The sequence below is a fragment of the Cellulomonas avistercoris genome (assembly GCF_014836445.1).
Lineage (GTDB): Bacteria > Actinomycetota > Actinomycetes > Actinomycetales > Cellulomonadaceae > Cellulomonas > Cellulomonas avistercoris.
Window position 1 is genome coordinate 167,638 of record NZ_JACSQV010000005.1, and the last position, 56,521, is coordinate 224,158.

At 74.9% G+C, this 56,521-nt stretch carries 52 protein-coding genes, 3 tRNA genes, 1 other RNA gene, 1 pseudogene and 1 riboswitch; of the genes and pseudogenes, 28 read left to right on the plus strand and 29 right to left on the minus strand.

The window, feature by feature from the left end; all coding sequences use genetic code 11:
• Positions 1-62: 62 nt before the first annotated feature.
• The gene (locus tag H9657_RS07710) at positions 63-1,109 is read right to left on the minus strand and encodes an NAD(P)-dependent alcohol dehydrogenase (RefSeq protein WP_318241369.1); all 1,047 of its coding nucleotides are present in this window, start codon (positions 1,107-1,109) and stop codon (positions 63-65) included.
• A 106-nt stretch (positions 1,110-1,215) separates the two neighbouring features.
• Here H9657_RS07710 and H9657_RS07715 point away from each other — a divergent pair, with 106 nt between their 5' ends.
• The 3 genes from H9657_RS07715 (at position 1,216) to H9657_RS07725 (ending at position 4,310) form a co-directional block, all read left to right on the plus strand.
• Positions 1,216-1,929, plus strand: a complete 714-nt coding sequence (locus H9657_RS07715; protein WP_318241370.1) for a TetR/AcrR family transcriptional regulator — start codon at positions 1,216-1,218, stop codon at positions 1,927-1,929.
• A 19-nt stretch (positions 1,930-1,948) separates the two neighbouring features.
• A complete protein-coding gene (dusB, locus tag H9657_RS07720; RefSeq protein ID WP_318241372.1) occupies positions 1,949-3,142 on the plus strand; it encodes a tRNA dihydrouridine synthase DusB in 1,194 nt (397 codons plus the stop codon).
• A gap of 73 nt (positions 3,143-3,215) precedes the next feature.
• Positions 3,216-4,310: a carboxylate-amine ligase gene (locus H9657_RS07725; protein ID WP_191782198.1), complete on the plus strand. Its 1,095-nt coding sequence runs from the start codon at positions 3,216-3,218 to the stop codon at positions 4,308-4,310.
• Positions 4,311-4,368: 58 nt separating this feature from the next.
• Here H9657_RS07725 and H9657_RS07730 read toward each other — a convergent pair whose 3' ends face one another.
• Together H9657_RS07730 and H9657_RS07735 are read right to left on the minus strand one after the other, a co-directional pair.
• On the minus strand, positions 4,369-6,084 hold the full coding sequence (locus H9657_RS07730) for a glycoside hydrolase family 13 protein (RefSeq protein WP_191782050.1): 1,716 nt from the start codon (positions 6,082-6,084) through the stop codon (positions 4,369-4,371).
• Positions 6,085-6,172: 88 nt separating this feature from the next.
• Complete coding sequence (locus H9657_RS07735) at positions 6,173-7,219, minus strand: LacI family DNA-binding transcriptional regulator (protein WP_318241373.1); 1,047 nt, start codon at positions 7,217-7,219, stop codon at positions 6,173-6,175.
• Between the two features lie 195 nt (positions 7,220-7,414).
• Here H9657_RS07735 and H9657_RS07740 point away from each other — a divergent pair, with 195 nt between their 5' ends.
• From H9657_RS07740 to H9657_RS07755, 4 genes and pseudogenes are all read left to right on the plus strand, one after another.
• Positions 7,415-8,647 carry a sugar ABC transporter substrate-binding protein gene (locus H9657_RS07740; protein ID WP_191782054.1) on the plus strand — a complete coding sequence of 411 codons (1,233 nt, stop codon included), beginning with the start codon at positions 7,415-7,417 and terminating at the stop codon, positions 8,645-8,647.
• A 121-nt stretch (positions 8,648-8,768) separates the two neighbouring features.
• Positions 8,769-10,412: an ABC transporter permease subunit gene (locus H9657_RS07745; RefSeq protein WP_191782057.1), complete on the plus strand. Its 1,644-nt coding sequence runs from the start codon at positions 8,769-8,771 to the stop codon at positions 10,410-10,412.
• Between the two features lies 1 nt (position 10,413).
• Positions 10,414-11,322: a sugar ABC transporter permease gene (locus tag H9657_RS07750; protein WP_191782059.1), complete on the plus strand. Its 909-nt coding sequence runs from the start codon at positions 10,414-10,416 to the stop codon at positions 11,320-11,322.
• Between the two features lie 46 nt (positions 11,323-11,368).
• Positions 11,369-12,653 (plus strand): annotated as a pseudogene (locus H9657_RS07755) (deoxyguanosinetriphosphate triphosphohydrolase).
• Between the two features lie 24 nt (positions 12,654-12,677).
• Here the strand turns inward: H9657_RS07755 and H9657_RS07760 are convergent.
• Positions 12,678-13,010: a YciI family protein gene (locus H9657_RS07760; protein WP_225214931.1), complete on the minus strand. Its 333-nt coding sequence runs from the start codon at positions 13,008-13,010 to the stop codon at positions 12,678-12,680.
• 158 nt (positions 13,011-13,168) lie between these two features.
• Here H9657_RS07760 and dnaG point away from each other — a divergent pair, with 158 nt between their 5' ends.
• Positions 13,169-15,124, plus strand: a complete 1,956-nt coding sequence (gene dnaG / locus H9657_RS07765) for a DNA primase (RefSeq protein WP_191782063.1) — start codon at positions 13,169-13,171, stop codon at positions 15,122-15,124.
• A gap of 9 nt (positions 15,125-15,133) precedes the next feature.
• Here dnaG and H9657_RS07770 read toward each other — a convergent pair whose 3' ends face one another.
• Positions 15,134-15,928: a transglutaminase-like domain-containing protein gene (locus H9657_RS07770; RefSeq protein WP_191782065.1), complete on the minus strand. Its 795-nt coding sequence runs from the start codon at positions 15,926-15,928 to the stop codon at positions 15,134-15,136.
• A 313-nt stretch (positions 15,929-16,241) separates the two neighbouring features.
• Complete coding sequence (locus tag H9657_RS07775) at positions 16,242-16,646, minus strand: phage holin family protein (protein ID WP_191782067.1); 405 nt, start codon at positions 16,644-16,646, stop codon at positions 16,242-16,244.
• A gap of 131 nt (positions 16,647-16,777) precedes the next feature.
• On the opposite strand from H9657_RS07775, the gene H9657_RS07780 reads away from it, so the two are divergent.
• A complete protein-coding gene (locus H9657_RS07780; RefSeq protein ID WP_191782069.1) occupies positions 16,778-17,074 on the plus strand; it encodes a hypothetical protein in 297 nt (98 codons plus the stop codon).
• A 7-nt stretch (positions 17,075-17,081) separates the two neighbouring features.
• Positions 17,082-17,612 carry a metallophosphoesterase family protein gene (locus H9657_RS07785; RefSeq protein WP_191782071.1) on the plus strand — a complete coding sequence of 177 codons (531 nt, stop codon included), beginning with the start codon at positions 17,082-17,084 and terminating at the stop codon, positions 17,610-17,612.
• 68 nt (positions 17,613-17,680) lie between these two features.
• Here H9657_RS07785 and H9657_RS07790 read toward each other — a convergent pair.
• The 7 genes from H9657_RS07790 to H9657_RS07820 form a co-directional block, all read right to left on the minus strand.
• A tRNA-Asn gene (locus H9657_RS07790) sits at positions 17,681-17,753 on the minus strand.
• 80 nt (positions 17,754-17,833) lie between these two features.
• Complete coding sequence (locus tag H9657_RS07795; protein ID WP_191782073.1) at positions 17,834-18,346, minus strand: hypothetical protein; 513 nt, start codon at positions 18,344-18,346, stop codon at positions 17,834-17,836.
• A 57-nt stretch (positions 18,347-18,403) separates the two neighbouring features.
• Positions 18,404-19,096, minus strand: coding sequence for a phosphatase PAP2 family protein (locus H9657_RS07800; RefSeq protein WP_191782075.1), 693 nt, complete (start codon positions 19,094-19,096; stop codon positions 18,404-18,406).
• 14 nt (positions 19,097-19,110) lie between these two features.
• The gene (locus tag H9657_RS07805; RefSeq protein WP_191782077.1) at positions 19,111-19,839 is read right to left on the minus strand and encodes a phosphatase PAP2 family protein; all 729 of its coding nucleotides are present in this window, start codon (positions 19,837-19,839) and stop codon (positions 19,111-19,113) included.
• Positions 19,840-19,923: 84 nt separating this feature from the next.
• A tRNA-Ile gene (locus H9657_RS07810) sits at positions 19,924-19,997 on the minus strand.
• A 4-nt stretch (positions 19,998-20,001) separates the two neighbouring features.
• Positions 20,002-21,228: an RNA polymerase sigma factor gene (locus tag H9657_RS07815; RefSeq protein WP_191782079.1), complete on the minus strand. Its 1,227-nt coding sequence runs from the start codon at positions 21,226-21,228 to the stop codon at positions 20,002-20,004.
• The gene (locus H9657_RS07820; protein WP_191782081.1) at positions 21,225-21,602 is read right to left on the minus strand and encodes a YciI family protein; all 378 of its coding nucleotides are present in this window, start codon (positions 21,600-21,602) and stop codon (positions 21,225-21,227) included. Before H9657_RS07820 ends, H9657_RS07815 begins: the two co-directional genes overlap by 4 nt.
• Positions 21,603-21,845: 243 nt before the next feature.
• Between H9657_RS07820 and H9657_RS07825 the strand changes: the two genes are divergently transcribed.
• The 7 genes from H9657_RS07825 to H9657_RS07855 all read left to right on the plus strand — a co-directional run bounded on the left by H9657_RS07825 (position 21,846) and on the right by H9657_RS07855 (position 27,576).
• Positions 21,846-22,622: a DUF1206 domain-containing protein gene (locus tag H9657_RS07825; RefSeq protein ID WP_191782083.1), complete on the plus strand. Its 777-nt coding sequence runs from the start codon at positions 21,846-21,848 to the stop codon at positions 22,620-22,622.
• Positions 22,623-22,702: 80 nt separating this feature from the next.
• Positions 22,703-22,777: riboswitch (cyclic di-GMP riboswitch) on the plus strand.
• A gap of 19 nt (positions 22,778-22,796) precedes the next feature.
• A complete protein-coding gene (locus H9657_RS07830; protein WP_191782085.1) occupies positions 22,797-23,021 on the plus strand; it encodes a BldC family transcriptional regulator in 225 nt (74 codons plus the stop codon).
• 146 nt (positions 23,022-23,167) lie between these two features.
• Positions 23,168-23,656, plus strand: coding sequence for a peptide deformylase (def, locus tag H9657_RS07835; protein ID WP_191782087.1), 489 nt, complete (start codon positions 23,168-23,170; stop codon positions 23,654-23,656).
• A gap of 150 nt (positions 23,657-23,806) precedes the next feature.
• Positions 23,807-24,307: a DUF3145 domain-containing protein gene (locus H9657_RS07840; RefSeq protein WP_191782089.1), complete on the plus strand. Its 501-nt coding sequence runs from the start codon at positions 23,807-23,809 to the stop codon at positions 24,305-24,307.
• A 211-nt stretch (positions 24,308-24,518) separates the two neighbouring features.
• Complete coding sequence (locus H9657_RS19020) at positions 24,519-24,959, plus strand: FMN-binding protein (protein WP_225214857.1); 441 nt, start codon at positions 24,519-24,521, stop codon at positions 24,957-24,959.
• Between the two features lie 63 nt (positions 24,960-25,022).
• Positions 25,023-26,690 (plus strand): FAD-dependent oxidoreductase, encoded by a 1,668-nt coding sequence (locus tag H9657_RS07850; RefSeq protein WP_191782091.1) that lies wholly within the window; start codon positions 25,023-25,025, stop codon positions 26,688-26,690.
• On the plus strand, positions 26,677-27,576 hold the full coding sequence (locus H9657_RS07855; RefSeq protein WP_191782093.1) for an FAD:protein FMN transferase: 900 nt from the start codon (positions 26,677-26,679) through the stop codon (positions 27,574-27,576). The genes H9657_RS07850 and H9657_RS07855 overlap by 14 nt, the downstream gene beginning before the upstream one ends.
• Here H9657_RS07855 and H9657_RS07860 read toward each other — a convergent pair.
• The 6 genes from H9657_RS07860 to H9657_RS07885 all read right to left on the minus strand — a co-directional run bounded on the left by H9657_RS07860 (position 27,573) and on the right by H9657_RS07885 (position 33,017).
• Entirely contained in the window at positions 27,573-27,953 is a 381-nt protein-coding gene (locus tag H9657_RS07860) for a hypothetical protein (RefSeq protein ID WP_191782095.1), read from the minus strand. The genes H9657_RS07855 and H9657_RS07860 overlap by 4 nt on opposite strands.
• Positions 27,954-28,010: 57 nt before the next feature.
• On the minus strand, positions 28,011-29,255 hold the full coding sequence (locus tag H9657_RS07865; protein ID WP_191782097.1) for a beta-ketoacyl-[acyl-carrier-protein] synthase family protein: 1,245 nt from the start codon (positions 29,253-29,255) through the stop codon (positions 28,011-28,013).
• A 95-nt stretch (positions 29,256-29,350) separates the two neighbouring features.
• The gene (locus H9657_RS07870; protein ID WP_013117379.1) at positions 29,351-29,599 is read right to left on the minus strand and encodes an acyl carrier protein; all 249 of its coding nucleotides are present in this window, start codon (positions 29,597-29,599) and stop codon (positions 29,351-29,353) included.
• A gap of 76 nt (positions 29,600-29,675) precedes the next feature.
• Positions 29,676-30,680, minus strand: a complete 1,005-nt coding sequence (locus tag H9657_RS07875; RefSeq protein ID WP_191782099.1) for a beta-ketoacyl-ACP synthase III — start codon at positions 30,678-30,680, stop codon at positions 29,676-29,678.
• Positions 30,677-31,654, minus strand: coding sequence for an ACP S-malonyltransferase (locus H9657_RS07880; RefSeq protein ID WP_191782101.1), 978 nt, complete (start codon positions 31,652-31,654; stop codon positions 30,677-30,679). Before H9657_RS07880 ends, H9657_RS07875 begins: the two co-directional genes overlap by 4 nt.
• 124 nt (positions 31,655-31,778) lie before the next feature.
• Complete coding sequence (locus tag H9657_RS07885; RefSeq protein WP_191782103.1) at positions 31,779-33,017, minus strand: PucR family transcriptional regulator; 1,239 nt, start codon at positions 33,015-33,017, stop codon at positions 31,779-31,781.
• A 113-nt stretch (positions 33,018-33,130) separates the two neighbouring features.
• Here H9657_RS07885 and H9657_RS07890 point away from each other — a divergent pair, with 113 nt between their 5' ends.
• Complete coding sequence (locus tag H9657_RS07890) at positions 33,131-33,817, plus strand: hypothetical protein (RefSeq protein WP_191782105.1); 687 nt, start codon at positions 33,131-33,133, stop codon at positions 33,815-33,817.
• A gap of 97 nt (positions 33,818-33,914) precedes the next feature.
• Here the strand turns inward: H9657_RS07890 and aceE are convergent, their stop codons facing one another.
• Entirely contained in the window at positions 33,915-36,662 is a 2,748-nt protein-coding gene (aceE, locus tag H9657_RS07895; protein ID WP_191782107.1) for a pyruvate dehydrogenase (acetyl-transferring), homodimeric type, read from the minus strand.
• Positions 36,663-36,964: 302 nt separating this feature from the next.
• Between aceE and H9657_RS07900 the strand changes: the two genes are divergently transcribed.
• Positions 36,965-37,387, plus strand: coding sequence for a DUF3052 domain-containing protein (locus H9657_RS07900; RefSeq protein ID WP_191782109.1), 423 nt, complete (start codon positions 36,965-36,967; stop codon positions 37,385-37,387).
• Positions 37,384-37,857, plus strand: coding sequence for a peroxiredoxin (locus H9657_RS07905; RefSeq protein WP_191782111.1), 474 nt, complete (start codon positions 37,384-37,386; stop codon positions 37,855-37,857). Before H9657_RS07900 ends, H9657_RS07905 begins: the two co-directional genes overlap by 4 nt.
• 32 nt (positions 37,858-37,889) lie before the next feature.
• Here H9657_RS07905 and H9657_RS07910 read toward each other — a convergent pair.
• Positions 37,890-37,963 (minus strand) — tRNA-Val (locus H9657_RS07910).
• 99 nt (positions 37,964-38,062) lie between these two features.
• Between H9657_RS07910 and H9657_RS07915 the strand changes: the two genes are divergently transcribed.
• From H9657_RS07915 to H9657_RS07930, 4 genes are read left to right on the plus strand one after another with little or no spacing between them, the layout of a single operon-like run.
• Positions 38,063-39,112 carry a zinc-dependent alcohol dehydrogenase family protein gene (locus H9657_RS07915; protein ID WP_191782113.1) on the plus strand — a complete coding sequence of 350 codons (1,050 nt, stop codon included), beginning with the start codon at positions 38,063-38,065 and terminating at the stop codon, positions 39,110-39,112.
• Positions 39,109-40,299, plus strand: coding sequence for a Nif3-like dinuclear metal center hexameric protein (locus tag H9657_RS07920; protein WP_191782115.1), 1,191 nt, complete (start codon positions 39,109-39,111; stop codon positions 40,297-40,299). The genes H9657_RS07915 and H9657_RS07920 overlap by 4 nt, the downstream gene beginning before the upstream one ends.
• A complete protein-coding gene (locus H9657_RS07925) occupies positions 40,296-41,033 on the plus strand; it encodes a zinc ribbon domain-containing protein (RefSeq protein ID WP_191782116.1) in 738 nt (245 codons plus the stop codon). Before H9657_RS07920 ends, H9657_RS07925 begins: the two co-directional genes overlap by 4 nt.
• A 49-nt stretch (positions 41,034-41,082) precedes the next feature.
• Positions 41,083-41,919 carry a histidine phosphatase family protein gene (locus tag H9657_RS07930; protein ID WP_191782118.1) on the plus strand — a complete coding sequence of 279 codons (837 nt, stop codon included), beginning with the start codon at positions 41,083-41,085 and terminating at the stop codon, positions 41,917-41,919.
• 35 nt (positions 41,920-41,954) lie between these two features.
• Here H9657_RS07930 and H9657_RS07935 read toward each other — a convergent pair whose 3' ends face one another.
• Complete coding sequence (locus H9657_RS07935; protein WP_191782120.1) at positions 41,955-42,737, minus strand: YaaA family protein; 783 nt, start codon at positions 42,735-42,737, stop codon at positions 41,955-41,957.
• 54 nt (positions 42,738-42,791) lie between these two features.
• Between H9657_RS07935 and H9657_RS07940 the strand changes: the two genes are divergently transcribed.
• Together H9657_RS07940 and rnpB are read left to right on the plus strand one after the other, a co-directional pair.
• Complete coding sequence (locus H9657_RS07940; RefSeq protein ID WP_191782122.1) at positions 42,792-43,175, plus strand: tautomerase family protein; 384 nt, start codon at positions 42,792-42,794, stop codon at positions 43,173-43,175.
• A 24-nt stretch (positions 43,176-43,199) separates the two neighbouring features.
• An RNA gene (gene rnpB / locus H9657_RS07945) (RNase P RNA component class A) lies at positions 43,200-43,590 on the plus strand.
• Between the two features lie 18 nt (positions 43,591-43,608).
• Here rnpB and H9657_RS07950 read toward each other — a convergent pair.
• The 7 genes from H9657_RS07950 to H9657_RS07980 are packed head-to-tail and all read right to left on the minus strand — an operon-like array spanning position 43,609 to position 52,316.
• On the minus strand, positions 43,609-44,880 hold the full coding sequence (locus tag H9657_RS07950) for a sensor histidine kinase (protein ID WP_318241374.1): 1,272 nt from the start codon (positions 44,878-44,880) through the stop codon (positions 43,609-43,611).
• Between the two features lie 23 nt (positions 44,881-44,903).
• Positions 44,904-45,572, minus strand: coding sequence for a response regulator transcription factor (locus H9657_RS07955; RefSeq protein ID WP_191782126.1), 669 nt, complete (start codon positions 45,570-45,572; stop codon positions 44,904-44,906).
• Positions 45,573-45,619: 47 nt separating this feature from the next.
• Entirely contained in the window at positions 45,620-46,885 is a 1,266-nt protein-coding gene (locus H9657_RS07960; RefSeq protein WP_191782128.1) for a cation:proton antiporter, read from the minus strand.
• Complete coding sequence (locus H9657_RS07965; protein WP_191782130.1) at positions 46,882-48,219, minus strand: cytochrome P450; 1,338 nt, start codon at positions 48,217-48,219, stop codon at positions 46,882-46,884. Before H9657_RS07965 ends, H9657_RS07960 begins: the two co-directional genes overlap by 4 nt.
• Positions 48,216-49,256, minus strand: coding sequence for an alpha-hydroxy acid oxidase (locus H9657_RS07970; RefSeq protein WP_191782132.1), 1,041 nt, complete (start codon positions 49,254-49,256; stop codon positions 48,216-48,218). The genes H9657_RS07965 and H9657_RS07970 overlap by 4 nt, the downstream gene beginning before the upstream one ends.
• 1 nt (position 49,257) lies before the next feature.
• The gene (locus H9657_RS07975) at positions 49,258-50,811 is read right to left on the minus strand and encodes an NAD(P)-binding domain-containing protein (protein ID WP_191782134.1); all 1,554 of its coding nucleotides are present in this window, start codon (positions 50,809-50,811) and stop codon (positions 49,258-49,260) included.
• Positions 50,808-52,316 (minus strand): aromatic amino acid ammonia-lyase, encoded by a 1,509-nt coding sequence (locus tag H9657_RS07980; RefSeq protein WP_191782136.1) that lies wholly within the window; start codon positions 52,314-52,316, stop codon positions 50,808-50,810. The genes H9657_RS07975 and H9657_RS07980 overlap by 4 nt, the downstream gene beginning before the upstream one ends.
• Before the next feature lie 62 nt (positions 52,317-52,378).
• Between H9657_RS07980 and H9657_RS07985 the strand changes: the two genes are divergently transcribed.
• Positions 52,379-53,854 carry a class I adenylate-forming enzyme family protein gene (locus H9657_RS07985; RefSeq protein WP_191782138.1) on the plus strand — a complete coding sequence of 492 codons (1,476 nt, stop codon included), beginning with the start codon at positions 52,379-52,381 and terminating at the stop codon, positions 53,852-53,854.
• A gap of 127 nt (positions 53,855-53,981) precedes the next feature.
• A partial coding sequence (locus H9657_RS07990; protein ID WP_191782140.1) for an N-acetylmuramoyl-L-alanine amidase occupies positions 53,982-56,521 on the plus strand: 2,540 nt, incomplete at its 3' end.

The window sequence follows — 56,521 nt, forward strand, 5'->3', positions numbered from 1 at the left end:
CCCCCCCCCCCCCCCCCCCCCCCCCCCCCCCCCGCGGCCGTACTCCCGGGGCAGGTGTCCCGTCAGGACTGCTCCTCGGCACGGATCCGCAGCACCACCGTGCCGCGCTTGCGACCGGTGTCGACGTAGCGGTGGGCCTCGACGACGTCCTCGAACGCGTAGGTGCGGTCGACGACCGGCCGCACGACGCCCTCGGCCGCCAGCCCGAGGATCTCGGCGAGGTCGGCGGCCGACGTCGGCAGGTCGCCCGTGACGGCGCGGACGCCGCGGAGCCGGGCGAACGGCGTCCCGAGGGTGCCGGCCAGGTCGGCGACGACGAGCAGCAGCGTGCCGCCACGTCGCAGCACCCGGCGGGCTCGGGAGACGGGCAGCGTGCCGACGCAGTCGACGACGACGTCGACGCGCCGTCCGAGCGCCGTGACGTCCTGCGTGAGGTGGTCGACGACGTCGGTGGCCCCGAGCGAGCGCACGAGGTCGGCGTTCGGTGCGCTGCACACGGCGGTGACGCGCGCACCGCGGGCGGCGGCGAGCTGGACGACCATCGTCCCGACGGCGCCCGACGCGCCGTTGACGAGCACCTCGACGCCGGGCCGCACGTCGGCGCGGCGCAGGAACTTGTGAGCCGTGAGCCCGCCGAAGACGAGCGCGACGGCCTCGTCGAGCCGCAGGGCGTCGGGGACGTGCGCGACGACGCCGGACGCGGGCACCCGCACGAGCTCGGCGTGGCCGCCGAACCCGGACCCCGTCGCCGCGACGACGCGGTCGCCGGGGCGGAAACCCGTCACCCGGGGGCCGGTGGCGGCGACGACGCCGGCGACCTCCATGCCGAGCACCTGCCGACGCGGGCGACGGAAGCCGACGACGGGACCGGCGAGCGCGCCCATGCCGCGGGGCAGGTCCCGCGCGCGCAGCCGGTGGTCCGCGACGCTCACGTCCGAGGCGTACGCGCGCACGAGCAGGTCACCGGGGCCGAGTGCGGGCACCGGGACGTCGGCGAGGCGGACGACCTCGGGCCCGCCGTAGCGCTCGTGCACCGCGGCGCGCATGCGGTGGCCGACGCCGGAGGCGGTCGGGGCCGTGGGGTCGCTGCGGTGGGGCGTGGTCGGCACGGTCGCCTCCGAGGTCGGGCCTTACGGCGTAAGGTTTACGTTGTAAGGGTCGCATCCGACGGTGCGGCGCGTCAACGGTCGGCCGGGACGGTGAGAAGGTGGTGGCGTGGTCGAGGCTCCCGTCGCCGGCGCGTCGCGTCCGCGGCTGACGCGTGAGCGCGTGCTGCGCCGCGCCGTCGACATCGCCGACGCCGCGGGCGTCGAGGCCCTGACGATGCGACGGCTCGCGGACGAGCTCGGCGTCGAGGCCATGTCGCTGTACCACCACGTGCGCGGCAAGGGGGGCATCCTCGACGGCGCCGTCGAGCTCGTGCTCGACGAGCTGGCCGCGGCGGCCGACGCGAGCGCGGTGCCGCCCGGGGACGGCGGGTGGCGGGCGGCGGTGCGTGCCCGGCTCGTCGCCGCGCGCACGGTCATGCTGCGTCACCCGTGGGCGCCCGACGTCATGGCGGCGCGCAGCGTCATGACCCTGGGCGCCGCGCGGCACGTCGACGCCGTCGTCGGCCTCATGCGTGCCGGCGGCCTGTCGTACGACCTCGTGCACCACGGGCTGCACGCGCTGGGCAGCCGGATGTTCGGGTTCAGCCCCGAGATCGCCGAGCCCGACGCCGGTGACCAGCAGGGCGCCGACGCCCTCGCCGGGATGGCCGAACTGGTGCCGCACCTCGCCGCCATGCTCGCCGAGGTCGCGCACGACGACGCCACGACGCTCGGGTGGTGCGACGACCAGACCGAGTTCGAGTTCGGTCTCGACCTCGTCCTCGACGGTCTCGACCGTCTCGCACACGGGTCGTCGGCCGCGGGCGACGGTCCTGGCTGAGCCGGTGGACAATGGGGCGGTGCCCGAGACGACCACGACGCCGCACGAGAGCCCGCGGACGACCTCCGCGGTCCTGCCGCCCCTGCGCATCGGTCCCATCACCGTCGACACGCCGGTCGTGCTCGCCCCGATGGCCGGGGTGACGAACGCCGCCTTCCGCCGGCTGTGCCGGGAGTCCGGCGCCGGGCTCTACGTCGCCGAGATGCTCACCTCCCGCGCGCTCGTCGAGCGCAGCCCGGAGTCCTTCCGGATCATCTCGTTCGAGCCGGACGAGGTGCCGCGCTCCGTCCAGGTCTACGGCGTCGACCCCGCGACCGTCGGAGCCGCCGTGCGGCTGCTCGTCGAGGAGGACCGCGCCGACCACGTCGACCTCAACTTCGGCTGCCCCGTGCCCAAGGTCACCCGGCGCGGCGGGGGAGCGGTGCTGCCCTGGAAGCGGGACCTGTTCGCGTCGATCGTCCGGGCCGCGGTCGACGCGGCACGGCCGGCGGGCGTGCCGGTGACCGTCAAGATGCGCAAGGGCATCGACGAGGACCACCTCACGTACGTCGAGGCCGGGCTCACCGCGCAGGACGCGGGCGTCGCCGCCGTGGCCCTGCACGGACGCACCGCGGCCGACTACTACTCCGGCACGGCCGACTGGGACGCGATCGCGACGCTCAAGGCGGCCGTGACCGACATCCCCGTGCTCGGCAACGGCGACATCTGGTCGGCCGAGGACGCGCTGGCGATGGTCGCGCACACCGGCTGCGACGGCGTGGTCGTCGGGCGCGGCTGCCAGGGGCGGCCCTGGCTCTTCGCCGACCTGGCAGCGGCCTTCGCGGGGTCGGACGAGCGGATCCGGCCCGGCCTGCGGGAGGTCGCGGGCGTCGTGCGGCGTCACGCCGAGCTGATGGTCGACCACTTCGGCGACGAGGACAAGGCGCTGCGCGAGATGCGCAAGCACATGGCCTGGTACTTCAAGGGGTACGTGGTCGGGGGCGAGCTGCGCGCGCAGCTGGGTCTGGTGTCGTCGCTCGCGCAGCTCGACGACCTGCTGGGACAGCTGGACCTCGACCAGCCGTACCCGGGTGAGGCATCCGAGGGTCCGCGGGGGCGCGCAGGGTCGCCCAAGCGCCCGATCCTGCCGTACGGCTGGCTGGACTCCCGCGAGCTGTCCGAGGACTTCCGCCGCGACCTGCACGAGGCGGAGCTCTCGGTCTCGGGCGGCTGACGACGGATCGCCGTCACGCGTCCTCGACGGGCGCGTCCGGCCGTCGCACTGCAGACTTCTGCGCGTGCGAACCATGGGTGTGGAGGAGGAGTACCTGCTGGTGGACGCCGAGGGCGTCCCGACCGGTGTGGCCGACGCGGCGGTACGCGCGTACGAGCGGGGCGGCGGTGAGCCCGCCGACGAGGGGGAGCCGGGCGGGGGTCTCGAGCACGAGCTCCAGGAGCAGCAGATCGAGACCGGCACGCACCCGTGCGTGGACCTGTCCGAGCTCGCCGCTGAGGTGCGTGCGGGGCGCCGTCGTGCGGCGGGCGCCGCGCAGCAGGCCGGCGGGCGCCTCGTCGCCGTCGCCACGTCGCCCGTGCCGGGCCCCACGACGCTGTCCCGGGGCGCGCGCTACGAGGCGATGGCGCAGACCTACGCGCTGACCGTCCGCGAGCAGCTCACGAGCGGGTGCCACGTGCACGTGTCCGTGGCGGACGACGACGAGGGCGTGGCGGTGCTCGACGGCATCGGCCCCTGGTTGCCGGTGCTGCTCGCGCTGAGCGCGAACTCGCCCTACTGGCGCGGCGAGGACACGGGGTACGCCTCGATCCGCTCGCAGCTGTGGAACCGGTGGCCGACGGCGGGCCCGACCGCGCCGTTCGGGTCGGCCCAGGCGTACCGGGACACGGTCGCCGGGCTGGTCGCGACGGGAGCGGCGCTCGACCCCGCGATGATCTACTTCGACGCCCGCCTCTCGCCGCGGTACCCCACGGTCGAGATCCGGGTCGCGGACGTGTGCCTGCGGGCCGACGACGCCGTGCTCGTCGCGGCGCTCGCGCGCGGGCTCGTCGAGACGGCGGCACGGCAGGCGACGCAGGGTGTGCGGCCCGTGCTCACGCGCGTCGAGCCGCTGCGCGCCGCGACCTGGCGCGCCGGCCGCAGCGGCCTCGCGGGCGACCTGCTGGTGCCCCCGACGATGAAGCCCGTGCCGGCCCGCGACGCGGTGGCCGCGCTGCTGGACCACCTGCGTCCGGCGCTGACCGACAGCGGGGACCTGCCGATGGTGCAGGAGCTCGTCGCGGGCCTGTGGCAGCGGGGAACGGGCGCGGACGAGCAGCGCGCGTGGGCGCTCGAGGGCGGGCTGCCCCGGGTCGTCGACCACGCGGTGGAGGCGACGCTGGCGTGACACGCCGGCGGCCCGGTCGCGGTGCGCGACCGGGCCCCCGACGGCGGACGAGGGTCTGTCAGGACGCGCGCAGCCACACGGTCGTGCCGGCAGGCAGCACGCCGTCGAGGTCCGCGGCGGACGCGAGGAGCACGGTCGCGTCCGCGGGCAGCGGGACGGCGGCGTCGCCCAGGTGGGCGACGACGACCACGTCGCCGTTGCGGTACGCGAGCACGTCCTCGCCCGTGGGCTCCTCGAGCCACCGGAGCCCGCCGGACCCCAGCTGCTCCTCGCGGCGGATCCGCAGCGCCGCGCGGTACATCTCGTACGTCGAGCCCGCGCGTCCCCGCTGCCGGTCGACGGCGAGGTCGGCCCACGCGGCGGGCTGCGGCAGCCACGTCGCGCCGGTCGGCGAGAACCCGAAGCCCGGGGCGTCGCCGGACCACGGCAGCGGCACGCGGCAGCCGTCGCGGCCGCGCTCGGCGCCGCCGGTGCGGAAGAACGCGGGGTCCTCGCGCAGGTCGTCGTCCAGGGCGGTGTGGTCGGGCAGGCCGAGCTCCTCGCCCTGGTACAGGTAGGCCGAGCCGGGCAGACCGAGCATGAGCAGCGTGGCGGCGCGCGCGCGGCGCAGGCCGAGGGCCGCGTCGGGCTGCTCGTCGCCGTGCCCGATGCCGTTGGGGCGGTGCGTCGGGTCCGACAGGCCCAGGCGCGACGCGTGGCGCACCACGTCGTGGTTGGACAGCACCCACGTGGTGGGTGCGCCGACGCGGTCGTTGGCGGCGTAGGACGCCGTGATGACGCGCCGCAGCGCGGGGGCGTGCCAGCCCGCCGCGAGGAACGCGAAGTTGAAGGACTGGTGGGCCTCGTCCGGGCGCACGTAGCGCGCGAGCCGGCTCAACGGCTCGACCCACGCCTCGGTGACCATGGCGCGGTCACCCTCGTAGGTGTCGAGCACGCGGCGCCACGCGCGGTAGATCTCGTGCACGCCCTCCTGGTCGAACATCGGCCCGTGGTTGCCCGACCCGTCGACGGCGTCCACGTCGTCGGCCCCGTCGGTGCCGTCGATCATCGCGACGTGACCCTCCCAGTCGGGCAGGCCGGGAGCCTTGACCATGCCGTGCGCGACGTCGACGCGGAAGCCGTCCACGCCGCGGTCGAGCCAGAACCGCAGGACGTCCTCGAACTCGGCGCGCACCTGGGGGTGGTCCCAGTCCAGGTCGGGCTGCTTGCTGTCGAACAGGTGCAGGTACCACTGCCCGGGGGTGCCGTCGGGGTCCGTCGTCCGGGTCCACGCGGGCCCGCCGAAGATCGACTGCCAGTTGTTCGGCGGCAGCTCGCCGTGCTCGCCCCGCCCGTCGCGGAAGTGGTAGCGCGCGCGCTCCGGCGAGCCGGGTGCGGCGGCCAGCGCGGCCTGGAACCACGCGTGCTCGTCGGACGTGTGGTTGGGCACCAGGTCGATGATGACGCGCAGCCCGAGCTGGTGCGCGCGGGCGATGAGGGCGTCCGCGTCGGCCAGCTCGCCGAACAGGGGGTCCACGTCGCGGTAGTCGGCGACGTCGTAGCCGGCGTCCGCCTGCGGCGAGCGGTAGAAGGGCGAGAGCCACACGGCGTCCACGCCCAGCTCGACGAGGTGGTCCAGGTGCGCGGTGACGCCCGGCAGGTCCCCGATGCCGTCGCCGGAGGCGTCGGCGAACGAACGGGGGTACACCTGGTAGATGACGGCGTGGCGCCACCAGCTCGACGCAGTGTCGGCGCGGTGGGCGAGGAACGCGGTGGGGAGGGCCTCGGTGCTCACGGTGAGCCTTCCTTCGGGGTGTGCGGGTGCGGGGGGACAGGGGCGCGCGCAAGGCGCGCGGGGGCCCGCGGACGTGCCGGGCGGAGGATCAGGAGACGGCGGGGGCGCTGACGCGCGCGGGCGCGGTGACGTGCGCGCTGCCGGTCGAGCCGCGCACGACCAGCTCGGGGTGGAACAGCAGCTCGGCGCGCGCGGCCGGCGTGCCGGCGATCTCGGCGACGAGCGCGGAGACGGCGGCGTGGCCCATCGCGGAGACGGGCTGGCGCACGGTGGTGAGCGGCGGGTCGGTGAACGCGATGAGCGGGGAGTCGTCGAAGCCCACGACCGAGACGTCCTCGGGCACGCGCAGGCCGAGGGAGCGTGCGGCGCGCACGGCGCCGAGCGCCATGAGGTCGGAGCCGCAGACCACGGCGGTGTGCCCCGAGCGGATGAGCTCGGCGGCGGCCGCGTGGCCGCCCTCGACCGTGAAGAGCGTCGAGACGACGTGCGCGTCCGGGTCGGTGACGCCCTGGTGCTTCTCGATGAGCGAGGCGAACGCGTCGCGCTTACGCTGCGAGGGGACGAACCGCGTGGGACCGATGGCCAGCCCGATCGCGCGGTGGCCGAGGGAGTACAGGTGGCGCAGCGCCTGATCCATCGCCGCGGTGTCGTCCGTCGACACCGCGGGAGCGTCGACGCCCTCGGCGTAGCCGTTGACCAGCACGATCGGCACGCCGCGGCCGCGCAGGCGGTGGTACCGGTCCTTGCTCGCCGTCGTGTCGGCGTGCAGGCCCGACACGAAGACGATGCCGTCGACGCCGTGGTCCATGAGGAGCTCGACGTACTGGTCCTCGGTGGTGCCGCCGGGGGACTGCGTGCACAGCAGCGGCGTGTACCCGCGGTCGCTCAGCATGGTCTCGATGACCTGCGCGAACGCCGGGAAGACGGGGTTGGTGAGCTCGGGGACGACCAGGCCGACGAGCCCCGCGGACCGCATGCGCAGCTTCTCCGGACGCTCGTAGCCGAGCATGTCGAGAGCGGTCAGGACGGCCTGGCGCGCCTGGGCGGAGACGCCCGGCTTGCCGTTGAGCACGCGCGACACGGTCGCGGTGCTCACCCCGGCCTGCTCGGCCAGGTCCGTCAGTCGTGTGCGCACAGACGGCAGCGTAGTCCGGGCCACCGGACCTCCTCGTCCCCGCACGGATGACGTGCGTCGTTCGACTGCAACTGTTGCCTGAAAGTTACCGTAACGATTTGCGGGGAGGGTCGCAACGCACCTAACGTCACGAGCACGGGCCGATGACGCACCACGCGGACGTCTGCCACGACGATCGACAACAGGAGACGAACGATGCGACGAGGCATCCCGGCCGCTGCGGTGACGCTCGGCCTTGCGCTGGCCCTCACGGCGTGCGGCGCGAACAGTGACGACACATCAGGCGACGCCAGCTCCGCGCCCGCGTCGGGTGGCTCCGAGGACAGCCTCGTGGTCTGGGTCGACGAGACCCGCCAGGCGGCCGTCGAGGTGGCGGCCCAGGCGTTCGAGGACGAGAACGACGTGGACGTCGAGCTCGTGCTGAAGAACTTCGAGGACATCCGCACGGACTTCCTCGCCCAGGTCCCGACCGGCGAGGGTCCCGACATCACGGTCGGTGCGCACGACTGGCTCGGCGAGCTCACGAGCAACGGGGTCGTCGCGCCCATCGAGCTCGGTGACAAGACCGAGGACTTCATCGACGTGGCGGTCGAGGCGTTCACGCAGGACGGGCAGGTCTACGGCCTGCCGTACGCGATCGAGAACGTGGCCCTCATCCGCAACACCGCGCTCGCGGCCGAGGCGCCGGCGACCTGGGACCAGGCGGTGGCAGCAGGTCAGGCCGCCGGTACGCAGTACCAGGTCCTCATCCAGACGACGCCCGAGGGCGACCCGTACACCTACTACCCGCTGCAGACGTCGTTCGGGGCCGAGGTCTTCGCCCAGAACCAGGACGGGTCCTACACCTCGGACCTCACCATGGGTGGCGCACCGGGCCAGGCGTTCGCGACCTGGCTGCAGGCGCAGGGCGCGTCCGGCGTGCTCTCGACCGACGTCACGTACGACATCGCGGTCGAGGCGTTCAAGAACGGCGAGGCGCCCTTCATCATCGGCGGGCCCTGGATGGTCGACCAGTTCGAGGCCCTCGAGCTCTCGATCGACCCGGTCCCGTCCGCGGGCGGCCAGCCGGCGCTGCCGTTCGTCGGCGTGCAGGGCTTCTACGTCTCGGCGCAGAGCGACAACGCGCTGCTCGCCAACGACTTCCTCGTGAACTACATCGCGACGGACGAGGCGCAGCTCGCCCTCTACGAGGCCGGCAACCGGCCGCCGGCGCTGGCGTCGGCAGCCGAGGAGGCCTCGTCCGACCCCATCACCGCCGGCTTCCTGGCCGTCGGCGAGGAGTCGCTCCCGATGCCGTCCATCCCGGAGATGGGCTCCGTCTGGGCCTTCTGGGGCGTCACCGAGGCGAACATCATCTCGGGCGCGGCCGAGCCCGTCGCGGCCTGGGACAAGATGATCGCCGACATCCAGGGTGCGATCGGGTCCTGACCCGCACCGGTCGCACCGCGGGTCCGCCCGCGGTGCGACCGCCCGCTCGCCGGTCGCCCCTGCGTCCGGCGGGCGACCTTCCCGGCGCCGACGCGCCGACCGACCGCACGGAAGGCGCGCGATGCCCAGTCAGCCCACCCTCACCGGCGACGCCACGGACCCCACGGGGACCACGGGCGGCACGTCCGGGCCCCGGGGTCTTTCCGCGCGCGATCGTGACCGTCCCGCGCGCGGTCCCGTCCGTCCCGGGACGCTCGTCAAGATCGCGCTCATGGCGGTCGTCAACGCGCTCGGCGTCTTCGGCGTCCTCGCCGCGTGGCGCGAGGGCCACATGGGCATCCTCGCGTCGATGGTCGCGCTCGTCGTCGTCGCGGACTGGGTCTACTTCTCGAAGCGCACGCTGCCGCTGAAGTACATCCTGCCCGGCCTGGCCTTCCTGCTCGTCTACCAGGTCTACGTGGTCGGCTACACCGGCTGGGTCGCGTTCACCAACTACGGCGACGGTCACAACTCCACCAAGGAGCAGGCCGTCGAGGCGCTGCTGCTGCAGAACGAGCGCCGCGTCGAGGGCTCGCCGACGTACCCGCTGACCGTCGTCGACCGCGGTGGGGCGCTCGGGTTCGCGATCGTCGAGGACGGCGAGGCGATGGTCGGGACGGCCGACGACCCGCTGAGCGAGGTGCCCGACGCGACCGTCGACGACGACCGCGTCACCGAGGTCCCCGGCGCGACCGTGCTGAGCCGCCAGGACATCCTGCGCCGGCAGTCGGAGGTCACGAGCCTGCGGGTGCCGGTGTCGGACGACCCGAACGACGGCTGGGTGCGCACGCAGGACGCCCGCACGGGCTTCCTCGCCACACCCACCCTGCAGTGGGACCCCGAGGCCGACACCATGACGGACGTCACGACGGGCACCGTCTACGAGGCGACGTCCGACGGGTCCTTCCGCTCCGACGACGGTCAGCGTCTGAACGTCGGCTGGCGCGTCATGGTGGGCCTCGACAACTTCCGCACCGCGTTCGGGGACGAGCGGTACGCCCAGCCCTTCGTCAAGATCCTCGTGTGGACCTTCGCGTTCGCGATCCTGTCCGTGGTCTCGACGTTCCTGCTCGGCCTGTTCCTGGCCATCACCTTCAACGACACGCGCGTGCGGGGCCGCAAGATCTACCGCACGCTGCTGATCTTCCCGTACGCGATCCCCGGCTTCCTCGCGGCGCTGCTGTGGTCCGGCATGCTCAACCGCTCGTACGGGTTCATCAACCAGGTGCTGCTCGGCGGTGCCGCCGTGCCCTGGCTGACGGACCCGTGGCTGGCCAAGCTCTCGGTGCTCGGGGTCAACCTGTGGCTGGGCTTCCCGTACATGTTCCTCATCTGCACGGGCGCGCTGCAGTCCCTGCCCGGCGACGTGCTCGAGGCGGCGAAGGTCGACGGTGCCAGCGCGTGGCGCACCTGGCGCTCGGTGACGCTGCCGCTGCTGCTGGTCGCGACGTCACCGCTGCTCATCTCGTCGTTCGCCTTCAACTTCAACAACTTCACGCTCATCTACATGCTGACGGGCGGCGGTCCGCGCTTCGCCGACGCGTCCGTGCCGCTCGGCCACACCGACATCCTCATCTCGATGGTGTACTCCGTGTCCGGCCTGGACGGCACCGCGGCCAAGAACTACGGCCTGGCCAGCGCGCTGTCGATCGTCATCTTCCTCATCGTCGCGACGATCTCGGCGATCACGTTCAAGCGGACCAAGCAGTTCGAGGAGATCAGCTGACATGGTCACCACCGACGTCACCGCCTCGTCCAGCACCGCGCCCGGGCCCGACGAGCACCGCATGCCCCGCCGGCGGTGGCTCGCCGAGCTCGGCTGGCGCCACCTCGTGGGCGTCGTCGCGGTCGTCTACGCGCTGTTCCCGATCGTCTACGTGATCTCGGCGTCGCTGTCCGAGGGGGGCACGCTGACCGGCTCCAACCAGCTGTTCGCGCAGGTGAGCACCTCGAACTACGAGGCGCTCGGCGGCACGCTCTTCTGGACGTGGCTGGGCAACTCGCTGCAGATCGCGATCGCGACGGGCGTCGGGACGGTCCTCATGGGCGCGGCCGCGGCGTACGCCTTCTCGCGGTTCCGGTTCACGGGGCGCCGGGTGGGCCTGACCTCGCTGCTCATCATCCAGATGTTCCCGCAGATGCTCGCGTTCGTGGCCGTCTTCCTGCTGCTGATCGCGCTGGGCAACGTCGTGCCGGCCCTGGGGCTGAACAGCAAGCTCGCGCTCATCGCCGTGTACCTCGGCGGCGCCCTGGGCGTGAACACGTTCCTCATGTACGGGTTCTTCAACACCATCCCGCGCGAGCTCGACGAGGCCGCCAAGATCGACGGCGCCACGCACGCCCAGACCTACTGGACGATCATCCTGCGGCTCGTCACGCCGATCCTGGCGGTCGTCGCGCTGCTGTCGTTCATCAGCACGTTCGGCGAGTTCATCATCGCCCGGCTCGTGCTGCAGTCCGAGCGCAACTGGACCGTCGCGGTCGGCCTGTACGGCTGGGTCTCGGCGCTGCTCGAGGCGAACTGGGGGCTCTTCGCCGCGGGCGCCGTGATCTCGGCGCTGCCGGTGCTGGTGCTCTTCCTGTTCCTGCAGAAGTACATCGTGGGCGGGCTCACGGCCGGCGCCGTCAAGGGGTGAGCGAGGGCGTGAGCAGGGCACGGCCGTCCCGCTCTACCCTGGGGACGTGACCGCACTCGACCACATCGCGCCCGACGTCGACGGGTACGCCGACGCCGACCGGGAGCGCTGGGTCGCCGAGGGCGAGAAGTCGCGCGAGCGCACCCCGTTCGAGCGCGACCGCGCGCGCATCGTGCACTCCTCGGCCCTGCGCCGCCTCGGCGCCAAGACGCAGGTGCTCGGGCCGTCGTCGGACGACTTCGTGCGCACACGGCTGACGCACACGCTCGAGGTCGCGCAGGTGGGCCGGGAGCTCGGCAAGGCGCTGGGCTGCGACCCCGACGTCGTCGACACCGCGTGCCTGGCGCACGACCTCGGGCACCCGCCGTTCGGGCACAACGGCGAGCGTGCGCTCGCGGAGCTCGCGCGGGGCATCGGGGGGTTCGAGGGCAACGCGCAGACCCTGCGCCTGCTGACGCGCCTCGACCCCAAGGTCGTCGCGCCGGACGGGACCTCGGTGGGTCTGAACCTCACGCGCGCGAGCCTCGACGCCTCCGTGAAGTACCCGTGGCGGTACGGGCAGGGGCCGATCAGCCCTGCCAGCGGACGGCCCACGCACAAGTTCGGCGTGTACGAGGACGACCTGCCGGTCTTCACCTGGCTGCGGGCGGAGGCGCCCGACGGTCGCAAGTGCCTCGAGTCGCAGGTCATGGACCTCGCCGACGACATCTCGTACTCGGTGCACGACGTCGAGGACGCCGTGGTCGGCGGGCGCCTCGACCTCGGCGTGCTCACCCGTCCCGACGAGCGCGCGCGCGTCGTCGAGGCCGTGGACACCTGGTACGGCGCGCAGGTGACCGCCGACGAGCTGTCCGCCGCGATGGACCGCCTCGTGGCCGCGCGGCTGTGGGAGCGTGGGTTCGACGGGTCGCGCCGGGCCCTCGCGGTGCTCAAGGACGCCACCAGCCAGCTCATCGGCCGGTTCGCCAAGGCCGCGCAGCAGGCGACGCGGGCGCGCTACGGCGACGGGCCCCTGACGCGGTACGCGGCCGAGCTCGTCGTCCCGCACGAGACGCTCGCCGAGATCCTCGTCCTCAAGGGCCTGGCCGTCGCGTACGTCATGGCCCCGCGCGAGCTCGAGCCGCTCTACCAGCGCCAGCGCGAGATCCTCACGGACCTCGTCGAGGTGCTGGCCGACCGCGGTGCGGACGCCCTCGAACCGCCGTTCGCGGTCGACTGGCGCGCGGCCCCGGGCGCCCCGCCGGCGCGGCGGCGTCAACCAGGTCGCCTCCCTCACCGACGTCTCGGCGGTCGTCGCCCACACGCGGCTCGTCCACCCGCCGCGCCACTGACCCGGCGGCGCCGTGGCAGGGCCGTCAGTCGCCCGCGTCCAGCGGCCAGACGGGTCGCACCTCGACCCGGCCGGCGCGCGCCATGGGGTGCGCCGCGGCGATCGCGACCGCCGCGTCGAGGTCGGGCGCCTCGATGACGTCGTAGCCCGCGATCTGCTCGCGCGTCTCGGCGAACGGCCCGTCCGTCAGGACGACCTCGTCACCGCGCCGCCGCACGGTCGTCGCGGCCTCGACCGGCCGCAGCCGGTCGCCGTGCTTCCACGCACCGCGCGCGTCCACGTCGGCGCCCCACTGCTCGATCGTCAGGTCCCTGGGCGCGGCCTCCTCGCCGTCGGGGTCGGTGCAGATGAAGAGCATGTACTCCACGTCGTCCTCCTCGTGCCTCGCGGGCGTCGGCCACCCGTCACCCCCATGACGCGCGGCCGGAGTGACATTCGACATCATGCGGGCCGCCGACCTGCGGCGGGGCGCCGACGCGCCCCGGGACCGGCGCGCGGACGCCTAGACTCACGCCCGTGGCCGGACGGATTCTGCGGGAGGACGTGGAGGCCGTCCGCGAGCGCGTCCGCATCGAGGAGGTCGTCGGTGCGCACGTCGCGCTGCGGCCCGCGGGCGTCGGCTCGCTGAAGGGGCTGTGCCCCTTCCACGACGAGCGCTCGCCGTCGTTCCACGTCCGGCCGCAGGTGGGCCGGTACCACTGCTTCGGGTGCGGCGAGGGCGGCGACGTCATCGCGTTCGTGCAGAAGGTCGACGGCCTGGGCTTCACGGACGCCGTCGAGTACCTCGCGTCGCGCGCGGGCATGCAGCTGCGGTACGAGGAGGGCGGCGGACCCTCGCGGCCCGGCGAGGAGCCCGGCAGGCGTCGGCGCCTGCTGGACGCGCACCGCATCAGCGAGGAGTTCTTCCGCGAGCAGCTCGTCTCGCCGGAGGCGGCGGTGGCGCGCGCGTTCCTCGCCGAGCGCGGGTTCGACCGGTCCGCGGCCGACGACTTCGGCGTCGGCTTCGCCCCCCAGGGCTGGGACACGCTGCTGCGGCACCTGCGCGGGCGCGGCTTCACCGAGGCCGAGCTGACGGCGTCCGGGCTCGTGAGCCAGGGCGCGCGCGGCATCTACGACCGGTTCCGCGGGCGCCTGGTCTGGCCGATCCGTGAGGTCACGGGTGAGACGGTCGGCTTCGGCGCGCGCCGGCTGCTCGACGACGACAACGGGCCCAAGTACCTCAACACCCCCGAGACGCCGCTGTACCGCAAGTCGCACGTGCTCTACGGCATCGACCTCGCCAAGCGGGAGATCTCCCGCGAGAAGCAGGTGGTCGTGGTCGAGGGCTACACCGACGTCATGGCGATGCACCTGTCCGGCGTGCGGACCGCGGTGGCGACCTGCGGCACGGCCTTCGGCCCGGAGCACGCGCGGATCGTGCGCCGGCTGGTCGGCGACAGCGGGGGAGCGGGCGGCGTCCAGCTGGCGGGCGGGTCGTCGGTGGGCGGTGCGATCGTCTTCACGTTCGACGGCGACGCGGCGGGGCAGAAGGCGGCGCTGCGCGCGTTCGGTGAGGACCAGGCGTTCAACGCCCAGACGTTCGTGGCCGTCGAGCCCTCGGGCATGGACCCGTGCGAGCTGCGCCAGGAGCGCGGTCCCGACGCCGTCCGGGCCCTCGTGGCGTCGCGGCAGCCCCTGTTCGAGTTCGTCATCCGCTCGACGCTCGCGGCGCACGACCTGACGACGGCCGAGGGGCGCGTCGGTGCGCTGCGCGCCACCGCACCCGTGGTCGCCGGGATCCGCGACTCGGCGCTGCGGCCCGAGTACGAGCGGCTCCTGGCCGGGTGGCTCGGCATGGACGACGTCGCAGGCGTGCGTCGCACGGTCGCCGACGCCGCGCGTCGCGGGTCGCGGCCGACCTCCCGTCCCGGCGACCGCGACGGCGTGCGGCGCCCCGCGCCGGGCGACGACGCGACGATGCCCTCGCCGATGCCGCGCATGTCCGCGCCCGACCGGCGCGACCCCGTCGCGCAGGTCGAGCGCACGGCGTTGGAGGTCGTGCTGCAGCACCCGACGCTCGTGCCGCCCGAGTTCGACGCGCTCGCGCCCGACGCGTGCACCGCACCGGCGTACCGCGCGGTGCACGAGGCCGTGCGCGCGGCCGGGGGGCTCACGACCGCGGCAGAGGTCGTCGCGCAGGGCGGTGAGTCCGCCTGGGTCGGTGCCGTGATCGAGGCGGCCGCCGAGCCCGTGCGTGGGCTGCTCACGGAGCTGGCGGTCGCGCCGCTGCCCGAGGACCGTCCCGACGCGCTGCCGGCCTACGTGCGGGGCGTGGTGATGCGGCTGGTCGACGTCGGCCTCACGCGCCGGGTCGCCGACGTCCGCGGGCGCCTGCAGCGGCTCGGTGCCGACGCCGACCCCGTGGAGCAGCGCAGCCTCCTGGGCGAGCTCCTCGAGCTCGAGGCCCAGCGCCGCACGCTGCGGCCCGCCTGACCCGCCGGGTCAGCGCAGCGCGACCAGCCCGGTGCCGTCGTCCGGTGCCCGCGTGTCGCTGACGGCCGTGACGGTCATGGACCGCAGCCGCAGGCTCCCGCCGTAGTACGACAGGAACGCGGTGTCGGTCGCGTCGCGCCCGGTGGCGATGCGCAGGAGCGACGCGCGCGGCGCCAGGCCCGTGGCGTCGACGACGTACCAGGCGCCGTCGACGTACGCCTCGGCCACGGCGTGGAAGTCCATCGGCTTGAGCCCGGGCGCGTAGGCCGACGCCAGGCGCGCGGGCACGTCGCAGGCCCGCAGCAGCGCCACGACGAGGTGCGCGAAGTCGCGGCACACGCCGCGCCGCTTGAGCAGGGTGTCGGTCGCGCCGTCCGTCGGCAGGCTGCCGCCGGGCAGGTACGTGACGTGCTTGCCCACCCAGGACACGACGGCGTCGAGGAGGTCGGCACCCGTCAGGCCGCGGAACTGGTCGCGCGCGAACGCCAGCAGGCGGTCGGAGTCGGCGTACCGGCTGGGGCGGCGGTACTCCACGAGGTCGACGTCCTCGACCGGGGGCGGGGCGGCCTGCCCGGTCACGGTCGCCTGGTAGTCCACGACGACACGGCCCGCCGGCGCGAGGATCCGGTGCATGCGTCCGCCGTGCGGCGTCTTGATCTCCAGCACGTCGAGCGGGTCGTCGTCGGTGCGCGCGAGCAGCAGCTCGGTGCGTTCGAACGGCCCCTCCGCGACGGCCACGGCGAGCAGCAGCTCGAGCGGCGCGTGGACGTCGAGCGAGAGGTGGGCAGCCACGGAGCGCAGCACGGACGACGCATCCTTCCCCGGCCAGGACGGGCCGGACGACGGGTGGTGACGGGGGGCGGTGACGCGACGAGCACCTGCGGGGGACGCGGGGTCGACGACTCGTCCGCGGGCCGGACGACGACGTCGGTGGGCCGGCGGACGAGGGCATGGCGAAGCAGGGGTGAGGCGGGGAGAGGGTCCCGGGGCGAGCGGGATGAGGCAAGTGTGAGGCTCACGAGGACGTTCGTCCAGCCCCTCCGTCGGGCGCTGCGTCCGTGCAGGTCAGGGCGTTGTTCTCGCGTTGCTGGGCACGCTCGGGCGGCGCCGTCGACGGTCAGTCCGGGGCGCGCCGTGCCGCGGTGCGCCCGGTGTGCTTCTCGCGCAGCAGGACCCGGGGGAGCAGGAACGTCGCGAGCGCCGTCACGACCCACACGACGACCGTCGCGAGCACCCACGCCGTGACGCCGCTGATGCGCAGACCGCCGGTGAGGAGGTGGGCGAGCAGCAGCGCCACGAACGTCGACACCAGGCCGATGCCGCCGAGGAGCGCCGGCGCGTACCTGCTGCTGAGCCGCAGGACGACGGGCGCCAGCAGCGACTGGGCGAGGGCGAACACCACGACCGTCACGACGAAGCCGGACGCGGTCACCGTGACCCGGTCCACCAGGGCGGCCGCGGCGAGCAGGCCGAGCGCGGCGGAGCCGAGGAAGATCAGCGCGCGCAGCAGCAGCCGGACCATGAGGTCAACGTAGACCCGGGGCCCGGGGGCGGCGAGACGTGCGCGGGGCGCCGTCGCGTGGTGGGGTCCCGCGTCGCGTGCCAGGCTGGACGCGCCGTCGCCGCGCCGCGGCGAAGAGGGGAGGACGCCACGTGCCGCAACGTCTCACCGCCGCCAACGTGGCCGCGTCGAGCACGTGGACGGACCCCGAGGGCATCCGTCGGCCCGCCGGTGACGTGCACGCCTGGGTGCCGGGCAAGAACCAGACCGTCTGCGGGCTCGCGCTGAGCCGCTCGTCCCTCGCGCGTCTCCCGCACGTCGCGTGGCACGAGGCCCTGCCCGAGTCCGGACCCCACGCCGACGCCGTGCAGCACGTGTGCCCCCGGTGCCGTGCCGCGCTGCGGCCCCGGCCCGACGGGGTCGACCGGCGCGCGTTCCGACGCCCGTGAGACGCACGTGAGCGGGGCCGGCCCCGTCCGTGTCGTCGCGGTCGCCGACACCCACGTCCCGGCCCGCGCCCGTGACCTGCCGGCGGTCGTGTGGGACGCGATCGACGCCGCGGACCTCGTCGTGCACGCGGGGGACTGGGTCACGACCGACCTGCTCGACCGGTTCGAGGAGCGCGCGACCCGGCTGCTGGCCTGCCACGGCAACAACGACCCGCCCGCCCTCGCGTCCCGCGTCCCGGAGGTGGCCCGGGCGGTCGTGGCGGGGGTGCGGCTCGGCGTCGTGCACGAGACGGGCGCGGCGAGCGGGCGCGAGCGGCGCTGCGACGAACGTCACGCCGACCTGGACCTGCTCGTCTTCGGGCACAGCCACTTCCCGTGGGACACGGTGACCCCGGGCGGCCTGCGGCTGCTCAACCCCGGTTCGCCGACCGACCGCCGCCGGCAGCCCGCGTGCACGTACCTGACGTTCACGCTGCACGACGGCGCGGTGCGGGACGTCGAGCTGCACCGTCTGCCGCCGCGCACACCCGTGCCCTGACCAGGGCGTCCGGACAGCACGAAGGCCCCCGACCCGCTCGGACGCGGGGCGGAGGCCTCGTTGGACTGCTCCCCCGACTGGACTCGAACCAGTAACCCTTCGATTAACAGTCGAATGCTCTGCCAATTGAGCTACGGGGGATCGTGCGGCAAAACCTTAGCAGCCTCCCGGGGGTGCCTGGCGACACGTCACCGGTCCGCAGGCCGTCCGGCCGGCCGACGTCACGGCGCCAGCCCGGCCTCGGCGCGCACGCGTGCCTCCGCGTCGGCGACGAGCCGTGCGGCGGCGGGGTCCGTGAGGTCCACGGTCCCGTCGCCGATGACCTGCGTGAACAGGTCGCCGCGCTCGTCTCGGCGCAGCGCGACCCGCACGGACGTGCGCACGCCGGGGACCGTGACGTGCTCCACGTGGACCACCGACTGCTGCACGCGCTCGCGGAACGACTGGACGAGGTCCCACGCGTGGTCGTCCGTGGCGAGGACGAGCTCCGTGCGGGCCCCGCTGACCCAGTGGACGGTGAGCGTGCGGGTCTGGTCGTCGAGCGAGCCGCGGTCCACGTCGGCCCACGGCGTGCGCACGGCACCGCCGTCACCGACGACGTGCAGCGCGCGGCGCGTCGTGACCGCCCACCGCCCGTCGTCGAGGGGGGCGGTCGCGAGGATCGCGTCGCCGTGCAGGTCGAGCGCGCGTCGCAGGGCTTCGGGCAGGCGGTGCCGCCGGGAGAAGAGGGCCACGTCACCACGGTAGCCGCGCCGCGGCGCGCCACCGACCGGCCGGCTCACCGGGCCGCCTCACCGGGCCGGCGTGCGCCGCCGGACGTGGTTCCACGCCAGCACGGCGCACGTGGCGCCGTTGAGGAAGCCCACGACGACGTCGGTCGTCGCGTGCATGCCGCGGTAGGTCCGTGCCACGCCGACGGCCACGGGCACGAGCACGCACAGCACCGTGGCCGCCCAGCGCACCACGGGCTGCTCGATGCGCTGCGCCGCGAAGGCGAGCGTGAGGTAGAAGGCCGTGGCCGCACCCGTGTGGCCGCTGGGGAAGCTCGAGGTCGGCGGGGCGTGGTCGAGGTGCTCGACCTGCGGGCGCTCGCGCCCGACGACGAGCGCCGACGTGAGGAAGATCGCGGCCTGGACGGCCACCGCGAGGCCCGGCACGACCGCGAACCACCACTGCCGCGTGCGCCACCACGCGACCGCCATCGCCACGACGCACGCGCCGATGAGGAACTCCGTCTGACCGATCGCGGACAGCACCGTCGTCACGGAGTCGAGCGCCGGCGTGCGCCACGCCACGAACGACTCGTTGACGCGCGCCTCGGCCGGCAGGCCGCCCAGCGGTCCGGTGATCAGCAGCCCCAGGCCCACGACGAGGCACCACAGGAGGCCCGCGGGCAGCAGCACCCTGCGGACCAGGTCGTGACGCGCCTGCTGCGGCGAGGGTCGGCGGTCGTCGATCTCGTAGCGGTGCCAGAAGGCGTGCACGCGTCCTCCGTCGGTCAGGGGGTCGGGGGATCAGGGGTCGGGGGTGCTGCGGGGTGCGGGTCGTCGGGCGCCGCGGGCGCTGGGTCGTCCGGCGCGTCGCGACGCCAGCCGACGTAGGACGCCCCGGCGATCGCGAGGCCGAGCAGGATCCCGGCCAGGACGTCGGACGGGTAGTGCACGCCCAGCAGGACGCGGTCGGCCGCGGTGAGCACGACGAGCGCACCGGCGGCCACCGGGACCAGCACGCGCCCCACCGGGCCGAGCAGGGGCCGCACGAGCACCGTGAGGGCCACGGCGACGACGGTGGTGTTGGCGGCGTGACCGGACGGGAAGCTCCAGCCCGGGGCGTGCGCGACGGCGTCCTCGATGACCGGCCGCGCGCGCTGCACGAGCGCCTTGGCGGTGATCTGCAGCACCCAGCCGACGGCCACCGTGCCGGCAGCCCACACGGCCCGGTCGCGCAGCCCGTGCCGGCGCCACGCCCAGAGGCAGACCGCCGGCACGAGCAGCAGGTCGATCCACCGCGCGGAGAAGACCTCCTGCCACGTGACCAGCAACGAGCGCAGCGGACGTGACGCGCGCGTCACGTCCGTGGCGGCACGCACCGTCTCCTCGTCGAACCGCACGACGGCGTCCCAGCCGCCGCGCACCGCCACGGCCAGGGCGATCACCGGCAGCACGACCGCCGCGCCGAACGTGGCGGCACGCACGAGCGCACGACGCGGCGTGCGGGGGGCGGGCATGGCGAGACCCTAGGGGTGCGCGGCGCGGGCTGCACCCGGACGGCCTCGCGGCGGTCCCGCGACCGTTCGCGCAGGTCGCAGCGGTGGGCCAGGTGGGGCTTGAACCCACGACCGACGGATTATGAGTCCGCTGCTCTGACCGACTGAGCTACTGGCCCCTGATCAGGTGGAGGTTACCGGAGCGCCTCGGCGGTCCGCGGCCTCCCGCGCACGGCCGAGCAGGTGGTCGCGCACGTCGACGTCGCCGGCCAGGTCGGCCGCGCGCCGGTAGGCGGCCGTCGCCTCGTCGTGGCGGTCCGTGCGGGCGAGCAGCGCCGCACGCGTGGCCCACCAGGGCTGGAACGCCGGGACCGGCTCGGGCGGGAGCGCCGCGAGCCCCGCGTCCGGCCCGTCGAGCCGGCCGACGACCGCCGCGAGGGCGACCCGCGCACCGAGGCTCGGGGCCACGGCGTCGAGCGCGAGGTACAGCAGCCGCAGGGCCGGCCAGTCGGTGACGCCCGTGCGCCGCCGGTCGCAGTGCACGGCCTGGATCGCGGCCTCCAGCCGGAACCGGCCCGGCACCCCCGGCCCCTCGGCCCGACGCAGGTACGCCTCGCCCTCGGCGACGAGGTCGCCGCGCCACGCCGTCGCGTCCTGCTCGTCCAGCGGGACGAACGGGCCCGTGCTGCGCCGTGCCAGCGCGAACGTGACGAGCGCCGCCAGGGCCCACGCCTCGGCGTCGTCCTCCAGGAGCGTGGCGAGCACGACCGCGAGGTGCTGCGCCTCGCCCGCCAGACCACGCCCGTCCTGGCGCCAGGTCGCCGCGGCGGCGCCGTAGACGGCCTCGAGGACCGCCGGCAGGCGCTCGACCAGCTCGGACCGGCCGGGCACGACGAAGGGGACCCGAGCCGTGGCGATGCGCCGCTTGGCCCGCACCAGGCGCTGCGCCATCGTCGCGGGCGGCACCGAGAACAGCCGGGCGACCTGCGCGGCCTGCAGGCCCAGCACCGCCTGCAGCATCAGCGGGGTGCGCACCTCCGGCGCGATCGCGGGGTGCGCGCAGACGAGGAGCAGGGCCAGCCGGCGGTCGGGGACCGCGTCCGGGTCGAGGTCGGCGAGGGGGTCGGTCGTCGAGGCGGCGACGGTCTCGTCCAGCGGGACGGACGTGCGGTGCGCGGCGGAGCGCCAGACGTCACGGACGCGGTGCCGGGCGACGGTGAGGAGCCAGCCGTCGGGGTTGCGCGGCACGCCGGCGGACGGCCAGGTACGCAGCGCCTGCTCGAACGCCGTCGAGAGCGCGTCCTGCGCGAGCGCGACGTCACCGGCCGCCGCCGCGAGCAGCGCCAGCAGGCGGCCGTACGAGTCCCGGGCGGCGCGCTCGGCGGCCGCCCGGGCCTCGTCCGCGCTCACGCGCTGGGGACCCAGGAGCCGTCCACCGTGTGCAGCGCGCCGGGGCGCACCTCGACGGGACCCCACGTCACGGACGGCGCCTGCCGGGCCCAGGCCAGCGCCGCGTCGAGGTCCGGGACGTCGATGACGAACGTCCCCCCGAGCTGCTCCTTGGTGTCGGCGAACGGGCCGTCCTGCACCTGCAGGACGCCGTCCACGGAGCGCACCGTGGTGGTCGCCACGGACGGCTGCAGGACCTCGGCGCCGACGAGGACGCCCGCGGCCTGCAGCGTGGCGGCGTAGGCGGTGAAGGCCTGCTGCCCGTGGGCGATGCCGTCGGGTCCGAGCTCCTCGGGCGTCAGCTCGGGGTAGTGCAGCAGCAGCGTGTAGCGCATGGCGTCCTCCTGGGACGTGCGGCCGACCTCGTCGACAGCGTAGGACGCGCCCGTCGTCCGGGTCGCGGGCGGGGTGGGCACCCCGTCGTCAGCATGACGATCTCGCGCCCCACCGATCGACAGGGCCGCGCGGGCCGCGGGCCGTGACGGGCGCTTCCGGATGCCGATCACCCGGAGCGCTGCCACCATCTCTGGCGGGCACCGACGGACGTCGGGACGGGGAGCCCGTGTCGAGGAGGTGTCATGGCCACGGTCGCGACGAGGTCCCCGCAGGGCGCGTGGGAGCTGGGGGCACGGGCGGGCTACGCCGCCAGCGGGCTGCTGCACGTGCTGATCGGGGTGCTCGCGGCGCAGCTCGCGCTGGGGTCGTCCGGGGGGAGCGCGGACGAGTCCGGGGCCTTCACGGCGATCGCGGCGACGCCGTTCGGTGCCGTGGTGCTGTGGGTCGCCGTGGTCGCCTTCGTCGCGCTCGCGGCGTGGCAGGCGGCGGCCGCGATCAGCGGTGCCGCCGGTGAGACGGGAGACCGGGTCAAGGCGGGGGCGAAGGCGGTCGTGTACCTCGCGCTCGCCGCGACCGCGTACTCCGTGGTGCGCGGCGCGTCGGGCGGGGGCCGCACGCAGAGCGCCACCGCCGAGATCATGCAGTCCCCGGGTGGTCGGCTGCTCGTCGGGGCCGTCGGTGTCGGTGTCGTCGTCGTCGGCGTCTACCACGTCTACAAGGGGCTGACGAAGAAGTTCCTCGAGGACCTGAACCGGCTCCCGAGCGGGACGGCCGGCCGGGTCGCGCGCCGGGCGGGCGTCGTGGGCTACGCCGCGAAGGGGCTCGCGCTGACGATCGTGGGCGTGCTCTTCGTCCTGGCGGCGGCCACCGCGAACCCCCAGGAGGCGTCCGGTCTCGACGGTGCCCTCCAGACGCTCCGCGACGCCCCGGCGGGACCGGTGCTCCTGCTGCTCGTCGCGGCGGGCCTGGTGGCATTCGGTGGCTACTGTGGCGTTAGGTCCCGGTTCGGCAGGCTGTGACTTTTCACCCGGTCCGGACAGATCTGGCATGGCGACGCTTCTTGCACAGTTGTCCAGATCGGGGCATAGTCGGGGATGTCAGCGACAAAGGGCAAACCCGCCGCAAGGTGGGGACGCAAAGCCACGGGGCCCACGGGGTCAGCCGAGCTACCGAACGACGAAGGAGTACCAGCCATGGCTGTTCACACCACCCTCTCCGAGGCCCCGCTCACGCAGGGCGCTCTCCTCACCCCGGGTGAGGTCGCGGTCCTCTTCCGCGTCGACCCCAAGACGGTGACGCGCTGGGCGCAGGCCGGCAAGCTCTCCGCGGTCCGCACCCTCGGTGGCCACCGCCGCTTCCACGAGGCCGAGGTGCGCCAGCTCCTGACCGGCGTCCCGCAGCAGCGCGCGGGGGAGTGATCCCCGCGCCGTCAACGACGACGCATCCACGACGCCGACGCCGGTGGTGACCTGTTCACCACCGGCGTCGTGCTGCGTGCGCCCGGTCATCGGGCATCGTCGCGGGCGCGGCTCGCCGGGTCGCTGCGACGTGAAAGGATCAGGGCATGGCTCTGCGTGAGATCCGCATCGTCGGCGACCCGGTGCTGCGCACCCCCTGCGACCCCGTCACGACGATCGACGACCGTGTCCGCTCGCTGGTCGAGGACCTCCTCGAGACCGTCGACGTGGAGGGGCGTGCCGGCCTCGCCGCGAACCAGATCGGCGTCAGCCTGCGGGCGTTCTCCTGGAACATCGACGACGAGATCGGCTACGTGCTCAACCCGGTCATCGTCGAGGTGTCCGAGGACGAGTACCAGGACGGCGACGAGGGCTGCCTGTCGGTGCCCGGCCTGTGGTTCCCGACGCACCGCGCCTGGTACGCGCGCGTGGTGGGCACCGACCTCGACGGCCGCGAGGTCGTCGTCGAGGGCACCGAGCTGATGGCGCGCTGCCTGCAGCACGAGGTCGACCACCTCGACGGCATGCTCTACCTGGACCGGCTCGAGCGCTCGGTGCGCAAGAAGGCGATGCGCGCGGTGCGCGAGCACCTCTAGGTCCGCCCAGCGCGTCCGCTGGACCTGCGGGAGCGGATGGGGCATCCTGTGCCGTGCACGCCGCGTGCGCTGCATCTGTGCTGGTGACGTTCCCGATCAGGGGCGAGGTCGTTGGGGAAGGCGACCCTCGAGCCCTTCCGGGAGGACGACATGGCCGGTGCTATCACCCGCGGTGTACTTTTCGTGCACTCCGCGCCGCGCGCGCTCTGCCCCCACGTCGAGTGGGCGGCAGGCAACGCGCTGGGCGCGCGCGTCAGCCTGGACTGGACACCCCAGCCGGCTGGCCCCACCTTCTACCGCGCCGAGCTGTCGTGGCAGGCGGCGCCCGGGACGGGTGCGCGGCTCGCGTCCGCGCTGCGCGGCTGGGCGCACCTGCGGTACGAGGTGACGGAGGAGCCCAGCGCCGGCGTCGACGGCTCGCGGTGGAGCCACACGCCCGAGCTCGGCATCTTCCACGCCGCCACGGACGTCCACGGCAACGTCGTGATCCCCGAGGACCGGATCCGTGCGGCCCTCGAGCACGCCGCCGACCCCGACCGGCTGCGGGCCGAGCTCGACCTCGCGCTCGGCCAGGCGTGGGACGACGAGCTCGAGCCGTTCCGCTACGCCGGGGCGGGCGCGCCCGTGCGCTGGCTGCACCGCGTCGGCTGACCCACGGCACCGGGGCGGGCGGGTCCACCGTTCGGGTGGACGGCCCGCCCCGTCCGCGTTGTGAAACGTTTTGAACGTCGGGCGGGGGGACCGGGCCGGGCACGCGCTCGGCTAGCGTCCCCCTCGCGTCCCGGGTCCACCGGAGTGCGCCGAGCCATCCGGGGGGAGACGGACCGCGGTGCGGTGCGTCGAGCACCCGCGGAGGACGCCGATGCCCGCACGACGTCGGTCGCGCCCCACCCTGCGGGTCGCCGCCGGACTGGGTGCCGGCCTCGCGCTGACCGGGTGCACCGTCGCCGCCCCCGCCGACGCACGGCCCGCCGCGGAGCCCCGCGCAGGGCACACCCCCCTCGCGCCCGCCGCGGACGGGACGTACAGCGGCAGCGGCAGCTACGAGACGCCGGGCGGGCGGCAGCAGATCGACGTGACGGTCGTCCTGGCGGACGGGGTCGTCACGGGCGTCCGCGTCGACCCGGCGGCGACGAACGCGACGTCCCTGCGGTTCCAGGAGCGGTTCGCGTCCGCGGTGGTGGACTCCGTGGTGGGTCGCACGCTGGACGAGGTCGCGGTCGACCGGCTCGCCGGATCGTCCTCGACGGGTGCCGGGTTCATGGCGGCGCTCGAGAGGGCGGTGCGCGATGCACGCGCGTGAGAGGTCCGGTGCGTCGGAGGGGTGCGCGCCGGACCCGACGGTGACGGACCGGGTGACGCGCTGATGGGACGGTTCGACGGGCTCCTGGGCGGGGTCGGTGCGTACCGGACCGCGACGCTGACGCTGCTGGCGGTGCACGGCGCGGCGGCGCTGCTGGGCCACCTCGGCATGCTCGACGTGGACCCCGTCGCGCTGGCGGCCACGGTGGGTGCGGCGTCGGCCGGCACGCTGCTGACGAGCCTCGTCGGTGCGCTCGTCAGCGGGGTGCGCGCGCACGTCGAGTCCTCGCTCATCACCGGCCTGCTCCTGGCGCTGCTGCTCTGGCCCGCGCTCACGTTCGAGTCCCTCGTCGGCGCCGGCCTCGTCGGGGCCGCCGCCGGGCTCTCGAAGGTGCTCGTGCGGTGGCGCGGCCGTCACCTGCTCAACCCCGCCGCCGCCGGCGCCCTGGTCGCAGGACTCGTCGTCGCGCCCGTCCTGGGTACCGCGGCCCCGGTGTGGTGGGTGGCGACGCCGCTGCTCGCGCCGGTCGTCCTGGTGGCGGGCCTGGTCGTGCTGCGCCGGACGGGCACCGCCGCGGTGGCGGTCGCGTACGGGCTGACCTACCTGGCGGTGACCCTGCCGCGCCTCGTGCTGTCCGGTCAGCCACCCCTCGACGCGCTCGCGGCCGTCCTGGGCTCGCACCCGGTGCTCGTGGTCGCCGCGTTCATGGTCGTCGAACCGCTCACGCAGGCGCCGCGGCGGCGCGAACGTGTCGTGATCGCGGTGCTCGTCGGGGGGCTCGCCGGTGTGCCGTTCGCCGTCGGTCCGCTCTCGACGTCGCCGGAGCTGGCGATCGTCGCGGGCAACGTCCTCACGGCGCTCGTCGCCGCGCCGCGCGCGCTGCGGCTCGTGGTGGTGGGCCACGGCTCGCCCGGTCCCGGAGCCCACGAGGTGCTGCTGCGTCCCGCGCGGCCCCTGCGCTGGCAGCCCGGGCAGTGGGCCGAGATCGACGTCGTCCGCATGCGCCCCGACGGGCGGGGGCGGCGTCGCGTGTTCTCCCTGGTGCCGGCCGGCCGGGACGCCGTCGCGGTCGCCTTCTCCGTGCGGGACCGGCCCTCGGCGTTCAAGCGGGCGCTGATGGCAGCGCCGGTCGGCTCGAGCGTGCGCGCGACCTACGTGGGCGGCGACTTCCTGCTGCCCGACGACCCGACGCGTCCCGTGCTCATGATCGCCGGCGGGATCGGCGTCACGCCGTTCCTCTCCCAGATCGAGCACGCCGGCCCGCGCGACATGGTGCTGGTCCTCGTGTGTCCCACGGGCATGCCCCCGCCCTACCTGCGGCGCCTGGCGCGCACGCGGGCGCGCGTCGTGATCGTCTCGCCGGAACCGGTGCCGGCTCTCCCGCCGCGCTGGACCTGGCACCGCGGCACGCGGCTCACGGCTGCCGCGCTGCGGACGGCGATGCCGGACCTGCCGCGGCGCGCGGCGTACGTCTCCGGTTCGCCGGACCTCGTGCGCCGGGCGCGGGCCGTGCTGCGCGAGGTGGGCGTCCGCCAGGTGCGCACCGACACCTTCACGGGTTACGGCCGCCGCCCGGCGCACCGGTCCGCGGGTGGCGCCGCACCCGCCGCCGCGGCACCGGCGCCGGTCGAGGCCGCCCGCACGCGGCGGAAGGAGCCGGGCAGGCGGCGGTCGCGGGCCGCCGGCATCCGGGCGGGTCGCGGCGGGATCACGGCCGGTGCCCCGCGCTGAGACCCGGTTCGAGGCGATCGGGACCCGGTGGTGCGTCGAGACCGCGGCACCCCTCGCGGACGCGACGCTCGACCGGGTCCGCGGGGTGGTCGACGCGTACGACCTCGTCTGGTCCCGCTTCCGGGCCGACTCCGTCGTGTCCGCGATGGCACGGGACGGCGGCACCTACGCCCTGCCCGGCCACGCGGCGGAGCTCCTCGACCTGTACGACGTGCTGGAGGACCGCACCGACGGCGCCATGACGCCGCTCGTCGGACGCAGCCTCGAGCACCTCGGCTACGACGCGACGTACCGCCTGCGCCCCGCCGGCGCCCCGCTGCCCGCACCTCGTGGCGTCCGTACCCGCGACGTGGTCACGTGCGCGCGCCGCGACGAGGGCGCGCTCACCGTGACCGCGATGCGCCCGGTGCTCCTCGACGTCGGCGCGGCCGGCAAGGGCCAGCTCGTCGACCTCGTCGCGGCCGAGCTGCGCGCGTGCGGCGTGGGGGAGTACGTCGTCGACGCCGGTGGCGACATGGTGCACCGCGGCCCCGACGTGGTGCGGGTCGGGCTCCAGGTGCCGGGCGACCCCGGACGTGTGCTCGGCGCCGTCGACCTGCGCGACGCGGCGCTCTGCGCGTCCGCGGTCGACCGGCGCTCCTGGGGCGACGGGCTGCACCACGTCCTCGACGCCCGCACGGGCGCACCCGTCGGCGGGGTCGTCGCCACGTGGGTGGTCGGCGAGCGCGCGATGGTCGCCGACGGCCTGGCGACGGCGCTCTTCCTCGCCGACCCCGACGTCCTGCAGGGCGTCGCCGAGCACACGTACGTGCAGCTGCGGGCCGACGGGAGCGCGCGGGTCGCGCTCGCGCTGCCGGGCCGGCTGTTCGGGACGGGCCAGGACTAGGAGCCGCGCACCGGGGTGTGCAACCCGTTGATGAGCGCCACGGTCGCGGACGCACCGTACGCGGCGGACCCGATGAAGTACCCCGTCGACTTCCAGACCGAGCTGGGACCGGTGCTCGCCGACGCCGCGGCACACCAGCCCGCGGCGCCGAGCCCGACGACGAAGACGACGCCGGCCGCGAGCTCGACGTCGTCGCGCCCGACCCGCGAGATCGCGACGGGCACGACCACCACGAGCAGGACGAGGACGCCGAGCAGGATGACGACCGCTCGGACGCGGTGCACGGTGCGCACCTCCGGCCCACCGATCATGGCCTGGTCGAAGAGGCGTACCAGCGCGGAGCGCGGCGCGCGGCCGTCCTGCTCCGAGGTGCTCACCCGTCCGACGCTAGCCCCGGCGGACGGTGGGCGCGGCGCGAGCGCCGGTGCGCGCGTCTAGACGGAGGTCACGACCAGCGCGACGTTGTGGCCCCCGAACCCGAAGGAGTTGTTGACCGCGGCAACGGGGCCCGCACGCAGCGCGCGCGGCTCGTCGCGGACGAGGTCGAGGACCAGCTCCGGGTCGGGCTTGGCGACGTTGATCGTGGGCGGCGCCGTGCGCTCGTGCAGCGCGAGGACGGTGAAGATCGTCTCGAGCGCGCCCGCGCCGCCGAGCAGGTGGCCCGTCATGGACTTCGTCGCCGAGAGCACGGCGTGGTCGGCGTCGTCGCCCAGGACCGCCCGGATCGACCGCGCCTCGATGAGGTCGCCGACCACGGTGGAGGTCGCGTGCGCGTTCACGTGCACGACGTCGGTCGTCGCGACGCCCGCGTCCGCGATCGCGGCGCGCATCGCCCGGATCTGTCCGTCGCCGGACGGTTCGGGTGACGTGATGTGGTAACCGTCGGCCGACAGGCCCAGGCCGGCGATCCGGCCGTAGACGCGCGCGCCACGGGCGGCGGCGTGCGCGGCGGACTCGAGGACCACGATGCCCGCGCCCTCACCGATCACGAAGCCGTCGCGGTCGACGTCGTAGGGGCGGGAGGCGCCGGCGGGGTCGTCGTTGCGGGTCGACAGGGTGCGGGACGCCGCGAACGCGGCGATCGGCATGGGGTGGATCGTGGCCTCGGTCCCACCGGCGACGACCACGTCGGCGCGGCCGTTGCGGATCATCTCGACGCCGTAGGCGATGGCCTCGGCGCCGGACGCGCACGCCGAGACGAGCGCGTGGGCACCGGCACGGGCACCGAGCTCCAGGGACACGTACGCGACCGGCGAGTTCGGCATGAGCATCGGCACGGTCATGGGCAGCACGCGACGGCCGCCCTTCTCCCGGAGCGTGTCCCACCCGTCGAGCGTGGTCCAGATGCCGCCGATGCCCGAGGAGACGACCGCACCCAGGCGGTCGCCGTCCACCTCGGGCGAGCCCGCGTCGGCCCACGCCTCGCGCGTCGCGATGATCGCATACTGCGCGGAGGGGTCCATGCGCTTGAGCTCGGGCCGGGGGAGCACCTGGTCCGCGGGGACCTTGAGCGTCGCCCCGAAGTTGACGGCGATCTCGTACCGCTCGGCCCAGTCGTTGTCGAAGGGGCGCGCACCGGACTCACCGGCGAGCGCGGCCTGCCACGTGCTCGGGACGTCTCCGCCGAGCGGCGTGGTCGCGCCCAGACCGGTGACGACGACCTCAGGGACGGTGCTCATGGTGTTCTCCTCGGTTCAGGCGGGGGGGGGGGGGGCGGGGTGCCCGGCCCGGGGCCCGGCGCACCGCCCGGGTGCACGCGGGGTGCGGCGCAGGCTCAGGCCTGGGCGCCGGCGATGAAGCTCACGGCGTCGCCCACGGTCGCGAGGTTCTTGACCTCGTCGTCGGGGATGCGGACGTCGAACTTCTCCTCCGCGAGCGTGACGATCGTCATCATCGACAGCGAGTCGATGTCGAGGTCGTCGGTGAAGGACTTCTCGGGCAGGACGGAGTCGGTCGGCAGACCGGTCTCCTCGCTGACGATCTCGGCCAGGCCGGCCAGGATCTCCTGCTCGCTGTGGGCCATCGGGTGTCTCCTCGTGTCGGGTGGTGCTGGGACGTGCTGAACGGTACAGGCGCGCGTGCGACGGCCGCCGGGTGGGTCAGGGCAGGACGACGACCTGTGCGGCGTAGACCAGCCCCGCGCCGAAGCCGATCTGCAGGGCGAGCGCGCCGGGCTGGATCTGCCCCTCGCGCCGCAGCCGCTCGGCCGCGAGCGGGATCGACGCCGCCGACGTGTTGCCGGTGTCGGCGATGTCGCGCCCGACGACGACGGACTCGGGCAGCTTCAGCTGCTTGATCATCTGGTCGATGATCCGCATGTTGGCCTGGTGCGGGATGAACGCCTCGATGTCGGAGGCGCTGACGCCGGCGGCGTCCAGCGCCTTCTGCGCCACGGGCGCCATCTGCCAGACCGCCCACTTGAAGACCGACTGGCCCTCCTGGCGCAGCGTCGGCCAGCCGGCGCCCTCGTCACGGGTCGCGAGCCACGAGTGCGTCTGGCGGATCGCCTGGGCCTGCGCGCCGTCGGAGCCCCAGACGGTCGGGCCGATGCCCGGCGTGTCCGACGGGCCGATGACGACCGCGCCGGCGCCGTCGCCGAGGAGGAACGAGATGGACCGGTCCGTCGGGTCGACGAACTCGCTCATCTTCTCGGCACCGATCACCAGGACGTGGCGGGCCGTCCCGGCCCGGACCAGGGCGTCGGCCTGCGCGATGCCGTAGCAGTACCCGGCGCACGCGGCGGAGATGTCGAACGCGGCGGCGGGCGTCGCGCCGATCCGGTCGGCGATGATCGCGGCACCCGCGGGCGTCTGGTGGAAGTACGTGACGGTGGACAGGATGACCGCGTCGACGTCGGCGCCGGTCAGGCCGGCGTCGTCGAGGGCGGCGCGGGCCGCGGCCTCCGCCAGGTCCAGCACGTCGGTGCCCTCGGCCGCACGGCGGCGCGTGACGATGCCGGTGCGCTGACGGATCCACTCGTCCGACGAGTCGATCGGGCCCACCAGGTCGTCGTTGGTGACGACGCGCTCGCCACGCACCCCGCCGAGGCCGAGGATGCGGGTGTGCGCGGGCCCGGTGGCCTGCGTGAGGGTCGGACGGGTCACGACGGGCTCTCCTGTGCGGTGAGGACGGTGCCGGCGTGCCGGCGGACGAGGTCGCGCGCGGCGTCGAGGTCGGCCGGGGACTTCAGTGCGAGGGTCTCGACGCCCGGCAGCGTACGCCGCGCCAGGCCCGTCAGGACGCCGCCGGGTGCCACCTCGAGCAGCGCCGTCACGCCCAGGCGGGTGAGCGTGGCCTGGCACAGGTCCCAGCGCACCGGGCGCGCGACCTGCGCGACGATGCGCGCGAGGGCGTCCGCACCGTCGGTGACCTCGGCGCCGTCCGCGTTGCCGAGCAGCGTCACGACGGGGCGGCGCGGGGAGACCGTGGCGGACGCCCGCGCGAGCTCCTCGACGGCGGGCGCCATGTGGCGCGTGTGGAACGCACCGGCCACCTGCAGCGCGACGACGCGCGTGCGCGCCGGCGGCTCGGCGGCGAGTGCCGCGAGCGCGGGGAGCGTGCCGGCGGCGACGACCTGGCCGCCGCCGTTGACGTTGGCGGCCACGAGGTCGAGGTCCGCCAGGCGTTCCAGGACCGCGTCGGGGTCGCCGCCGAGCACGGCGCTCATGCCCGTGGGGGTCGCGGCGGCGGCGCGCGCCATCGCGGCACCGCGCACGGCCACGAGCGACAGGGCGTCGTCGTCGCTCAGCACACCGGCCGCGGCGGCGGCGGCGAGCTCCCCGACCGAGTGCCCCGCGACGACGTCCAGCGCACCGGGGACGACCTCGGCGAGGTCGGTGCCCGCGTCGGCGCCCAGGACCGTGCGCAGGGTGGCGAGCGCGGTGGCGACCAGCAGGGGCTGCGCGACGGCCGTGTCCCGGATCGTGTCGGCGTCCGACGTCGTGCCGTGCGCGAGCAGGTCCATGCCGACGACGTCGCCGGCGTGCCGTAGCGCGTCGGCGAAGCCGTCGATCTCGGTCCAGGGCAGGAGCATGCCGGGGGACTGGGCACCCTGGCCGGGGCAGGCGACGACGAGCACCCGACAACCATGCCGTCCGAGGGTGCCCCTACCCGGTCACGGCTCGCACCAACCTCACGACCCAGGGTTGTCGGACCTGCACAAAGGGCCTCTCGGCGTGCGGGCCCGCGCCCCGGACCGCGCGTCAGCCGGTGGAGGCGTCGAGCCGTCCCACGGCCAGCGCGACCTGCAGCACGTACGACTCGCGCGCGTCGAGCGGGTCCCATCCGGTCACGTCGGAGACCCGGCGCAGCCGGTACCGGACGGTGTTGGGGTGCACGTACAGCGTGCGGGCCGCGGCCTCGAGCGAGCGCCCCGCGCCGAGGTAGGCGGAGAGGGTGTCGAGCAGCGAGCCCTGGCTGGCCGCGAGCGGCGCGTAGGCGCGCTCGACGAGCGCACGACGCGCGTCGTCGTCGCCGACGAGCACGCGCTCGGGCAGCAGGTCGTCCGCGTGCACCGGGCGGGGGGCCTGCTCCCACCCCGGCGCGGCGAGCAGCCCCGCCAGGGCGGACCGCGCCGACCTCGTCGCCTCCGCGAGGCCCGCGGCGGTCGGGCCGATCACGACGGGACCGGGGCCGAACCGCGGGAGCAGCGTCATCGCCGCGGCCCGCAGGTCGCCCTCGCCACCGAGGAACACCACCAGGCGGTCACCCAGGATGCCGACGAGCGCGTCGTCGGCGGCCCGTCGCGTGGCCCGTCGCAGGTCCGCGGCACGCACCTCGTCCATGTGCGCGCCGGCGGTACCCACGACGACGAGCGTCGAGCCGCGGCCACCCCAGCCGAGCGCCGCCACGCGCGAGCGCAGGGCGTCGTCGACGTCACCGCGGACCAGTGCGTCGACCACGAGCGCCTCGAGCCGAGCGTCCCACGCGCCCCGCACCTCGGCTGCCCGTGCGTAGACCTCCGCCGCGGAGAACGCCACCTCGCGCGAGTAGCGCAGCACCGCCTCGCGCAGCTCGCGCTCGGCGCCCGGGGCGGCCAGCCGGTCGGAGTGGGTCTCCACGACGTCGACCACGACCCGCACGAGCTGCAGCGTGTGCTGCAGCGAGATCGACCGCGTCAGCTCGGGGGGCGCGGCGGCGAAGATCTCGCTGACCGCGTGCGGCGGACGCGACGGGTCGGCGTACCAGGTGACGAAGGCCGTGATCCCGGCCTGCGCGACCAGGTTGACCCACGAGCGGTCCTCGGCCGGCAGGGCCCGGTACCACTCCAGGTCGTCGTCGAGCCGGCGCATCGCGGCAGCGGACAGCAGCCCGGTGCCGTCGCGCACCCGCCGCTGCGTCTCGCTCTGGTCGCCGGGCCCACCGGGGCCGGCTGCGTCCCGTGCGGGCGCGGGGGAGCGGCGGGGCGAGCGCGCCGCCGGCGTCCTGGGGGGCGTCGCCATGACCCGAGCATAGGGTCAGGTTGTGGGAAGCCCACAAGTCCGAGGTGCCGCGCAGGCGCGTCGACGGCCCCGTCGGACAGGTGCGCGAGGAACGGAGCGGATAGGGTCGCCGCATGGCTCTTCTGCCCCGCCTGCGCCAGCTCATGCGGCGACCCTCCTCGGCCTCCAAGGTCGGGGCGCGTCGCCCCACGACGGCCTCGCGGCGTGGCGACACCCTCCATGAGGACGCGCTGCGTTCCATGCTGAGCGACGATCCGAACAACGAGCGGGCGTTCCTCGCCCTCGCCGAGATCGTCCGTCGCCGTGCCGCCGAGTCCGTCCCCGAGGAGGACCCCCTGACGGCACCGAACGTCGAGCACGAGCGGCAGCACGCCGCCGACCTGGCCGTGTGGTCGCTCGGCGAGGAGCTCGCGGGCAACCCGCGCGCCTGGTACCCGCTCATCGAGGTGGCGCGCCTGTCCGTGCGCGACGACCACGAGGGCACCATCCGCCGGCTCACGACGGCCGCCGAGCGCGACCCGTCGGGCCAGGCGCTCGTGCAGGGCATCGCGCTGCTGTGCGAGGCGGGCCAGCCGGTCGAGGCCCTCAACCTCGGCGTCGGCCACTGGCGACCGCGCGAGCACGTGCCGGAGGTCGCGCGCGAGCTCGTCCGTGCGGCGATCGCCGCCGAGCGCCCGCTCGAGGCCAAGCAGCACCTGTCGTCGCTCGAGCTCTACCCGGACCAGGCCGCGATCGCGGCGCTGAAGGACGAGCTCAGGATCGAGATCGCGCAGGCCGAGCAGGCCATCCCCGGCACCTGACCGTCACGGGCTGCCGGGCGTCCCGCCCGCAGGTCCCGTGCAGACGCACGAACGCCCCCGGCCGTACGGCCGGGGGCGTCCTCGTGTCAGCGGGAGGTCAGGAGTCCCCACCGGTGTTGCCGGACGTGCCGGCCGTGACGTCGTACAGCCGGTAGCGCTCGATGGCCTGGGCGGGGAGCGACGCGTCCACCTTGCCCTCCAGGACGAGCTGCTGCAGCACGCGGACGACCGTCGACGGTCCGTCGATCTTGAAGTGCCGGCGCGCCGCCGCACGCGTGTCCGAGAAGCCGAACCCGTCGGCCCCGAGCGTGGCGTAGCGACCCGGCACCCAGGCGCGCACCTGGTCGGCCACGAGGTGGTCGAAGTCCGTCGTGGCGACGAACGGCCCCTCGGCACCCTGCAGCTTCTGCGTCAGGTACGGCGTGCGGATCCCGTCGCCCGGGTGCAGGAACGCCTGCTGCTCGGCGGCGAGCGCCTCACGACGCAGCTCGTTCCAGCTCGTCACCGACCAGACCGCGGCACGCACGCCCCAGTCCTCGGCCAGCAGGTGCTGCGCCTCGAGCGCCCACGGCACCGCGACGCCCGACGCGAGGATCTGGGCGCGCGGCCCGTCGCCCTGCGCCGGCGCGATCAGGTGGATCCCCTTGAGGATCCCCTCGACGTCGACGCCCTCCGGCTCGGCCGGCTGGACCATCGGCTCGTTGTAGACCGTCAGGTAGTAGATGACGTCCTTGTCGCGGCCGTCCGCCGTCTCGCCGTACATGCGCTCGATGCCGTCGCGCACGATGTGGCGGATCTCGTAGCCGTACGCCGGGTCGTAGTGCACGACGTGCGGCATGGTGCCCGCGAGCAGCGGCGAGTGGCCGTCGGCGTGCTGCAGCCCCTCGCCCGTGAGCGTGGTCCGCCCCGCGGTGGCGCCGATGAGGAACCCGCGCGCCATCTGGTCACCGGCGGCCCAGAACTGGTCGCCGGTGCGCTGGAACCCGAACATCGAGTAGTAGAAGTAGAACGGGACGAGCGGCTCGCCGTGCGTCGCGTAGGAGGTGCCCACCGACTGGAACGCGGCCGCGGAACCGGCCTCGTTGATGCCGGTGTGCATGATCTGCCCGGCCTCGGACTCCTTGTACGAGAGCATGAGCTCACGGTCCACGGCCATGTAGTTCTGGCCGTTGGTGTTGAAGATCTTCGCGCTCGGGAAGATCGAGTCCAGGCCGAAGGTGCGCGCCTCGTCGGGGATGATCGGCACCAGGCGGTGGCCGAACTCCTTGTCCTTGACGAGGTCCTTGAACAGGCGCACGAGCGCCATGGTCGTGGCGACCTCCTGCGTGCCCGAGCCCTTGGCCAGGCCCTCGTAGACCTTGTCGCCCGGGAGCGTGAGCTTCGTGTGCTCGGTGCGACGCTCGGGGACGAACCCGCCGAGCTGGCGCCGGCGCTCGAGCATGTAGCGGATCGCCTCGTCCTCGGGCCCCGGGTGGAAGTAGGGCGGCAGGTACGGGTCGGCCTCGAGCTGCTCGTCCGTGATCGGGATGTGCAGCGAGTCGCGCAGCGTCTTGAGCTGGTCGAGCTTGAGCTTCTTCATCTGGTGCGTCGCGTTGCGACCGGCGAAGCCCGAGCCCAGGCCGTAGCCCTTGATCGTGTGCGCGAGGATCACGGTCGGCTGACCGGTGTGCTCACGGGCCGCCTTGTAGGCCGCGTAGAGCTTGCGGTAGTCGTGCCCGCCGCGCTTGAGCGCCCAGATCTCGTCGTCGGTCATCTTCTCGACCAGCTGCTTGGTGCGCGGGTCCCGACCGAAGAAGTGCTCGCGGATGAACGCGCCGTTCTCGGCGCGGTACGTCTGGAAGTCGCCGTCGGGCGTCGTGTTCATCAGGTGGACCAGCGCGCGGTCCTTGTCGGCGTTGAGCAGCGTGTCCCACTCGCGGCCCCAGATGACCTTGATGACGTTCCAGCCCGCACCGCGGAACTGGGCCTCGAGCTCCTGGATGATCTTGCCGTTGCCGCGGACCGGGCCGTCGAGACGCTGCAGGTTGCAGTTGACGACGAACGTGAGGTTGTCCAGGCCCTGCTGCGCGGCGTGCTGGAGCATGCCGCGCGACTCGGGCTCGTCCATCTCGCCGTCGCCGAGGTACGCCCAGACGTCCTGCTGGCTGGTGTCCTTGATCCCGCGGTTGTGCAGGTACTTGTTCGTCCACGCCTGGTAGATGGCCGAGGCCGGGCCGAGGCCCATCGAGACCGTGGGGAACTCCCACAGCTCGGGTGCCAGCCGCGGGTGGGGGTACGACGGCAGCCCGCCGCCGGGGTGGGACATCTCCTGGCGGAACCCGTCGAGCTGGTGCTCGGAGAGCCGGCCCTCGAGGAACGCCCGCGCGTAGACGCCCGGGGACGCGTGACCCTGGAAGTAGACCTGGTCACCGCCGCCCGGGTGGTCCTTGCCGCGGAAGAAGTGGTTGAGGCCGACCTCGGTCAGCGTCGCGACGGACGCGTACGACGAGATGTGCCCGCCGACGGCCACGCCGGGCCGCTGGGCGCGCGTCACCATGACGGCCGCGTTCCAGCGGATCCACGACCGGTAGCGGCGCTCCATGGCCTCGTCGCCGGGGAAGTACGGCTCGTTGTGCACCGCGATGGTGTTCACGTACGGCGTGTTGAGCGACGCCGGGATCGCGACGTTGCGCTCGCGTGCGCGCCGCAGCAGGTTCATGAGCACGTACCGGGCCCGCGGACCGCCCTTGTCCTCGATCAGCCCGTCGAGGGACTCGAGCCACTCACCGGTCTCCTCCGGGTCGATGTCGGGGACCTGGCTGAGCAGGCCGCCGATGAGCGGACCCGTCTCGTCGATGGAAGCCACCGGTGCTCCTTCGCGTCTCGTGCGCGCCCGGCGCCTCGTGGCGCCCCAGCACGCTCCAGTGCCTGCAGCCGGCGACCAGCGCGTGGTGAGCGGGTGCGGTTGCGGGTAGTTGCACCATTCTCGGTCCGTCGGGGGCCGAAAGTCACACCGTGGCCCCGGTTGCGCGGCGTGACGTCCGTGACACGCGTGCCGATCCGCCTCTTGCCAGCGCCCCCTGCGCTGCGGTGGGCTAACGTGTGCCGACATCGACAGGTGGGTCCGCGAACAGTGCGGCGCACCGGGGGAGAAGGGAACGGGCCGACGTGTCATCCACCGCGGACGACTCCGCGACGCAGGCGGTCGCCCGCCTCGGCTTCACAGCCGGGCAGGTGATCCAGGAGCTCAACTACGACGACGACGTCGACGCCGACGTCCGTACGGGGATCGAGGCCGTGACGGGCACCGAGCTCGTCGACGAGGACTACGACGACGTCACCGACGGTGCGGTCATCTGGTTCCGGCAGGACGACGGCGACCTCACCGACGCCCTGGTCGACGCGACGAGCGTGCTCGAGGACAGCGGCCCCATCTGGGTCTTCTCGCCCAAGGCGGGTCGTCCGGGTCACGTGTCGCACTCCGACATCGAGGAGGCGGCCACGACGTCCGGGCTCCACGCGATGTCGACGTTCTCGATCGGTCCGGACTGGTCCGCGACACGTCTGTCCTCCCGAGGCCGCGGGAAGTGAGCGGTGCGGGCGTCCCGCAGGTCGGGACGCGCGCCCCTGGGCTGACGCTCCCCGACACGCACGGCACGCCCGTCGCGCTCGCGGAGCTGCGCGGCACGCCGGTGGCGGTGGTGTTCTTCCCGTTCGCGTTCTCCGGCATCTGCACGGGTGAGCTCTGCGAGCTGCGGGACGACATCGCCGCCTTCGACGACGCCGGCGTGCGGCTGCTCGCCGTGTCCTGCGACCCGATGTTCACCCTGCGGGCGTGGTCGGAGCAGGAGCGCTTCGGGTTCGACCTGCTCTCCGACTTCTGGCCGCACGGCGAGGCGGCCCGCGCCTACGGGGTCTTCGACGAGGCCACCGGGCACGCGCTGCGTGGCTCGTTCCTCGTCGACGCCGACGGGGTGCTGCGCTGGAGCGTCGTGAACCCCCGCGGGCAGGCGCGCCCGCTGTCCGCCTACCGTCAGGCACTGGCGGCGCTGTCGGCGTGATGCCCGCCGTGAGGCGTGACGTGATGCGTGGGTGGGCCCGGCCGGTCTCGAACCGGCGACCTCCGCGGTGTAAGCGCGGCGCTCTGACCAACTGAGCTACAGGCCCTTGCGGTCGGTCAGCCTACCGGCGCGCCGGTGACCGTTGGCACGTCCGCCGCCACCCGGTCGCGGGCGGACGCAGGCGGTCGCGCCGTAGGCTTCCGGTGTGCGAGCCACCGTCATCCACGGCCCCCACGACGTGCGCGTCGAGCAGGTGCCCGACCCCGTCGTCCAGCGCCCCACCGACGCCGTCGTCCGCGTCGTCGCGACCTGCGTGTGCGGCTCCGACCTGTGGGGCTACCGCGGCGTGCGGGACCCGGGCGAGCCGCACCGGACGGGTCACGAGTTCGTGGGCGTCGTCGAGGAGGTCGGCGCCGACGTCCGGCGGGTGGGCGTGGGTGACTTCGTCGTCGCACCGTTCTCGATCAGCGACGGCACGTGCGTGCACTGCCGCGACGGCGTGCACACGTCGTGCGAGCAGGTCGCGTGGTGGGGGTCGCCGGACCACGAGGGCATCCCGTCGGACGGTGCGCAGGGCGAGTACGTGCGCGTGCCGCTGGCCGACGGCACCCTCGTCGTGGCCCCCGAGCACCCCGACGCCGCGCTGCTGCCGCACGTGCTGACGCTCACCGACGTCCTGGGCACCGGCCACCACGCGGCGCTGTCCGCGGGCGTCCGGGCCGGCTCGGTCGTCGCGGTCGTCGGTGACGGCGCCGTCGGCCTGTGCGGCATCATCGCCGCGCGCCGCCTCGGCGCCGAGCGGATCGTCGCGTTCTCCCGCAACCCCGCACGCCAGGCCCTCGCGCGGCGGTTCGGCGCGACCGACGTGGTGACCGAGCGCGGCGACGAGGGGGCGGCGGCCGTCGTCGACCTGCTCGGCGGCGTCGGACCCCACGGCGTGCTGGAGTGCGTGGGCACCCGGGAGTCGATGGCCCAGGCGCTGGCCACGGTGCGACCGGGCGGGCGCGTCGGGTTCGTGGGGGTCCCTGCCGGGGGGCCGGAGCTGTCCGTGCAGACGATGTTCTCCGCCAACAAGGGCGTCGTCGGCGGCGTCGCCCCGGTGCGCGGCTACATCGAGGGGCTGCTGCCGGACGTGTGGGCCGGCACCATCGAGCCCGGCCTGGTCTTCGACGCGACCTTCGGGCTCGACGACATCGCCGACGCGTACCGCGCGATGGACGAGCGCACGTGCACGAAGGCGCTCGTGCTGCCGTGACCGCGACGCTCGCCGAGGTCGTCGCCGCGCTCGAGGCCCGCTACCCCCCGCGCACCGCCGAGTCCTGGGACCGCGTGGGGCTCGCGGCCGGTGACCCCGCGGCACCGGTGCGCCGCGTGCTGCTGGCGGTCGACCCGGTCGCCGCGGTCGTGGACGAGGCGCTCGCGTGGGACGCGGACCTGCTGGTCACGCACCACCCGCTGCTGCTGCGGCCCGTCCACTCGGTCGCGGCCACGACCTACAAGGGCGCGCTGCTGCACCGGCTCGTGCGCGCGGGCTGCGGGCTCTACACGGCGCACACCAACGCCGACGCGGCGCACGGCGGGGTGGCGGAGGCGCTCGCGGACGCCGTGGGACTGGTCGGGACCGAGCCGCTCGTCCCGGCCGACGCGCCCGCGCTCGACAAGCACGTCGTCATGGTGCCCGTCGCCGCGGCCGACGCGCTGGTCGACGCGCTCGCGGAGGCGGGTGCCGGGCAGGTGGGCGCGTACGCGCGCTGCGCCTGGACGACGACCGGCGAGGGGACGTTCACGCCCCTGCCGGGCGCGTCGCCGGCCGTGGGTGCGGTCGGGCGCCGGGAGACGGTCGCGGAGGCGCGTGTCGAGATGGTCGCGCCGCGCCACCTGCGTGGCCGCGTCGTCGCCGCGATGCGCGCCGCCCACCCGTACGAGGAGCCGGCGTTCGACGTCCTCGAGGCGGCCGCGCTGCCGGGGCGGACGGGCCTGGGGCGGGTCGGCACGCTGCCGACGCCGCTGCCGCTGCACGCGTTCGCCGCGGCCGTCGCACGCGCCGTGCCCGCGACGGCCCAGGGCGTGCGGTACGCCGGCGACCCCGACATGCCCGTGCGGCGCGTCGCGGTGCTCGGCGGCTCGGGGGACTCGCTGTTCGACGCCGTGCGCGCCGCCGACGTGGACGCGTACGTCACCGCGGACCTGCGCCACCACCCGGCGTCGGAGCAGCAGGAGCGCGCGGCGTTCGAGGCCGGGGACGGTCCGCCGCGCCCGGCGCTCGTGGACCTGGCGCACTCCGCGTCCGAGTGGCTCTGGCTCCCGCGCGCCGCCGACGCGTTGCGGGCGGACCTGGCGGCCGCGGGCACTACGGTGGAGACCCGCGTCAGCACGCGGCGCACCGACCCGTGGACGGGTCACGTGCCGCAGACGTCCCCGCCGGAAGGAACCACCACGTGACGAGCGCCCCCGCCGCAGACCAGCGCCGACTCCTCGACGTCCAGGACCTGGACACCCGCCTCTCGCAGCTCGCCCACAAGCGGCGCTCGCTGCCGGCGCTCGCGCGGATCGTCGAGCTCGACGCGCAGCTCGCGGACCTCGACTCCGCGCTCGTGACGTCCCGCACGGCGGCGTCGGACCTGCGGACCGAGCTCGCGAAGGCCGAGGCCGACGTGGCCCAGGTGCGCGGCCGCGCCGTGCGGGACCAGCAGCGTCTCGACGGCGGCCAGGTGGGTGCGAAGGACGCGCAGGCGCTGACGAGCGAGCTCGCGAGCCTCGCGGCCCGGCAGTCGCACCTCGAGGACGTCGAGCTCGAGGTCATGGAGCGCCTCGAGGCGCACGAGGCCGTGCTGCGCGACCTCGAGCAGGCGCAGGGCGCGCTCGTCGCCGACCGCGAGAAGGTCGTCGCGGAGCGCGACGCCGGGTACGCGGAGATCGACGCCGAGGCGGGCCGCGTGCGCGCCGAGCGCGAGCGCGCAGCCGACGGGCTCGACGCGGGCCTCGTCGCGCTCTACGAGCGGCTGCGTGGCCAGCTGGGCGGCAGCGGCGCCGCGGCGCTGCGCGGGACCCGGTGCGAGGGGTGCCGCCTGGAGCTGAACCCCCTGGACATCGAGGCGATCCGTGCGCGCCCGGTCGACGCCGTCGTCCGCTGCGAGGAGTGCGGCCGCATCCTGGTCCGTCTCACCGACGCCTGAGCGGGTCCGCCGGCTGGACCCCCGGCCCCGCGGGGCGAAGACTGCGGGGGTGACCAGCACTCCCGCGCACGACCCCGACCGTCCCGACCGTCCCGGCGGGGCCGCTGGCGCCGGGCGCTCGCCCGCCGAGCCGCTCGCAGGCGACCGCGTCGACCCTGCCGGGGCGGGGGCCGCGTCCGCGGCCCCGCAGGCCGGGCGGCGGCGTGCCGTGCGCCCGTCGGGGACGGCCCCGCGGTTCGACGACGACGAGCCCACGACGGTCGTCCTGGTGCGCCACGGGCAGACCACGATGACCGTCTCGCGCGGGTACTCGGGCTCCTCGGAGCCGGGACCGCCGCTCGACGAGGTCGGACGCACGCAGGCGGCCGCGGCTGCCGCGCTGGTCCACCGCGTCGGGCACGACCTGTGGGGCGACGTCGACGACCCGAGCGAGATCGTCGCCTCGCCCATGGTGCGGACGCAGGAGACCGCGGCGGTCATGGCGGCCCGGCTGGGGTTGCCGGTGCGGACCGACGCTGCGTTCCAGGAGGCCGACTTCGGGCAGTGGCAGGGGCTGACGGCCGAGCAGATCGAGGAGCGCTGGCCGGGGCTGCTCGAGCCGTGGCACACCGACGGGCACCTGCGCCCGCCCGGCGGCGAGTCCATCGCGGACGTCGGCGTGCGGCTGCGCCGCGGGCTGGACGCGCTGCGCGAGGGCGGCCCCCGCACGGTGGTCGTGGTGTCGCACGCCGTCGCGATCCGTGCGGCGCTCGGCGTGACGATGGGCGCCCACCCCGGGACCTGGAGCCAGCTGCGGGTCGCGCCCGCGTCGGTGAGCATCGTGCGGCTCTTCGCGGACCGTCGCGACGAGATCGCGGTCGCGGGTGCGCCCAGCGAGGGCTGGTGACGCGGCAGCACTGAGGGCCCCGACGGCCCGCAGGCCTAGGTGACGACGAGCGAGAGCGTGCGGGCGCCGCGGCGCGGCGCCGGGGCGAGCTCCACGGCGTGCAGCGCGTCGCCGACCAGGGCGCTCGCGGCGTGCGCGAGCTCGTCGGCGTCGCGCGGCTCGCGACCGCGGCGCGTCACGAGGTGGTGCGTCAGGACGCCGCGTGTGTGCTTGGCGTGGTGCGAGACCACGGACCGTCGACCGTCGACCTCGCGCAGCACCCGCACCTCCACCCACGGCGCACCCGTCGGGGGCGTCCACGCGGCGCGGTAGGTCGCGGACCGGCAGTCGACCACGAGGTCGTCGGCGGCACGTGCGGCGAGCTCGACGCCCAGCGGGCCGCGCCACGCGGCGGCGAGCGGGCCGATGCCGGGCAGGTCCGTCCCCATCGACAGCCGGTACGCGGGCACGACGTCGTCCACCGTCAGGACCCCCCACAGGGCGGACACGACGCGCACGCTCGCGACGGCACGCGCCCGTGCCGCGGGCGTGAGCGCGTCGAGACCGGCCGCGCCGTACAGCACGCCGCTGTACACGCGCGACGCCCGGGCCGCCGGTGCCGAGCGCAGCCGGACGTTGCGTGCGACCTCCTCGGCCAAGCCGGGCGAGACGCCCAGCACGTCGCACGCGTCCGGGCGGGCGCTGACGTCGACGAGCGCGTCGAGCACCTTCTCGCGCACGGGCGTCAGGCCGGGGTGGGACAGCGCCGCCAGGTCCAGCGGGGGAGCGGTGGCGGGTGCGGGCGTCTTGCCCTCGGAGGGCGGCAGGAGCACGAGCACCGCACGAGGGTACGGTGTGCGCCCCGGGCATCCGGCGCGTGGAAGGTGTGGGACGTGGCACAGGTGAAGCTGTACGGCCGCCGCTCGGTGTGGGCGGCGCGCCGCCAGGAGGTGTCCGACGCGGTCCACGGCGCGCTCGTCGCGGCGTGGGGGCTGCCGCAGGACAAGCGGTTCCACCGCTTCCTGCTGCTCGACGACGAGGACCTCGTCGCGCCGCGCTCGCACGAGTACCTCGTGGTCGAGGTCGTGTGCTTCACGGGCCGCAGCCCCGGCGCCGTCCGCGCGCTGATCGCGGCGTTCTTCGACGATGTCGCCCCCGCGCTCGGCCTCGCGGCCGACGACCTGGAGGTCGTCGTGCTCGAGAGCCCGCCCACGCACTGGGGGATCCGGGGCGTCGCGGGCGACGAGCTGAGCCTGACGTACCGCGTCGACGTGTGACACGGGTAGGCTGACCGGCGCGGATGAGTCAGCCAGGCGGCCGCGTCAGGACCCTCGGGTCCTGCCGAGGAACGTCCGGGCTCCGTAGGGCAGGGTGGTGGGTAACGCCCACCCGGGGTGACCCGCGGGAAAGTGCCACAGAGAACAGACCGCCACGACGGACCGGCTCGCCGGGACGGCGCGGTAAGGGTGAAACGGTGGGGTAAGAGCCCACCAGCGTGCCGGGTGACCGGTGCGGCTCGGCAAACCCCACCCGGAGCAAGGCCAGACAGGGAGCGTTTGAGGGTTGCCCGCCCGAGCTCCCGGGTAGGCCGCTGGAGGCGTGCGGCAACGTACGTCGTAGATGGATGGTCGCCACCCGCGCGGGGGAGACCGCGCGCGGGGACAGAACCCGGCGTACCGGCTGGCTCATCCGCCCCACCCCCCGCCGGCGTCAGAGCCGTGCGGGGGTGTGCGCCTCGTCGTCACGGGTCCCCGTCGGCGCGGGCGCGGCACCGTGCACGGGCGACGCCGGGAGCCGGACCGTGAAGGTCGCGCCCACGCCCGTGTCGCAGACGGCGTGGATCGTGCCACCGTGGCTCGTGACGACCTCGCGCAGCAGCGCCAGGCCCAGGCCGAAGCGGCGCTCGTCGTTGCCCGGGCCGCGGTGGAAGCGGTCGAAGAGGCGCTCGGCGTCCTCGGGGTCGAAGCCCTCGCCGGTGTCCAGGACGACGACCTCCACGACGCGCCCCTGCTCGGCCGCGGCCGCACGGACCGCGACCTGACCACCGGGCGGCGTGTGGGACAGCGCGTTGGTGAGGAGCTCGGCGACGACGCGTCGCAGCGCGGACTCGACGCCGCGCACGCGCGGCAGGCCGGGGTCGGTGAGCGCGATGACGGTGACGCCGCGCTCGAGCGCCCGTGCCGTGTCGGCCGCGACGGCCTCCTCGACGAGCGCGGCGACGTCCACCTGGGTGCTGTCGGGCCGCGTGGCCGCGGTGTCGTGCGCGGAGCTCAGCCGCGCGGACATGAGCAGCTCGTCGACGATCTCGCCCAGCCGCCGGGTCGTCGCGACGAGCCGGTCGAGGTCGCGCGCCTGCACGTCGTCGTCGGCGGCGCGGGCGCGTCGCACGAGCAGCTGCGCGCGTGCGTGGACCTGCGCGATCGGGGTGCGCAGCTCGTGGCTCGCGTCGGCGACGAAGCGGCGCTGGCGGTGCAGGGCCTCGGCCAGCGGGGCGACGGCGCGGCGGCCGACGACGACGCCGCTGACGACCGCCGCGAGCGCACCCGCGGCGGCGGCGACGGCGAAGGCGATGAGCAGGTGGCGCCGGTCGGCGAGCTGGAACCGGGCGTCGAAGACGGCCTGGACGACCTCGTCTCCCTGCCTCGCGGTGCGCACGTGGTAGACGGTGCCGTCCTGCGCGATCCGCGCGTCCTGGGTCGCGCCGGTGGCGTGGACCTCGATGAGCGCGTCACCCAGGGGGAACCCGTCGGGCGGCGCGGCCACGCCGGTGTCGACGGTGGTGCCGTCGTACGTGATGATCCAGCTGCACGCGGGCGGCCCGGCGATGGTGCCGTGCTCGATGCCCCAGCCGAGCTCACCGTCGATCTGACGCTCCTGGCTGTGCAGCAGGACGCCGTAGGAGATCGCGCCGGCCAGGCCGAGCAGCGCCGCGATGACGAGGCCGACGAGCGAGCCGATCCGCAGCCGTGCGCGCCGGACCACGCGCTCCTCGTCGCCCCCCGGCCTCACAGCGTGCCCAGCCGGTAGCCGGTGCCGTGGACCGTCGCGACGGCCGCACGGCCCAGCTTGCGGCGCAGGTAGTAGACGTAGGTGTCGACGATCGACGCGGCCTCGGTGTCGGCGAAGACCGTGCGGCGCAGCTCGTTGCGCGTGTGGACGGCCGTCGGACGCTCGGCGAGCGCCTGCAGCAGGGCGTGCTCGCGGGTCGACAGGTCGACGCGTCGGCCGTCCGCGAGCACGACCTGGCGCGTGACGAGGTCGAGCGTCGCCTCACCGACCGCCAGGTGCGTGTCCGCCTCGTCGACGCGGCGGCACAGCGCACGGATCCGGGCGCTGAGCTCGTCGAGCTCGAAGGGCTTGACGAGGTAGTCGTCGGCCCCCGCGTCGAGGCCGGCGACACGGTCGGCGACCGTCCCGAGCGCCGTGAGCACCAGCGCGCGTGCGCTGACGGCCCGTGAGCGCAGGCGCTGGAGCATGTCCAGCCCGTCGACGGCGGGCAGGCGGCGGTCGACCACGAGCACGTCGTACGGGCGCGTGAGCCCCAGGTGCAGGCCGCGGTGGCCGTCGCGGGCCTGGTCGACGACGTAGCCTTCGTCGGTCAGGACCTCGGCCAGCATGTCGTTGAGCTCGCGGTCGTCCTCGACGAGGAGGAGGCGGTGCGGTCGTCCGGACATGTCCTGACAATGGCACATCTCGTGTGACTTGAGTAACACCTGTCTCGTCACAGGGTGACCCGGGCCGGCTCGGCCGGGGCCGGCTCGGCCTCGGCGGGTGGGTGCCGACGCTCGACCCACGTCAGCAGCGGGCTCGTCATGATCGTCGTCACGAGGGCGACGAGCACGAGGACCGTGAAGAGCGCCGGCCCGACGATCCCCGCCTCGAGCCCGATGTTCAGCGCGATGAGCTGCATGAGCCCGCGTGCGTTCATGAGGGACGCCACGCGCAGCGCCACGCCCTGGGGCTCGCCGCGGCGGCGCGCCGCGAACCAGCACGCGCCGAACTTGCCGGCGATCGCGACCAGGACGCACGCGACGGCGAACAGCAGGACCGTCGGGTCGGTGAACAGCCCGAACTGCGTGTGGAGCCCCGAGTACGTGAAGAACAGCGGCACGAGGACGCCCGTCACGGGCGTGAGCGCCCCGACCACGCGGTCGGCGGCGGGCACGCGCGGCACCGCGAGGCCGAGCGCGAACGCCCCGAACACCGCGTACAGCCCGATCTCGTCGGTGAACCACGCGGCGGCGAAGAGCGCCGCGACCGTGCCGAGCAGGCGCGCGTGGTCGTCGACGCGCGTGGTGGTCATGAGCCGGTGCATGCCGGGCCGGGCGACGAACCACATGAGCGCGACGAACACGAGCGCACCGCCCACGGTCAGCAGCGCCGGGCCCGCGCTGCCCGTCGCGGCCGCCAGCACCACGGCGAGGAGCACCCACGCGACGACGTCGTCGACCGCGCCGCTGGCCAGGGCGATCGACCCGTGGCGCGTGCCGGCCTGGCCACGCTCGGTGATGATGCGCGCGAGCATCGGGAACGCCGTGATGGCCAGCGCGACGCCGACGAACGCCGCGACCACGCCCACGGGCACGCCGTCGGGACGCAGCGGCACGAGGCCGTCGAGCGCGAGCACGAGCGCGGCGCCGAGCACCAGGGGGGCCGTGACGCCCGCGAGCGACACCGCGGCCGCCGTCCGGGTGAGCCCGACCGCACCGTGCGTCGAGAACGCGTACCCGGCGTGGAACATCAGCAGGACCAGCCCGATCTGCCCGACGACGAACAGCACGGGCCGCAGGTCGTCCGGGAACAGCGCCTGCTGCGCGCCCGGCAGGAGCAGCCCGAGCAGCGACGGGCCCAGCAGGACGCCGGCGACCATCTCGCCGACGACGGGCGGCTGCCCGACGCGTCCCAGCACCCAGGACACGCCCCGGCAGACCAGGAGGATGACGACGACCGCGAGGAAGAACCGCGGTGCGAGCTCGACGGGTGTCATGCGCGGACCTCCGCGAAGTAGGTGGTGCAGGGCTGGAGCCGGCGGGCCTCGAGCACCATCGCGGTGCCGAGGACGAGCTGTTGCACGGACCGGCCGACGTCGGCCCAGCGGTCGGCCAGCCGCAGGGCGCCGAGCCGGGCGCGTCCAGGGCCGGCGACGCCGACGGGCGTGAGGTACGCGGGTCCGCGGTTGGGCATCGAGCGCGTGTGCGCGCCGGTGGACGTGACGTCGTAGCGGCGCAGCACCTCGCGCAGCACGGCGCGCAGCATGACGGGCGCGGACCCGCGTGCCGGGCACGCGCGGTTGGCGGTGACGCCGAACGGGATGAAGTGCGCGTCGTGGTGGCGCAGCGTGCGCCACCTCTCGGGGTCGAACACGTCGTCGTCCGCGGCCCCCGTGCGCTGGTACGCCAGGTAGTTGAAGAGCAGCACCGAGCCGGTCGGCAGCGTGACGTCGTCGTCGACGCGGATCGGCGCCGACGTGATGCGGTGGGCCACCCCGAACAGCGGGTGCACCCGCAGCGTCTCGTCGACCAGGCGGTCCAGCGCGTCGTCGTCGTCGACCTGGTCCCGCGCGGGCCCGTAGGCGCCGGCGCACAGCAGGACGTGCGCGGCCGCCTCGGACATCTGGACCACCGCGGTGTTGAAGAACGCGCCCTGCAGGTACCACGCGGTCTCCTGCGCCGTGAACGGGGGCGGCAGCACCACGGGGCACGTGCCGTCCTCGACGCGCTCGCGGAGGTACGCCGTGAGGCGGTCGCGGCGGTCCATGTGCCGCAGACCCGTGCCCTTGAGGGCGGTGACCACGTCGTCGGCGTTGGCCACGACGAGCGCGCGGGCGGCGGGCGGGCACGGCTCGTCGAAGACGAGCTCGTGGTAGACCTCCGCCCACACGGGCATGAGCAGGTCCCGCAGCCGCACGAGGCTCGCGCGGTCGTCGGGCAGGGCGTCGAGCGCGCGGCGGGCGGCGGCGGTCGCGAGCTCGTCGCTGCGCGCGTGCCGCACCGCCAGGACCTGCCGCGTCGTGCGGGCCACGGTGCGGTACCGATCGCCGGGCTCGAGGTGCTCCTGGTGCATGTGCGCGCCGGGCGCCAGCCAGTACCAGAACAGGTCGGACAGCCCTGCGCCGGCGCTGCGTCCGTCGGCGGCCGGGTCCGAGTAGACCCGCTCGAAGTGCTCGGCGCCGACGAGCGGGCCGGGCACGGGTATGCCCTCGCTGCCGTTGACCCACGCGAAGACGCGCTCGCGCAGCCGGACGACGGCCCGGGGCAGCCAGCGCGGCAGCGTCCACGCCACGACCAGGCCGGCCGCGGCGGCCGCGACGACGGGGCTCACGGGACCGTCACCAGGTCGGGCCCCAGATCGCCCGGCCGGTGGGCTCCGACCAGGGCCATGGCGTGCGCGAGCCCGTCGGTCAGGTCCTCCAGGACCTCGTGCACGCCGTCCGCACCGCCGCGTGCGAGCCCCCACAGGACGGGGCGGCCCACCATGACGGCGTCGGCGCCCAGTGCCAGCGCGACCAGGGCGTCCGCGCCGCTGCGCACGCCGCCGTCGAGCAGCACCGGCACCCGGCCGGCGACCGCCGCGACGACCGCGGGCAGCGCGTCGAGGGTGCTCAACGTCCCGTCGAGCTGGCGCCCCCCGTGGTTCGAGACGACGATCCCGTCGACGCCGTGCTCGACGGCGAGGCGCGCGTCGGCGGGGTGGAGCACCCCCTTGACCAGGAGCGGCAGCGACGTGGTGTCGCGCAGCCACGCGACGTCGTCCCAGCCGAGGTCCGGGTCGACGACGAGGTCGCGCACGCGTCCGTCGCCGTCGCGCAGGTTCTCGCAGACGAGGCCGGCGGGCAGCTCGGTGAACCCGTGCCGCGCGTCGCGCGCGTGCCGTCCCCGCACGGGCGAGTCGACCGTCAGGACGAGGGCCCGGCAGCCGGCGGCCGCGGCGCGCGTGGCGATCGCCGCCGTGAACGCCCGGTCCGGCTGCAGGTAGAGCTGGAACCACAGTGCGGCCCCCGTCGCGGCGATCTCCTCGACCGCGGTCGTCGCCATCGTGCTGACCGTCAGCAGCCCGCCGGCCGCCCGCACGCCCGTCGCGGTCGCGACCTCGCCGTCGCGGTGGGCGAGGCGGTGGAACGCCGTGGGGGCGACGACCACGGGCGCCGCGAGCCGCACGCCCGGCAGGTCGGTCGTCAGGTCGACCGGCCCCGGTCCCCGCAGGACGCGGGGCACCAGCCGGCGGCGCGCGAACGCGTCCTCGTTGCCCGTCAGCGTGCGCTCGTCGCCGGCGCCGCCCGCCAGGTAGTCGAAGTGCACGGGGTCGAGGACGGCGCGCGCACCGCGCTCGGCCTCCCGCGCCCGGACCGACGGGCCCACGTCAGCGTCCCGCGAGCGCGCCGGTCACGAACGCCTCGAGCGGTGCGACGTGCGCGTCGGGCCGGTCCCACCGGTTCTCGAGGTTCTCCGCGAGGTGGTGGGTGGCGACGTGCTCGCCGCGGCGGTGGTGCCGGACGACGGGGTGGAGGTACGCGGCGTCGTGCGCCACGCCCGGCACGTCCTGCGCGATGCGGTTCACGCTCACGTCGAACGGGTCGACCTTGTCGTGGTCAGGCCCGTACTCGAGCGTGACGACGAACGCGTCGTCGTCGTGACCGTCCGGGCCCAGACCGACGCGGCCGTGGTAGGCCACCGGCACCTCCTCGTGGTAGCGCGCCGCACCGTCCGTCACCGCGACGACGTCCGCGAGCACCCCGAACTGCTGCCACAGCGCGGACGTGCGGTTGACGCGCTCGACCACGGCCGCCGTGATCGCCGCGGGCGTCGGGTCGACGGGCACCGACGGCCACGGCTCGCCGGCGTAGCGCCGCTCGAGGACGTGGTGCAGGGCCCGCACGGCGTACCGGAAGCCGTGGACGAACCCGTTGGTCGAGTGCTTGAAGTCGCGCTGCTGGCTGAGCGTGCCGGCGAAGAACAGGCCGGGCACGTCGACCGACTCCCACTCGTCGGTCTGGGCGGGGAACCGCCCGCCGATCGCGAGCGCGGGCCGGCACGTGTCGTCGAACACCGAGGCGTCGAACGCGAACCCGGTGCACGCGAGGACCCGGTCGTAGTGCAGCACGCGGGTCTCGTCGGCGCGCGTGAAGCGGAACGTCACCGCCAGGCCCTCGTCGTCCCGCTCGATGCGCTCGACCGTGCCGTCGAGCACCGCGTTGGCCGACTTGAGCTGGTAGGTGTCGAGGAAGTTGTTGTTCACGGCCCGCAGGTGGCCGACGTAGTGGGTGCGCCACGCGAGGTGCACGGAGTCGGGCCCGGCGACGTGGATGGTCGTCGTCGTCTCCATGAGGGCGTCGGCCGTCTCGAACGCCGAGTTGCCCTTGCCGATGATGAGGACCCGCTGGTCGAGGTAGTCGGCGGGGTCGACGGGCATGGTGTCGTACCCCTCGGCGAGCTCGAAGCCGGGGATCTGCGGGCGGTGCAGCCGGCTGACGCCCGTGGCGACCACGACCGAGCGTGCCGTCAGGACGTCGCCGCCGACCTGCACCTCGAAGACGTCGTCACGACGCGACACGCGCGAGACGGAGGCGCCGTACCGCACGCGCACCTTGGAGCGCTCGGCGAAGTCCGCGAGGTACTGCACCATGACGTCGGCGTCGGGGAAGTAGCGGTCGGTGTAGCGCGTAAACCGGAGGTCCGGGTCGTCGCTCAGCAGGGAGTTCCAGTCGAGCCGCAGGTTGACCTCGGGGTCGTCGCTGCCGGTGCGGGGCTTGTTGATCGAGATGAGCCGACGGTGCCGCGGGTAGCGCGTGAAGAACGAGCCGGGGACGTCGGCGCGGTCGACGACGAGGTAGTCGCGCCGCCCGTCGGCCTCCAGCAGCGCGCCGAGCTGCAGGCCCGCGGGTCCTGCTCCGATGACGAGGTGGTCGAGGGTCATGGCTGGTCCTCCGGGTCGGTGGTCAGGACGACGTGCGCGGCGGTGCGCACGTCCTGCTGGAGCGGGCGGTCGGGGTCGACGGGACGTACGGCGGACGCGAGCGAGGACAGCAGCGCGGTCGACGCGGGCGCGCTCGGGGACCGGCCGCCGACGTGGGCGGCCTGGCGCAGCCCGAGCGCGAGCGAGCCGACCAGCAGGTCGAGGACCTCGACGCCGTCGAGCGAGCGCAGCGCCGCCTGCGTGCCGAACGGCACGACGTCCTGCGTGCGCAGGTTGGTCGACAGCGACTGCATGCTGGCCGGGGTCGCGTCCCGGCGGAGCTCGGCCACCAGCGCGGTCGACGCGAGCTGCACCCCCTGGAGCCCGTGCTGGAGGCCCGGGCCCGCCGCCAGCATCGGTGGCAGGCCGCCGTTGCGCACGGGGTCGACGAGCAGGTCGAGCTGACGTTCGGCGAGGTTGCCGAGCTGCGCGGTGACGAGCGCGAGCAGGTCGGCGGCGAAGGCCGCGGGCTGACCGAAGAAGTTGCCCCCGTGGACGATCTTGTCGTCGTCGGGGAACAGCAGCGGGTTGTCGCTGACCCCGGCCAGGTCGGCCGTGACGACGTCCTCGACGTACCGCAGGGCGTCGTGGGCGGCGCCGAGCAGCTGGGGGGTGCAGCGGATCGAGTAGGGCTCCTGCAGCGCGCGGGTGCCGGACGGCACGAGGCCCGTGAGGAGCCCGCGCATGCGGGCGCCGACGACGGCGGCACCCGGGTGGGCGTACCGGTCCAGCAGGTCGACGTCGGTGAACTGCGCGTCGCAGCCGAGCAGGTCGGTGAGCAGGCACGCGAGCCGCACGAGCGCGCCGTGGGCCCGACGCACGCCGTCGAGCGCGAGCGCCAGCGCCGCGGTGGTCAGCGACGTGCCGTTGACCAGGGCGAGGGCGTCGCGGCCGTCGAGGCGCAGGGGGATCAGGCCGCACGCGTCGAGCGCGTCGGCGGCCGGCATGCGCCGTCCCTCGACGTCGGCCTCGCCGTCGCCGCGCAGCGCGGCCGCGACGGCTGCCAGCGGCACGAGGTCGCCGCTGGCCCCGACGGACCCCCAGCGCGGCACGACGGGGGCGAACGTGGTCGCCAGCATGGCGGCGAGGGCGTCGAGCACGTGCGGCCCGACGCCCGAGGCGCCCTGCGCGAGCGACCGGGCCCGGACCAGCACGGTGGCCCGGACGAGCCCCGCGGGGAGCGTGGGGCCCTGGCCGGCGCCGAGGTGCGCGAGCGTGTTGTCGGCCTGGTCCCGGCCGTCGGGCCGGCCCCGGAACCCGACCAGCGCCCCGAAGCCCGTCGTGCGGCCGTAGACGGCGCGGTCGTCCGCGACCGCCGTGTCGAGGAACGCCCGTGCCGCGCCGGTGCGCTCGCGTGCCTCGAGCGGGACGACGACGTCGATCGGGCCGGCGGCCGCCACCAGGTGGTGGGTCCGCAGGGGGGAGGCGAGGTCGACGCGGGTCCTCAGCGCGGCACGGGTGTCCATGGCCTCGACGGTAGGTAGTTGATCTCAAAACTATGTGAGATAGGTCACTTAGCGTCTCCGGCATGACGCCTCACGACCCGACGACCGACGGCGGACGCGCGGCGGTCTGGCCGCAGCCGGTGCTCGACCTGCTGGCGCGCGACCCGGACCGGCCCGTCTTCGAGGACGGCGACCGGGTCGTCGGTGCCGGTGAGACGACCGACGCCGTCGCGCGTGTCGTGGCGGGGCTGCGCGCGGCGGGGGTCGGCCCGGGGGTGGGAGTCGCGCTCGACCTCGGCGTCTCGCCCGAGGCGTTCGCCGCGACCCTCGCGTCCTTCGCAGTGGGTGCGCGCGTCTGCGGGCTGCCCGCCGGGCTCGCACCGGCGCAGCGTGCCGCGCTGCTCGCACGCGCCGACATCACGCTCGTCGTCGACGACGAGCGGCTCGCGCACCTCATGGCGTCGCCGCCGGCCGCGTCGGTGGTGGCCGCCGGGCGTCCCGACGACGTCGCGCGCGTCACCTGGACCAGCGGCACCAGCGGCCGCCCCAAGGGGTGCGTGCAGACCTACGCCTCGATGACGGGCGCCTGGGCGCCCCACCCTGAGCAGTGGCCGCCCGCCGTCGCCGCGCTCGCGCCGCGGCTGCAGCGCTACCTCGTCGTCGGCCCGCTCAGCAGCCAGGTGGTGCTCGAGTACGCCGTGCTCACCCTGGCCGCGGGCGGCGTCCTGGTCGCGGCGCGGCCGCCCGGCTTCCCCGACGCCATCGTGCGGCACCGCGCGACCGCGAGCGTCATCACCGTCGGCCGGCTCCACCAGCTCGTGCGCGCGCAGCGCGAGCACCCGGCGGACCTGTCGACCCTGCGGGCGCTGCTCGTCTCCGGGTCGCCGCTGGCGCCGTCCCGCCTCGCCGAGGCCCTCGACGTGCTGGGCCCCGTCGTGTTCCACGGGTACGGCCAGACCGAGACCGGGATGATCGCGATGGCCACGCCGGCCGAGATGCTGGCCGACCCCGCCGCGCTCGCGTCCGTCGGACGCCCGCCGGCGGCCGTCGAGGTGCAGGTCCGGGACGGCGAGCTGCGGGTCCGCACGCCGTCGCAGGCGTCGGCCTACTGGGGCGACCCGCAGGAGACGGCCGAGGTCTTCGTCGACGGCTGGGTGCGCACGCGCGACCTGGGCGAGCTCGACGAGGACGGCTGGCTCCACCTGCGCGGCCGCGCGCGCGACGTCGTCATCGTCGACGCGCAGCTCGTGCACGCGGGGGCCGTCGAGCGCGTCCTGGCGCAGGACCCGGCGGTCGCCGAGGCGTACGTCGCGGCCCGTCCCGACGACGACACGGGGGAGGCGGTCCACGCGTGGGTCGTGCCCGCCCACGGGTCGGTCCCCGACGTCGACGCGCTGCGCGAGCGTGTCGCGCGGGCGCTGGGCGACGTCGCCGTGCCCCGCAGCGTCACCCTGGTCGACGGGGTGCCGCTCACCCCGGCCGGGAAGCCCGACAAGTCCGCGCTGCCCGCCCCGGTCCTCGTCGCGCCGCTGGGAGCGCAGCGCCCGCCGACCCCCTGACGAGCGGTGCTCCCCGTCGCCCGCGGGCAGGCACGACGCGCGACGCGCACCGGATGACCGGGCTTCCCGGCGGCGCCGGGTTACCGTGCCATGAGGGCGTGCCGCAGACGCGCCGCAGGAGGCCCCCATGTCCCGGAACGCCGTCGCCGTCGTCGCGTTCGCGCTCCTGAGCGCGCCCCTGGGTGCCGTGTCACCCGCGGCCGCGTCCGTCAGCACCCCGTCGCCCGCCGAGGCGGCCGAGGCGACGGTCCAGCTCGCCGACGTCGTGCTCGCCGGGCGTGCGAGCGCCCCGGCCGGGCAGCAGCCCGACGACACGGTCGACCCGGCCGACCTCACCCACGTGGTGGCCGGTGCGCCGCCGAGCGTCGGGCCGACCGATCGTGTCCTGACCGCGGCGATCCGCACGGACGACGTGCAGACCGTCGGGATGACGTGGCCCGAGGGCAGCAGCGCGGGCGCCCTCAGCGTCCCGCGCGTGCGGTCGCTGACCGACGGCACGTGGTCCGAGTGGGTCGACCTCGAGGTGGCGGACGACGGGCCCGACGTCGGCACCGCCGACGCGGAGCACGCCGGCCGCGGCGGCACGGACCCCGTGTGGGTCGGCGACGATGCCGAGGCGGTCCAGCTGTCGTTCAGCGCCTCGGTCGGCCCGATGGCGACGGCGGGCCTGCGGCTCGCGCTGGTGGGGTCCCCGCAGACCGAGCCCGCGACCGGCAGCGGCGGGATCGGCGCCGGACGCGGTGCCACGGTGCCGACGGCCGTCGGCGCGGGCGGCATCATCACCCGCGCGGAGTGGGGTGCGCGCTCGCCGGCCTGCACGCCGGACGTGGCGCGCACGCTGGTCGGCGGCGTCGTGCACCACACGGCCACGACCAACGCGTACTCCTCGACGGCCGAGGTGATGCAGCAGCTGCGCAACATCCAGGCGTACCACATCGACGGTCGCGGCTGGTGCGACATCGGCTACAACTTCCTGGTCGACAAGTGGGGCCTGGCGTACGAGGGCCGGGTCGGGTCGCTCGAGAAGGCGGTGATCGGCGTGCACGCCGGCGGCTTCAACACCGGCACCGTCGGGGTGTCGATGATCGGCACGTACGACGCGCGCCCGTCCGACGCGACCCTGCGCACGGTCGGCAACCTGCTGCGCTCCAAGCTCGGCCCCTACGGCGTGCGCCTCAACGGCTGGATGACCTACTACACGTCCGGCGGGGAGAACTCGCGGTACGCGAACCAGAACGTCACCCTCCCGACGGTGTTCGGGCACCGTGACGTGTCGTACACCGCCTGCCCCGGCAACGGCGGGCACGGTGCGCTCGACGCCATCAGGGCGATGGACCCGTACGACGTCCAGGGTGCGATCCGCGACGTGTGGGCGGCAAGCGGCTACGGCGGCGGCGTCCTCGGGATGCCCGTGTCGTCCGTGATCGGCGGGCTGCGCGGCGGCGGGCGGTACCAGGTGTTCGAGCGCGGCTCCGTCTACGACGTGCCGGGCATCGGCGCGTCGCTCGTGACGACGGCCTTCGACGCCGCGTGGCCGACCGCCTCGCGCGAGAACGGCCCGCTCGGCTACCCGGTGTCCGGGCCGTCGACGTCGGCCGACGGCACGGTGACCCAGCGCTTCGAGCGGGGCGTCGTGCTGCAGCTGCCCGGCCGGTACCCCGTCTCGGTCGCGGACTCCGTGGCTGCGGTGTGGGAGCGCGTCAAGGACGTGCTCGGCAGACCGGTCACGGGCACGCTCACAGGTCTGCGCGGCGGCGGCATGTTCCAGCTCTTCGAGGGCGGCGGCGTGTACGACGTGCCCGGTCGCGGCACGTTCTACGTGACGTCCGCGTTCGACGCCGTGTGGCCGCCGTCGTCGCGTGAGAACGGCCCGCTCGGCTATCCCGTCTCCGACCCGGTGCGGGCCTCCGACGGCACGGTCTCGCAGTCCTTCGAGACGGGGACCGTGGTGCAGCGTCCCGGCGAGGCGCCGCGGTCGTCGACGAGCGCGGTGGACCGGCTGTGGCAGTCGCTGGGCGGTGCGTCGGGAGTGCTCGGCACCCCCGTGAGCACGACCGTGCCCCTGCGGTCCGGGGGGTACTACCAGCAGTTCACGCGCGGCGCGGTGTACCACTCGCCGGTGGGCGGCACGCGGTACGTGCTGCCGGAGTTCGACGCCGCGTGGCCGACAGCCACGCGCGAGAACGGCCCGCTCGGCTACCCCGTCTCCGACCCGTTGCCGCTGCGTGACGGCGGCCGCTACCAGTCCTTCGAGCGTGGGGCGATCTACTCCTCGGGTGCGGGGACGTTCGCGGTGTCGCCGGCGTTCGATGCGGTGTGGCCGTCGAGCCAGCGGGAGAACGGGCCGTTGGGTTATCCGACGTCGGCGGCGGTGCGGGGTGCCGACGGGACGGTGACGCAGCGCTTCGAGCGTGGTGCGGTCGTGCAGGTCGCGGGTGGTGCGCCGGTGTCGATGTCGAGCGCGGTCCTGACGGCGTGGACGGCGGCGGGTGGTGCGGGTGGTGCGTTGGGCGCTCCGTTGGGTGGCACGGTGCGGGGGCTGCGTGACGGTGGCAGCTACCAGTCGTTCCAGCGTGGGGCGATCTACTCGTCGGGTGCGGGGACGTTCGCGGTGTCGCCGGCGTTCGATGCGGTGTGGCCGTCGAGCCAGCGGGAGAACGGGCCGTT

Bases quoted from the DNA above. Each gene is read 5' to 3' on its own strand.
- H9657_RS07725 (WP_191782198.1), top strand. From the start codon at position 3,216: ATGGGTGTGGAGGAGGAGTACCTGCTGGTGGACGCCGAGGGCGTCCCG.
- H9657_RS07740 (WP_191782054.1), top strand. From the start codon at position 7,415: ATGCGACGAGGCATCCCGGCCGCTGCGGTGACGCTCGGCCTTGCGCTG.
- H9657_RS07745 (WP_191782057.1), top strand. From the start codon at position 8,769: ATGCCCAGTCAGCCCACCCTCACCGGCGACGCCACGGACCCCACGGGG.
- H9657_RS07750 (WP_191782059.1), top strand. From the start codon at position 10,414: ATGGTCACCACCGACGTCACCGCCTCGTCCAGCACCGCGCCCGGGCCC.
- H9657_RS07760 (WP_225214931.1), bottom strand. From the start codon at position 13,010: ATGCTCTTCATCTGCACCGACCCCGACGGCGAGGAGGCCGCGCCCAGG.
- H9657_RS07775 (WP_191782067.1), bottom strand. From the start codon at position 16,646: ATGGTCCGGCTGCTGCTGCGCGCGCTGATCTTCCTCGGCTCCGCCGCG.
- H9657_RS07805 (WP_191782077.1), bottom strand. From the start codon at position 19,839: ATGCCCGCCCCCCGCACGCCGCGTCGTGCGCTCGTGCGTGCCGCCACG.
- H9657_RS07820 (WP_191782081.1), bottom strand. From the start codon at position 21,602: ATGCGCTACACGCTGCTGCTGCACTACCCCGAGCTGACGCCCGAGGAG.
- H9657_RS07825 (WP_191782083.1), top strand. From the start codon at position 21,846: ATGGCCACGGTCGCGACGAGGTCCCCGCAGGGCGCGTGGGAGCTGGGG.
- H9657_RS07830 (WP_191782085.1), top strand. From the start codon at position 22,797: ATGGCTGTTCACACCACCCTCTCCGAGGCCCCGCTCACGCAGGGCGCT.
- def (WP_191782087.1), top strand. From the start codon at position 23,168: ATGGCTCTGCGTGAGATCCGCATCGTCGGCGACCCGGTGCTGCGCACC.
- H9657_RS07840 (WP_191782089.1), top strand. From the start codon at position 23,807: ATGGCCGGTGCTATCACCCGCGGTGTACTTTTCGTGCACTCCGCGCCG.
- H9657_RS19020 (WP_225214857.1), top strand. From the start codon at position 24,519: ATGCCCGCACGACGTCGGTCGCGCCCCACCCTGCGGGTCGCCGCCGGA.
- H9657_RS07850 (WP_191782091.1), top strand. From the start codon at position 25,023: ATGGGACGGTTCGACGGGCTCCTGGGCGGGGTCGGTGCGTACCGGACC.
- H9657_RS07865 (WP_191782097.1), bottom strand. From the start codon at position 29,255: ATGAGCACCGTCCCTGAGGTCGTCGTCACCGGTCTGGGCGCGACCACG.
- H9657_RS07870 (WP_013117379.1), bottom strand. From the start codon at position 29,599: ATGGCCCACAGCGAGCAGGAGATCCTGGCCGGCCTGGCCGAGATCGTC.
- H9657_RS07885 (WP_191782103.1), bottom strand. From the start codon at position 33,017: ATGGCGACGCCCCCCAGGACGCCGGCGGCGCGCTCGCCCCGCCGCTCC.
- H9657_RS07890 (WP_191782105.1), top strand. From the start codon at position 33,131: ATGGCTCTTCTGCCCCGCCTGCGCCAGCTCATGCGGCGACCCTCCTCG.
- H9657_RS07955 (WP_191782126.1), bottom strand. From the start codon at position 45,572: ATGTCCGGACGACCGCACCGCCTCCTCCTCGTCGAGGACGACCGCGAG.
- H9657_RS07960 (WP_191782128.1), bottom strand. From the start codon at position 46,885: ATGACACCCGTCGAGCTCGCACCGCGGTTCTTCCTCGCGGTCGTCGTC.
- H9657_RS07975 (WP_191782134.1), bottom strand. From the start codon at position 50,811: ATGACCCTCGACCACCTCGTCATCGGAGCAGGACCCGCGGGCCTGCAG.
- H9657_RS07980 (WP_191782136.1), bottom strand. From the start codon at position 52,316: ATGGACACCCGTGCCGCGCTGAGGACCCGCGTCGACCTCGCCTCCCCC.
- H9657_RS07985 (WP_191782138.1), top strand. From the start codon at position 52,379: ATGACGCCTCACGACCCGACGACCGACGGCGGACGCGCGGCGGTCTGG.